Annotated in this window: 39 protein-coding genes, 1 tRNA gene and 1 riboswitch; of the genes, 24 read left to right on the top strand and 16 right to left on the bottom strand. The window is 58.1% G+C overall.

What is annotated here, in order from left to right:
* Positions 1-253: 253 nt before the first annotated feature.
* The 6 genes from KI810_RS16025 to KI810_RS16050 form a co-directional block, all read right to left on the bottom strand.
* The gene (locus tag KI810_RS16025; protein WP_214176575.1) at positions 254-1,528 is read right to left on the bottom strand and encodes a hypothetical protein; all 1,275 of its coding nucleotides are present in this window, start codon (positions 1,526-1,528) and stop codon (positions 254-256) included.
* 153 nt (positions 1,529-1,681) lie between these two features.
* Positions 1,682-2,818, bottom strand: coding sequence for a trans-sulfuration enzyme family protein (locus tag KI810_RS16030; protein ID WP_214176576.1), 1,137 nt, complete (start codon positions 2,816-2,818; stop codon positions 1,682-1,684).
* Between the two features lies 1 nt (position 2,819).
* A complete protein-coding gene (locus KI810_RS16035; protein ID WP_214176577.1) occupies positions 2,820-3,962 on the bottom strand; it encodes a trans-sulfuration enzyme family protein in 1,143 nt (380 codons plus the stop codon).
* Between the two features lie 76 nt (positions 3,963-4,038).
* Positions 4,039-4,143, bottom strand: a riboswitch (SAM riboswitch).
* Positions 4,144-4,372: 229 nt separating this feature from the next.
* Positions 4,373-8,428, bottom strand: a complete 4,056-nt coding sequence (locus KI810_RS16040) for a carboxypeptidase regulatory-like domain-containing protein (protein WP_214176578.1) — start codon at positions 8,426-8,428, stop codon at positions 4,373-4,375.
* A gap of 547 nt (positions 8,429-8,975) precedes the next feature.
* Positions 8,976-9,788: a sulfur carrier protein ThiS adenylyltransferase ThiF gene (gene thiF, locus KI810_RS16045; RefSeq protein WP_214176579.1), complete on the bottom strand. Its 813-nt coding sequence runs from the start codon at positions 9,786-9,788 to the stop codon at positions 8,976-8,978.
* An 18-nt stretch (positions 9,789-9,806) separates the two neighbouring features.
* A complete protein-coding gene (locus KI810_RS16050; RefSeq protein ID WP_214176580.1) occupies positions 9,807-11,105 on the bottom strand; it encodes a nitrite/sulfite reductase in 1,299 nt (432 codons plus the stop codon).
* Positions 11,106-11,454: 349 nt separating this feature from the next.
* On the opposite strand from KI810_RS16050, the gene KI810_RS16055 reads away from it, so the two are divergent.
* The 15 genes from KI810_RS16055 to KI810_RS16125 all read left to right on the top strand — a co-directional run bounded on the left by KI810_RS16055 (position 11,455) and on the right by KI810_RS16125 (position 30,765).
* The gene (locus KI810_RS16055) at positions 11,455-12,132 is read left to right on the top strand and encodes a heavy metal response regulator transcription factor (RefSeq protein WP_214176581.1); all 678 of its coding nucleotides are present in this window, start codon (positions 11,455-11,457) and stop codon (positions 12,130-12,132) included.
* On the top strand, positions 12,129-13,559 hold the full coding sequence (locus KI810_RS16060) for a heavy metal sensor histidine kinase (RefSeq protein ID WP_214176582.1): 1,431 nt from the start codon (positions 12,129-12,131) through the stop codon (positions 13,557-13,559). Before KI810_RS16055 ends, KI810_RS16060 begins: the two co-directional genes overlap by 4 nt.
* A gap of 289 nt (positions 13,560-13,848) precedes the next feature.
* The gene (locus tag KI810_RS16065; protein WP_214176583.1) at positions 13,849-14,799 is read left to right on the top strand and encodes an NHL repeat-containing protein; all 951 of its coding nucleotides are present in this window, start codon (positions 13,849-13,851) and stop codon (positions 14,797-14,799) included.
* 130 nt (positions 14,800-14,929) lie between these two features.
* Positions 14,930-16,219 (top strand): cytochrome C, encoded by a 1,290-nt coding sequence (locus KI810_RS16070; RefSeq protein WP_246525767.1) that lies wholly within the window; start codon positions 14,930-14,932, stop codon positions 16,217-16,219.
* 234 nt (positions 16,220-16,453) lie between these two features.
* Positions 16,454-17,851, top strand: coding sequence for a YncE family protein (locus KI810_RS16075; protein WP_214176585.1), 1,398 nt, complete (start codon positions 16,454-16,456; stop codon positions 17,849-17,851).
* Position 17,852: 1 nt separating this feature from the next.
* Positions 17,853-20,066: a discoidin domain-containing protein gene (locus KI810_RS16080; RefSeq protein WP_214176586.1), complete on the top strand. Its 2,214-nt coding sequence runs from the start codon at positions 17,853-17,855 to the stop codon at positions 20,064-20,066.
* Between the two features lie 51 nt (positions 20,067-20,117).
* Positions 20,118-20,687: a GNA1162 family protein gene (locus KI810_RS16085; protein ID WP_214176587.1), complete on the top strand. Its 570-nt coding sequence runs from the start codon at positions 20,118-20,120 to the stop codon at positions 20,685-20,687.
* Positions 20,662-21,846 (top strand): hypothetical protein, encoded by a 1,185-nt coding sequence (locus KI810_RS16090; protein ID WP_214176588.1) that lies wholly within the window; start codon positions 20,662-20,664, stop codon positions 21,844-21,846. The genes KI810_RS16085 and KI810_RS16090 overlap by 26 nt, the downstream gene beginning before the upstream one ends.
* 13 nt (positions 21,847-21,859) lie before the next feature.
* The gene (locus tag KI810_RS16095; protein ID WP_214176589.1) at positions 21,860-23,632 is read left to right on the top strand and encodes a peptidyl-prolyl cis-trans isomerase; all 1,773 of its coding nucleotides are present in this window, start codon (positions 21,860-21,862) and stop codon (positions 23,630-23,632) included.
* A gap of 191 nt (positions 23,633-23,823) precedes the next feature.
* Positions 23,824-25,797 (top strand): cytochrome c3 family protein, encoded by a 1,974-nt coding sequence (locus tag KI810_RS16100; RefSeq protein ID WP_214176590.1) that lies wholly within the window; start codon positions 23,824-23,826, stop codon positions 25,795-25,797.
* Positions 25,798-25,808: 11 nt separating this feature from the next.
* Entirely contained in the window at positions 25,809-27,086 is a 1,278-nt protein-coding gene (locus tag KI810_RS16105; protein ID WP_214176591.1) for a cytochrome c3 family protein, read from the top strand.
* Between the two features lie 5 nt (positions 27,087-27,091).
* Positions 27,092-28,000, top strand: coding sequence for an NHL repeat-containing protein (locus KI810_RS16110; RefSeq protein ID WP_214176592.1), 909 nt, complete (start codon positions 27,092-27,094; stop codon positions 27,998-28,000).
* A 44-nt stretch (positions 28,001-28,044) separates the two neighbouring features.
* Positions 28,045-28,560 (top strand): tetratricopeptide repeat protein, encoded by a 516-nt coding sequence (locus KI810_RS16115; RefSeq protein WP_246525769.1) that lies wholly within the window; start codon positions 28,045-28,047, stop codon positions 28,558-28,560.
* Between the two features lie 74 nt (positions 28,561-28,634).
* On the top strand, positions 28,635-28,964 hold the full coding sequence (locus tag KI810_RS16120) for a hypothetical protein (protein ID WP_214176593.1): 330 nt from the start codon (positions 28,635-28,637) through the stop codon (positions 28,962-28,964).
* A 232-nt stretch (positions 28,965-29,196) separates the two neighbouring features.
* The gene (locus tag KI810_RS16125) at positions 29,197-30,765 is read left to right on the top strand and encodes a nuclease-related domain-containing protein (protein ID WP_214176594.1); all 1,569 of its coding nucleotides are present in this window, start codon (positions 29,197-29,199) and stop codon (positions 30,763-30,765) included.
* 44 nt (positions 30,766-30,809) lie between these two features.
* Here the strand turns inward: KI810_RS16125 and KI810_RS16130 are convergent, their stop codons facing one another.
* The 6 genes from KI810_RS16130 to KI810_RS16155 all read right to left on the bottom strand — a co-directional run bounded on the left by KI810_RS16130 (position 30,810) and on the right by KI810_RS16155 (position 40,735).
* Positions 30,810-31,223, bottom strand: a complete 414-nt coding sequence (locus KI810_RS16130; protein ID WP_214176595.1) for a response regulator transcription factor — start codon at positions 31,221-31,223, stop codon at positions 30,810-30,812.
* Between the two features lies 1 nt (position 31,224).
* Positions 31,225-32,814 (bottom strand): HAMP domain-containing sensor histidine kinase, encoded by a 1,590-nt coding sequence (locus KI810_RS16135; protein WP_214176596.1) that lies wholly within the window; start codon positions 32,812-32,814, stop codon positions 31,225-31,227.
* A gap of 4 nt (positions 32,815-32,818) precedes the next feature.
* Positions 32,819-33,832, bottom strand: coding sequence for an ABC transporter substrate-binding protein (locus KI810_RS16140; RefSeq protein ID WP_214176597.1), 1,014 nt, complete (start codon positions 33,830-33,832; stop codon positions 32,819-32,821).
* 77 nt (positions 33,833-33,909) lie between these two features.
* Complete coding sequence (locus tag KI810_RS16145) at positions 33,910-34,506, bottom strand: hypothetical protein (protein WP_214176598.1); 597 nt, start codon at positions 34,504-34,506, stop codon at positions 33,910-33,912.
* A gap of 102 nt (positions 34,507-34,608) precedes the next feature.
* Positions 34,609-36,045 (bottom strand): sigma-54-dependent transcriptional regulator, encoded by a 1,437-nt coding sequence (locus KI810_RS16150; protein ID WP_214176599.1) that lies wholly within the window; start codon positions 36,043-36,045, stop codon positions 34,609-34,611.
* A gap of 304 nt (positions 36,046-36,349) precedes the next feature.
* The gene (locus KI810_RS16155; protein ID WP_214176600.1) at positions 36,350-40,735 is read right to left on the bottom strand and encodes a PocR ligand-binding domain-containing protein; all 4,386 of its coding nucleotides are present in this window, start codon (positions 40,733-40,735) and stop codon (positions 36,350-36,352) included.
* Between the two features lie 443 nt (positions 40,736-41,178).
* On the opposite strand from KI810_RS16155, the gene KI810_RS16160 reads away from it, so the two are divergent.
* The 4 genes from KI810_RS16160 (at position 41,179) to KI810_RS16175 (ending at position 45,783) form a co-directional block, all read left to right on the top strand.
* Positions 41,179-41,982 carry a hypothetical protein gene (locus tag KI810_RS16160; protein WP_214176601.1) on the top strand — a complete coding sequence of 268 codons (804 nt, stop codon included), beginning with the start codon at positions 41,179-41,181 and terminating at the stop codon, positions 41,980-41,982.
* 34 nt (positions 41,983-42,016) lie between these two features.
* On the top strand, positions 42,017-43,423 hold the full coding sequence (locus KI810_RS16165) for an HD family phosphohydrolase (RefSeq protein ID WP_214176602.1): 1,407 nt from the start codon (positions 42,017-42,019) through the stop codon (positions 43,421-43,423).
* 87 nt (positions 43,424-43,510) lie between these two features.
* A complete protein-coding gene (locus KI810_RS16170) occupies positions 43,511-44,656 on the top strand; it encodes a two-component system sensor histidine kinase NtrB (RefSeq protein WP_214176603.1) in 1,146 nt (381 codons plus the stop codon).
* Positions 44,657-44,730: 74 nt separating this feature from the next.
* Positions 44,731-45,783, top strand: coding sequence for an HD domain-containing phosphohydrolase (locus KI810_RS16175; protein WP_214176604.1), 1,053 nt, complete (start codon positions 44,731-44,733; stop codon positions 45,781-45,783).
* A gap of 231 nt (positions 45,784-46,014) precedes the next feature.
* Here the strand turns inward: KI810_RS16175 and KI810_RS16180 are convergent, their stop codons facing one another.
* Positions 46,015-48,585, bottom strand: a complete 2,571-nt coding sequence (locus KI810_RS16180) for a PAS domain-containing hybrid sensor histidine kinase/response regulator (RefSeq protein WP_214176605.1) — start codon at positions 48,583-48,585, stop codon at positions 46,015-46,017.
* A gap of 518 nt (positions 48,586-49,103) precedes the next feature.
* On the opposite strand from KI810_RS16180, the gene KI810_RS16185 reads away from it, so the two are divergent.
* Positions 49,104-49,556: a hypothetical protein gene (locus tag KI810_RS16185; RefSeq protein WP_214176606.1), complete on the top strand. Its 453-nt coding sequence runs from the start codon at positions 49,104-49,106 to the stop codon at positions 49,554-49,556.
* Positions 49,557-49,741: 185 nt separating this feature from the next.
* On the opposite strand, the gene KI810_RS16190 is transcribed toward KI810_RS16185, so the two are convergent.
* Positions 49,742-49,839 (bottom strand) — tRNA-Sec (locus KI810_RS16190).
* An 82-nt stretch (positions 49,840-49,921) separates the two neighbouring features.
* Positions 49,922-52,144, bottom strand: coding sequence for a Cache 3/Cache 2 fusion domain-containing protein (locus KI810_RS16195; RefSeq protein WP_214176607.1), 2,223 nt, complete (start codon positions 52,142-52,144; stop codon positions 49,922-49,924).
* A gap of 274 nt (positions 52,145-52,418) precedes the next feature.
* Here KI810_RS16195 and KI810_RS16200 point away from each other — a divergent pair, with 274 nt between their 5' ends.
* The gene (locus KI810_RS16200) at positions 52,419-53,138 is read left to right on the top strand and encodes a rhomboid family intramembrane serine protease (RefSeq protein WP_214176608.1); all 720 of its coding nucleotides are present in this window, start codon (positions 52,419-52,421) and stop codon (positions 53,136-53,138) included.
* Between the two features lie 69 nt (positions 53,139-53,207).
* Positions 53,208-53,495 carry a hypothetical protein gene (locus tag KI810_RS16205; RefSeq protein ID WP_214176609.1) on the top strand — a complete coding sequence of 96 codons (288 nt, stop codon included), beginning with the start codon at positions 53,208-53,210 and terminating at the stop codon, positions 53,493-53,495.
* A 49-nt stretch (positions 53,496-53,544) separates the two neighbouring features.
* Here the strand turns inward: KI810_RS16205 and KI810_RS16210 are convergent, their stop codons facing one another.
* Positions 53,545-53,703, bottom strand: a complete 159-nt coding sequence (locus KI810_RS16210) for a hypothetical protein (RefSeq protein ID WP_214176610.1) — start codon at positions 53,701-53,703, stop codon at positions 53,545-53,547.
* 113 nt (positions 53,704-53,816) lie between these two features.
* Between KI810_RS16210 and malQ the strand changes: the two genes are divergently transcribed.
* Positions 53,817-55,334, top strand: coding sequence for a 4-alpha-glucanotransferase (gene malQ / locus KI810_RS16215; RefSeq protein ID WP_281412624.1), 1,518 nt, complete (start codon positions 53,817-53,819; stop codon positions 55,332-55,334).
* Between the two features lie 122 nt (positions 55,335-55,456).
* Entirely contained in the window at positions 55,457-56,743 is a 1,287-nt protein-coding gene (locus KI810_RS16220; protein ID WP_214176612.1) for an O-acetylhomoserine aminocarboxypropyltransferase/cysteine synthase family protein, read from the top strand.
* Positions 56,744-56,892 lie beyond the last annotated feature (149 nt).

Here is a 56,892-nt window from a genome sequence, read left to right on the forward strand (position 1 = left end):
CAACTTTAAATCGTGATAACTTACTGTTTTCAAACATGCTTCTAGCCTATCAGATGATTTCTGATGGTCTAGAGCCAATCAAAAAACCCTCTCCCTTGGGGAGAGGGTGGACGAAGTCCGGGTGAGGGGAACAAGCAGGCGCGGAATGAGCCATACAGCGGCTGGCCCTCGGGTACATTCGCTCCACGGGGCACTCACCCCCCACTGATTCAGGACTGAAATGAAAAAGCCCGCTGGTGCGGGCTTTTCGTGGTTATCCGAAGCGGTAGACCTGGCTGCCGTCCTGGTACAGTTCGATCGGCCCATCCTGCGACACCTTGATCACCTTGCCGAAAAAGGATGCCGCACTGGCGGCCGTGGTCCGCCCCCCGCCGGTGACTACCTCCCGGGCATGGGAGGTGTCGATGATGAAGCCGGTTTCCAGGAGTCTGCCGTTCCGGCTGAAGACCGTCATTCCATCGGAGGAGAGGATGCGGAGCAGGGTTCCCGAATGCTTCAGATCGCCGATGGATCTCCCCTTCACCCGGCTGGTGAGGAGCCGGCCGATGGGGTCATCTCCGCCGACGGACCCTTTTTTCAGGGTGGCCAGCTGTCGGGAGCCGCGGTCGTAGATGAGGATGACCGTGCCATGCCGGATCTTGGAGAGGGCGTAGACCGTCCAGAGCAGATCGTCCGCCGCCTCGTCGTCGATACTGCCGGCGAGGAAGGAGCGGATGATGTCCGGGTCGAAGATGGCCCAGACTCCCTTGCGCCGCACAAGGAGCTTGTCGGGACTGGCCATTACCTCGATTTCTGAGGAATCGTTGACGATTACCGCAAAGGCTCCCGTGCCGGTGTTCCTGACGAGGGAGAAGATTTCCCGGTTTGTCAGGCGCTCCACATCGTTGTGGGTTTCGGCGTTGCTGGTCCTGATGATGCCGGTCACCTGCATCTGGATGTTGGCGACGAAAAACAGGTTGTCGCCGTCGATGAAGCGGTAGGCGAGGGGGTTGTCGAAGAAGGTGGGGGTGATGGGCTGATACGGCTTGAGAGGGAAGAGCGTATGCTTCCGGTAACGTATCAGCCTGCGGAGTTCGGGAAGGGTGGTGCGATGGACGAGGAAGCCGGTGGTGGCCGGTTTCCCCTCGTACTGCTGGTAGGAGAGATTTTTCAGAAGCTGGATGAGCTGCTGGATCGGCCAGAACCCTTTCCGGTGGTCCCCCCGGAGAAAGCGCGCCACCGTGATGTCCATGATGGAAGCGAGGAGCGCGGTCCGGAAATGGGCCGCGTATCCTTCCTGGCGGAAACCGGTATAGAGCGCTGCGAAGGCGGTGAGAAGCTCCCGGCAGAAGGCCTCTTCCGTGCGGGTGAAGGGGAGGGGTGTCCGCCTGGCGATGAAGGTGTAGGGGCGGTCCTCGATGGAGGAAATGACGCGAATGGCGGTCCCTGCCGCACCGCTGTCCTCTCCGCCGGCGACGAGGTCCACCTCGGCTCCGCCGAGAAAGGAGCTGATGTTACCCCGCAAGGTATCGAATACGGTAATCGGCATGGTCGCTCCCCGGTGTGCTATGTCATTCCGCACGGGGTGAGCGCACCGTTTCGCTCGGGCACATTCGCTTCACGGCGCAATCACCTCTTGCAGGATTTGTTTCCCAGGAATTGTAGCAGCAGCGGAACGGGGGGACAATGCCGAAATTCCGGTTTAAGGCGTCAGTACCCTTTTCAGGTCGGCGATCAGGTCGTCCGCATCCTCGAGACCCACGGACAGCCGAACCAGGGTGTCGCTGATGCCCCGCGCCGCCCGCTCCGCCGCGGGCATGGCCGCGTGGGACATCTTTGCCGGGTAGGATAGGATGCTCTCCACACCGCCGAGGCTCACGGCGAAGGCGGCCAGTTCCACCTGTTCCAGCAGCCTTTTCGTCAGCTCGTAGCTTGCCAGCTCAAAGGAGAGGACCGCGCCGGGACCGTCCGCCTGGCGGCTGTGGATGGCGTATCCCGGATGGGACGGCAGGCCGGGGTAGAGGACGCGGGAGACCTGGGACTGCTCCGCGAGCCACCGGGCGACCTTGCGGGCGGTGGTCTGGCTCTCCTCCATTCGGACCTTCAGGGTCTTGAGGCCGCGCAGCACCAGCCAGCAGTCCTGGGGGCCGAGAATGGCGCCGAAGGCGTTCTGGATGAAGCCGAGTTGTTTGGCCAGATCGGGATCGGCGACCACCGCAAAGCCGCAGATGACATCACTGTGGCCGTTGAGGAACTTGGTGCCGCTGTGGAGCACGATGTCGCACCCCAGTTCCAGCGGGCGCTGCAGGTAGGGGGTCATGAAGGTGTTGTCGACGATGGTGAGGATGTCGTGCTCCCTGGCCAGGGCGGCCGCCTCCTTCAGGTCGGTGATCTTCAGGAGGGGATTGGAGGGGGTCTCCAGGTAGAGCGCCCGCGTCTTCGGCCGGATGGCCGTGGCGATGGCGTTCGTGTCCGTGGCATCCACGAAGGTGACCTCCAGGCCCCACTGACTGAAGAGTCTGGTCAGGACCCGGAAGGTGCCGCCGTAGACATCCTCGCAGACCACCAGGTGGTCGCCGGGGGCGAACAGCATGAAGGTGGAGGAGATGGCCGCCATCCCCGAGGCGAAGGCGAAGCCGCGGGTTCCCCCCTCCAGCCGGGCGACCGCCTCTTCCAGTGCGTCCCGCGTCGGGTTGCCGGAGCGGGCGTAGTCGTACTTGCCGAAATGGTCCACCGACTCCTGGGCGAAGGTCGAGGTCTGGTAGATGGGGAGGCTCAGGGAGCCCGTTGCCGGGTCAATGGTCTGGCCGCCGTGGATCAGCTGGGTTGCGAACTTCATGTCATCCCTCCGATGAAAATGCCTGGTCGAGGTCGTCGATCAGGTCCTGCGCGTCTTCAATCCCCACCGACAGGCGGAGAAGGAGGTCGTTGATGCCTAATTTCAGCCGTTTTTCCGGCTCGATGTCGGCGTGGGTCTGGACGACGGGAAACGTCATGAGCGTCTCCACCCCCCCCAGGCTCTCGGCAAAGGATATCAGCTTCGTCCGGAGAAGCAACCGCTCCACCATGGCCGGCTCCTTCACCTCGAAGGAGATCATGGCGCCGAACCCCTTGCCGTCCCGCTTCAGAATATCGTGGCCGGGGTGTTCCGCAAAGCCCGGATAGTAAACCTTTTGGACCAGGGGGTGATTGCGCAGCCAGTCGGCGATCTTGCCGGCGTTCTCCTGCTGCCGGTCGAGGCGCACCGACAGGGTCTTCATCCCCCGGATGGTGAGCCAGGAGTCCTGGGGACCGAGGATGGCCCCTGCCGAGTTCTGGTGGAAGTAGACCTTTTCCGCCAAGACCGGATCCTTCACGGCAACCAGGCCGCAGACCGTGTCGTTGTGCCCTGCCAGATACTTGCTCCCGCTGTAGATGGTGATGTCAGCCCCCAAGTCGAAGGAGCGGAGCAGGTACGGGGTGAGGAAGGTATTGTCCACGATGCAGAGCAGTCCCCGTTCCCGGCAGATGGCAGACAGGGCGCCGATATCCGCCACTTTCAGGAGCGGATTGGTGAGGGACTCCACGAAGAGGGCGCGGGTTGTGGGGCGGATGGCCTCTTTCACTGCCTCCAGGTCGGTGGTGTCCACGTAAGTGAACTCCAGGCCGTACTGGGGGAATATCTTCTCGAAGAGGCGGTAGGTGCCGCCGTACAGGTCTTCCGTCACCACCAGATGGTCACCCCGCTGGAAGAGGAAGAGGAGGTTGGTGATGGCTGCCATTCCCGAGGCGTAGGCGAACCCCCGTGCGCCACCTTCCAGGCGGGCGATCCCTTCTTCAAGCGCCTGGCGGGTGGGGTTGCCGGAGCGACTGTAGTCGTAGCCGGTGCTCTGGCCAAGCCCCGGGTGGCGAAAGGTGGCGGTCTGGTAGATGGGGACAGTGACCGCGCCGGTCCGCGTGTCCCACTCAAGGCCTATGTGTGCTGTCTCAGTTGCGATCTTCATGGTGCCACCTCCATATAAAAAATCCCCTTCCGGGGGCCGGAAGGGGATTCTTGGCATCAAGCAAGTGATCCGCGCTCCCTTATCTCCCGAAACCTCTCGGTTCCGCAGGAATTGGCACCTTCCCTGACGGGAGGTTGCCGCGACGTCACCGGGCCTGTCCCTCGGTCGCTCTAGATAAGAAATACTGCTATTCAATTGTTGTGTGAACTTTACTAAACGTAGGTGACAATGTCAAATTAATTTTTGACTATTTATGTCGGCAACTGTTTTTCTGTACACCGAAAACGAGGGGATAATTCTGAGGTCGTTCAAGTCAAGATATCCTGCATGACCATCCCCGATTCTGGTCAGCACGGCGCAAAAAAAGGGCTTGGCAATCGCCAAGCCCTTTAAGGCAGTCATTGTTTCACTTACCAGTTCCCGACTACCGGTACGACATTCAGCAGGCCCATACCAAAAGCGCCATAGGTGTCAGTTGGCTCACCTTCCCAGGCCCAGCTGTTGCTCTTGTCCAGATACCAGTTCCCTTCACTGTAGACGCCGATCTTGGTGGTGCCATCGCCGTTCCAGTCGCCGGTTACCGGAACCACGTTCGGCAGTCCAGCGCCGAAGACGCCATAGGTGTCGATGGGAACGCCGTCCCAGGCCCAGTTTCTGTTCTTGTCCAGATACCAGTTGCCTTCACTGTAAATACCGATCTCGGTAAAGCCATCACCGTTCCAGTCGCCCGTAACGGGTTTGGCATTGGGAAGTCCGATACCGAACACGCCCATGACATCAATCCCTTCGCCGTCCCAGGCCCAGCTCTGGTTCACGTCCAGATACCAGATGCCGTCCGCATAAATACCGATCTTGGTCTTGCCGTCACCGTTCCAGTCTCCTATCACCGGTTTGGCATTGGGTACCCCGATACCGAACACGCCCCTCACATCGGTCTCTTCGCCGTCCCACTGGCCGTTGCCGTTCATGTCCAGGTACCAGATGCCGTCAATGAATACCCCGATCTCGGTCTTGCCGTCGTTGTTCCAGTCTCCCGCCACGGGGATCGCTCCGGCAATGCCAAGCCCGAAAATGCCGAGGCTATCCGTGGGGGCACCATCCCATGCCCAGCTCTGGTTTGCATCGAGGTACCAGTAGCCGTCACTGAAAACGCCGATCTTGGCTGGCGGGTACTGTACAACTGCGTTGAATGTGGCCGTACAGGTCTTCGGGCCATTCATGTAGACTGACGCGGCTGTTTCGGTGCCGGTACAATCCCCGCTCCAGCCGGCAAAGGTTGAATTCGCATCGGTTGGCGTAGCCGTGACATTGGCCAATTCTCCATGGGGATAGGTTCCCGCCCCCGTCACCGACCCGCTGCCGGTGCCGGCGGTATTGACCGTCAGCAGGTAGCTGGGGAGCTTGGTCACCAACTCCACCGAGCAGTCCTGCGTGATCGGATTGGTCGTGTACGTGGAGTCGACCAGCGTTCCTCCGCAGGTGCCGCCCACCGAATCAAGGACATGCGGGGAATACACCGTGACAGAGAATGCCTGGCTGTCGCCGCTCAATACCTGGACATTCCCGCCCGGGTTGAGCGAACCGTTTATCCCCGCTGTAGTCGTTATGGTGTAGTAGACTGCCGGAACGAGGACCGCGTCGGAAAGCGATGTCGTCCCCGGAGCGGTCACCGCAACGGACTGGGCTGAATTGAAATCGGCCTTGTTGTTGTACCACCTGCTCGCATAACCCGTCGGGCCCGCATTGAACTGGACTTTATACGTGCCGGTGGCAAGACCCTGAACCATGTAATTGCCGTTCGGATCCGTTTGTGCCCAGGCGACCTGAGAGAGGTAATTGTTACTGACATAAACAGTAACACCGATATTCGCCAGCCCGGTCGTTCCGTTGGTTACCCGACCGGAGATTCCACCTCCCTGGACCAGCACTGCATTGATATTGGTGACTGTCGCGCCCGCAGACACCGTCTGCGGTACTGCCGCGTTCATGTCGGTCGTATCGTTGTACCATTCATTGATATAGCCCATGTCCGAGCCGTAGAACTGGACCTTGTATTGTCCCGCCGGCAGACCGCCGAGGTTGTAGGTGCCATCCGCGCCGGTGTTGACCGAGTTGAAGCCCCATGTGCAATAGCCGGAAACGCTGTCATGCCGGCAGACCTGGACATGGACATTCTGGAGTCCCGTCGTACCGTTCGTAACCGTGCCGGAAATGCTCCCCCCGGCGGTCAGAACCGCGTCGATACCCCCGGTATCCATCCCCTCGTATACCGTTTGCGGAGTGGCCGCGTTCATGTCGGTCGTATTGTCGTACCATACATTCATATAGCCCAGGTATGAACCATTGAACTGGACCTTGTACTCTCCCGCCGGCAGGCCGCCAACGGTATAGGTGCCGTCCGCGTCGGTGTTTACTCCGTTAAAGCCCCAGTTGCAATTGCCGGAAATGCTGTCGAACTGGCAAACCTGGACATTGACACCCTGGATGCCCGTAGTACCGTTTGTCACTTGGCCGGATATGCTACCACCCTGGGTCAGCCACACATCGATGCCCCACGTCTCATTCCCCTTGCTCACCGCTACCGGCAGGGCCGAATTTACGTCGGACGCACCGTCATACCAGCCACTGATGAATCCCGCGTCTGCACCGTTGAACTGGACCTTGTATTCTCCGTCGGGCAGGCCGACGAGGAGATAGTTGCCGTTCTCGTCGGTGTTCGTGCCGTAAGAAAAACCCCAGTCGCAATTGCCGCTGATGCTGTCGTACTTGCAGGCATTGACATGGACATTCTGAATTCCATTGTCATAATCATCCAGCACCGCTCCGGAGATGGCGCCCGCATAGGTGAATGCAGACTCAGTGGAAGCGCTGTTGCCGTATTGATCGAACGCCGCAATGCGCCACTGGTAGGTCTGCCCGTCGGTCAGGGCGGGCTGGGAAGCGCGGCCGTCAAAGTTGTATTCAGCGGACGTCTGGGAGGCAGGCAGGTCATTGTCCGGATACCACCAGAAGTTGTTGCCATTGCTTCCCCACACTGCCAGCGAATAGCCATAGTCACCCGGTGGAGGTGACGCCGGTGCCTCCCAAGTGAATGTGGGAGTCCCCGTGCCGTAAGCTATAGCGCTCAGCGGCTCCAAGGGTGTCGGCAGGCTGTCAAGAACACCCGTCACGTAGCCGGTAACCGTTTCCGGAGTTTCGGTAGGATCGTCCGCATAAATAACCTCAAAGGTGCAGGAGTCCCCCACCTGTGGCGTCCAGGGGATGTTCGTCCAGCTCTGGAACCCGCCCCATTCGTTCAGCCCCAGATCGACAGCCATGTCGGGAATGTTGGTCCCACCGGTAAAGGTGACTTTGACGGGAGTTCTCATGCCGCTGAACAACTCGGAACTCAGGCTGTAGCCGGTCATCCCGTTGCTTTTCCAGTAATTCGTCGTTACCATCAGGTCAACATTCGCAGCACCAAAGGAGATGGTGCCGGCGTCGATATCGGCTCCGAGCACCTGCACAAACCCTCCGCCATTATCGTTGGGGAAGATATCCCCGTCATCCAGAAGGCCGTTGCCATTCATGTCGAATACCGGGAAAATCCAGTAGCCGCCGTCCGGCACGCCGGCGATGGCGAATGACTGGGTGGGGCCGCTGGTGGTCACCATGGCAAAATTCGACGGCCCACCATCGCCCGAGCCTAGGACTACAAATAACTTCTTGCCCTGAGGATTGCCGCTGTTGAGGGCTACGGTGCCGGTGACCGTGCTGCCGGCGCCGACCGGCATCTCTCCGGCAAATGAAAAGCCGGTGCTCTCCGTGCCGTTGACCACGCTTGTCATGACGTAATTATAGGGGGTTCCTGCCAGATTGACGTTAAAAAAGACGCTTTTGTCATCAGTGGCCGGAATGTTGCTCCTGCTGCCGCCGCTTGTCTTATAGGTCCCCATGACATTGGGATCCGTGCTCCAGTAAAGGTTGTAGGAATCTGCCGGAACCGGACCACCCCCCTGGTTGCCAGGAAAGACCTGCCAGAGAACCATATCCGCTCCGTTGCCGTGCAGAACGCCCACGCTTGCGGGTAAAGCGGCATCCGGCGAGGGGGAAGAAGTCGGGTTGGTGATGGTGATAGTTACGCCAGGCTTATCGCCGTTGACCTGGATGTTGCTGACACTCCCCGTCGGATCGGAGGCATGGAGCACCCCCTTGCCCGTGGGGTCCAGAAACGCCTTGACCGTGTAATAGCCGTTCGGAACGCCCCGTATGGTGTAGGGGACCGAGGTAGCCGATCCGTCAAAGACCACACTTGTGCCGAGTGTGCCGTTCTGCGTCTGGGGTATAGAGATGAACACCCGACCGGTTTTCGCTCCGGCATACTCGACGGTCCCTGAGATGTCGTAGGCGAGCGCTGTTCCAGCCAGAACCGACAGCTGCAATAGCGTCGCAACCAACAACTTGTAGAAGCTCCAACGTGTTTTCATAATCTCCCTCCTATGGAAATCCAGCCATTTCCGGGGCTCAAGTTACCCATGCAGCGTCAAGAAATTGCACCATCTCTTCATCCGGGAGATGAATCTTCCAGGCAAAGGTGAATTTCATTAACAGTGTTCTAAGATCAATGCAATTTGCCCGCCAGAATGTGCCGAAAAATATGGCGTTGTAATAATCGGTGGAGTGGGTGCTCCAACGGGGGATAAATTCTGTTGAGGTTAAGATAGAAGTATAAAATAGCAACAATAACAGATAGATGAATTACGTACTTTTTTGTATCTTACGTGCTATGACTACGTTATTTGGCTGAACGGTGAAACACCAGGACGCCATCATTTTGACAGTGAGTTTTCGGTGTCAAAGGTGTAGATGAAGAGTGCGTGGAAAAGAGATTAAGGTCGGGTGGACGATGTCGACCGGTTAATCCGACTCCTCACAAAAAAACGCCGTGAAATCTTTTGTGTCAGATTTCGCGGCGTTTTAGCCGACACTGATGAACTGTATGTCAACTCCCGGAATGACTTCCAGGGACGGAGGTTATCGATCGATGTCCGTCTCTCCCAGCAGTATCCTGATCACCTGGTTGGCCTGGTGGGAGGCGGCAATGCCGACGCGGGGGGCCATGAGGCCGTTTCCCGGCCGGGCTTCGGAGGTGAGATCCCCCACGAGGTAGAGGCGGCGGGAAATCTTCCTGGTGGTGATGGCGTTGTTCGGGCCGTATCCCGCCAGCCCCGAGGCTGCCACCACCATGGTGTCCGCCATGTTCGTGATGACGGAGTCCACCAGCATGCTCTTCATGTCCGCCCGGTCAAATGCTTCCACCACCACGCTGCAGCCGGCGAAGACGGTCGGGACGTTGTCCGGGGCGAGGAGGACGGGGTGGGGGGTGACGGTGACGTAGGGGTTGATGCGGCGCAGCGTTTCGCTGAGGGCTTCCACCTTGTAACGCCCCAGCTGGTCGACGAAGTACTGCTGCCGGTTGAGGTTGGACGGCTCCACCACGTCGAAGTCTGCGATGACCAGCTCACCCACCCCGACCCGGGCCAGCGCCACGGCGACGGTGGAGCCGAGCCCCCCCACGCCGGCGATCCCGACCCGGGAACCTTTCAGGCGCTCGTAGACCCGGGGGGTGTGGCGGGCGACCAGCAGGTGCTCAAGCTCCTCCCGGGGTGGGATTTCCCCCCGCCGGATCAGGTACATCTCGTCCCCGTCGCTGACCGGGGTATCGGGGGGAACGGGAAAGCCGTTCAGGATGATCAGGTCGGCCCCCGGCTTGAACCGGTCACGGACGGTTTCGGCCCGTGTACCTTTTGCCACGTCGGCCTGCTGTTCGTTCACCTTTATCTGCATGGTTCTCTCCGGAAGCTGTCAGCCGAGCTGCCTGACTTCGGCAAGCAGGGCATCCATGTCGAGCCCTTCGGCGGTCTTTTCCCCCAGCCCCTCTTTCCTGGATCGATAGATATCGAATCGGGGGGTGCGCTGGCCGTCATCTCCCGCCACCAGCCGGGAGGAAACGATGCCGATGTCGGCAAGCTGGGGCTGGCTGCAGGAGTTCTGGCAGCCGGAGAGGGCCCAGGAAAGCGACTCCGCTGCGGGCCCCATGGCGTCGACGACCTTGCGTGCCGCGTCCCTTGTGGGAGTGAGCCCCATGATGCATTCGTGGCTGCCGGGGCAGATGCGGAACGTTACCTTCTCTTCCCTTCTGTCGGCGGTAAAACCGGCCCGTGTCAGCTCGTTGCGGAATTCCTCGGGGTTGCTACCGGCCGGAAGGGTGACGGCCATGTTCTGGGCGCCGGTCACCATGAGCATGCCGCCGGCGCGGGTGTCGGCGATGTCGGCCAGGGTCCGGAGGTCATCGCTCTGTATCTCACCGGCGAAGAACGGCACCTCGATGGTTTCTCCATCCCTGCTGCCGGGGACGAGGGATTCGGGAAGCCCGGTGACGGGAGGGAGTTCTTCATGGGCGGAAGGGTCCGCCTCGATACGCCGGAGCAGTTCGTCTCGGCCTATTTCCCGCACCAGGTGCTTGAGCCGCTTCCCTGGGGGGGTGTGAGCCGCATAGACCCGCAGGATAGTCTCGATCAGGGGGATGAGGCGCGTCTCTGCCACCCCTTCCGCCAGCAGGAATCCTTCCCGGGGCTCCCGCCCCAGTCCGCCGGCGATCCAGACGTCGTACCATCCCTGTCCCTGGTCTGTCCGTACCAGCACGAGTCCCACATCCTGGATGAGGTGCCGTTTCCCCCCTCTGTCCGCCTCGATCCCGATCTTGAACTTCTTGGGGAGCCGCTCGAAGCGGGGGTTGCCGGTGAAATGCCGGTGAAGCCGGCGAGCGAGGTTTTCCAGGACCGGGAAACCTGCCGTCCCCTGGCTGTTGCAGGTGACGCCGCGGACCGCACCGCCGCAGGCGCCACGGGAGGTGAGTCCGGCCCGGCCAAGGGCTTTTTTCACGTCGGGAAGGTTCCCTTCTCCTATCCAGTGGATCTCCATGCTGCCACGGACCGTCAGGTGTACAAGGCCCCGGCCGAACTGCTCCGCAATCTCCGCAACGGCGCGCGCCTGCAGGGCGGAAATAGCCCCCGCCGGCAATTTCACCCGCTGCATGAAGTATCCTTCCTGGCGTTGCCGGTAAATGCCGTCAAGCCGGTATTCCGTGCCGTGTGTCGTCATCGTGCATCCCTTCCGTGGTTATGTGAGAATTAGAGTTAGACTGCAATGCCTGCCGTTTGTCAACAGGTTTGTTACGGCGGTTTATGGATGCTGCAGCAATTCCGGAGAAAAGCTGTACGCCATAATTATTCACGAATTCGAGTTTGTCAACAATTTAAGTGGTATTTGTGCAATAGTATTTCACACCAATTAAGTGTTATTTATACGGCGTCATCCACGGGGGGAGCTTTCATGTCTTCCCGTATGGGTTACGGCAAAATGGAAAACGGGGGGCACGGCGTTTGCATATATTAGTTAAATGGTAATCTGTTATACTGATATATAGATGAAGCCGGGTTAAGGGAGCACCATGCGCATTCTGGTTGTTGAAGATGATGTGAAAACCGCCGCCTACCTGCGGCAGGGGCTTTCCGAAAACGGGATGAACGTGAAGGTCGCCCATGAGGGGGACGAGGGGCTCAACCTCGCCCTCACCCGGGAGTTCGACGCCATCATTCTCGACGTCATGCTCCCCAACCTTGACGGGTGGCAGGTCCTGAAGAAGATCCGGGAGCGGGGAAAAGAGACCCCGGTCCTCTTTCTGACCGCCCGGGATGCAGTGCCGGACCGGGTCAAGGGGCTGGAACTGGGGGCCGACGACTACCTGGTGAAGCCCTTTGCCTTTTCCGAGCTCATCGCCCGCCTCAGGAATGTCGTTCGCCACGGCCCTGCCAAGCACGAGGATCTTTACCGGGTAGGGGACCTGGAGCTCGACCCCATCGGCCACACCGCCAAGCGCGGAGCAAAGCGGCTTGACCTCACCCCCAAGGAATTCGCCCTCCTTTCGCTCCTGATGCAGCGGTCGGGGGAGGTGCTGACCAGGGTCCGGATCGCCGAGCGGATCTGGAACATGGAATTCGAGAGCGACACCAATGTGGTTGACGTGCACATGCGGCGGCTTCGCGCAAAGGTTGACGACCCCTTCGAAAAGAAGCTGATCCATACGGTCCGGGGGGTCGGTTATGTCCTGGAAGAGCGTGAACCATGAACAGCAGACCGATCTTTCCCCGCTTTTCCCTCGTCAGCAAGCTGACGGTCCACTACTCCCTGTTCACGTTCCTGATCCTTCTGGCTTCCACGGTCCTGATGTACTGGGGACTGGTCAGCTCTTTCGACAGGCGCAATCACAGCTATCTTGATTCCCAGGTCCGGCTTATCGGGGCACTCCTGCAGAAGGGTGACCAGGAGGCCTTGAAGAAGGAAGTCCTGTACGATCACCCCTCTGTCGAATACATCCGTCATTACGAAAGGGTTCTGGACGAGGGTGAACATGTCCTGCTGGAAACCCCGGCCATACGAAAGGTGCTTCCGCCGGAACTTTTCACGGCGGAGTCTTTCAAGGGGACTATGAAGGCGCAGCGGTTTGCCGACGGCAATCTGTACGTCCTGAAATCGGCGTGGTTCCCTCTGGCGTCGGGGGAGAAGCGGCTTGTGCAGGTGGCGCTGGAAATTTCCCAGGTGGAAAAAATCCGGGCGGATTACCGGCACAAACTCCTGACGGTGCTGATTGTGGGGGTCATTCTCTGCGCAGGCGCCGGCATCTTTATCGCGCGCCGGGACCTGCGGCCTCTCCGGGAGATTACGGAGACCGCCCGGAACATTACCGTATCCAACCTGGATGAACGTATCTACAAAGAAACGTTTCCCAAGGAACTCCAGGTGCTGGCGACGGCTTTCGACGGCATGCTCGATCGGCTCAACAATGCATTCGAAAGCCTTTCCAATTACAGCGCCAACCTTGCCCATGAACTGAGGACCCCCATCAGCATCCTCATGGGGGAGGCGGAAGTGGCGCTATCCCGGCCGCGGAGCGCCGACGAGTACCGGCGGGTGATCGAGTCGGAACTCGAGGAATGCCAGCACCTCACGCGGCTGATCGAAAGTCTCCTCTTCCTCGCCCGGTTCGACAGAAACGAGATCGAACTGAAAGCTGAAGAGGTGGATGTCTGTGAACTCGTGGAAGGCATATGGGAATATTTTGGCCCCCTCGTCGAAGAGCATGGCATCACGTTCGAATGTACAGGGGAAGCTCTCCTGGCGGCAGACCGGGAACTGCTTCGCAGGGCTCTCGGCAATCTTATCCATAATGCCATCGTCTATAACAAGAAGAGGGGGAGGGTGACGGTCGCGATACGCCAGCAGGAAGACCGTTCCGCCGAAATCAGCATAAGCGACACCGGCTGCGGCATATCCCCCGAACAGCTTCCCCGGATATTCGACCGTCTCAACCGGAACGGCCGGTCCAAGCAGTTGTCACCCATGTGGCCGGGGCTGGTGCTTCCCATCGCCAAGACGATCATGGAACTCCATGGCGGCACGATAACCGTCGCGAGCGAGCTGGAGCGGGGAACCACTTTTACCCTGCGGTTCCCTCCCCCTGTTGCACAGCCTTCCCGCAAGATGACGAAATCGTAATCTTGCCGTAATCTTGCCGTGCGGCATGTTCCGCACTTTTCTCCGCCACCCCGGTTTTATCCCGAAAAAACATCATCTTTTCTTTTCCTGTACCACAAGGTCCCGATTCCGGGGCCTTTTTTTATTTCGTAAAAATGCGAATCATTCCAGCGGGTATTCGGTAAGAGGAGGGGGTCAGTGGCACATGCCGGTCGAATCGGGCACGGCAGTTGCCAATATAAGGATGAAAAGAACGTGCATAACGAACAAAAAGATTAACGGTAAATAACGATAAGGTAACCGCCAGACAATGACGTCTCCCGCACGAAAACATATCCTTCTCATCCTGCTTTCCCTTGCTCTTGTTGTTCCGGTTCAGCCTGCCGGAGCGGAAGAGGTCAAGGCGAGCTTTCTCTATGCTCTTTCGGATGCAACCGGCACGATTCCTTACAACTGGGTGAAGCTGAGTGTCGACCCTGTCAAGCATGAAGTCTATGTCGTCAATCCCTCCGATCTCACCATCAGGGTGTTCAATGACCAGGGGATGGAGGTCTACAGCTTCGGCGATGACCTTTCCCTCGGATACGTCAGCGACCTCGCCGTGGACGAGCATGGCGACATGCTGGTTCTCACGTTGAAGGGTGAAAAGTATTCCCTTGCCCGAGCCAATTTCCGAGGCGACCCAAAGGGGACCATCGAGCTCAAGGATTTCCCCCCCGCGTACACCGAGGGGTTTTCCCCGCGGACTCTTGTGTACCGGGCCGGTCACATCTACCTGGTCGACAAGGAACGGATGAAGGTTGCGGTGGCCGATGGGGAGGGGCGGTTCGAGACCGGCTACGACCTTGCCCCCCTGCTGAAGGTGGAGGAAAAGAAACGGCTGGAGACCGATATGGTGGGGTTCAGTGTCGATTCGCAGGGGAACCTGCTCTTCACCGTGCCGACCACGTTTACCGCCGGCGTCCTTTCTCCCGACGGGAAGCTGAGAACCTTCGGGACCAAGGGGAGCACGCCGGGCAGATTCAACATAGTCGGCGGCATTGCCGCCGATGACAAGGGGTACATCTACGTAGCGGATACTCTGCGCTGCGTGGTCATGGTCTTTGACCGGGAGTTCACGTTCAAGACCGAATTCGGCTACCGGGGGATCGAACCGGGCAATTTCATCGCACCCATGGATATCGTAGCGATGGATGGCAGGGTATACGTGACTCAGAGCCGCAGTCGGGGAGTCAGTGTCTACCGCGTATCCGTGACGTGACGCTGAACCGGCACACAAAAAGGGGGTGGTTAAAGGAAAACGGCCAACATCGGGAAGTACGTAACCAGCAGTATGGAAAGATCTGACGAAACGAAGAAACCAAACCATGAGATTACGAAAGGGAAAACAGATGAAAGCATCGAAGATTGTAGTAGCCGCAGCAATGCTTACCCTTGCGGCCTCCGGCAGCGCCCTCGCTTTCCATGACGGCGGCGTCGCCACCTGCGACGGCTGTCACACCATGCACAACTCCCAGGGCGGCGCCCAGATGACGAAAAACGCCCTGGCTGTCGGCACCACCAACGCCTACCTGCTCCAGGGCTCCGATGACAGCTCCACCTGCCTCGTCTGCCACGGAAAGGCACCTGCTGGGAGCGGCTACAAGGTATTGGACCCGGCCGCTGCGGCTGGCGCTGCTCCGGCTAACTTCACCCCCGGCGGCGACTTCGGCTGGCTGAAAAAAGATTACACCTGGACACTTCCCCGCCCCGGCTCCAGTAAAGGTGAGCGCCATGGTCACAACGTCGTGGCGAACGATTTCGGCCTCGTTGCCGATGCTACCCTGACCACCGCCCCAGGCGGCACCTACCCTGCGGCAAACCTCGGCTGCCAGTCCTGCCATGATCCCCACGGCAAGACCCGCATTATCGATGCCGCCGGCACCATGGCTACGTCGGCCCCCGGTACCTCGGTTCTCCCCATCGGCGACTCCGGTTCCTACGGCGCCATGCCCGATGCCAACCAGGCTGTCGGCGTCTACCGCCTGCTGGGCGGGGCCGGCTATGCCCCCAAATCCTACGCCACGTCCCCCTTCACCGCCGCTCCTCCGATCGCCGTCGCTCCCAGCACCTACAACCGTGCTGAAACCACGACCGACACCAGGGTCGCCTACGGCAAGGGGATGTCCGAGTGGTGCGCCAACTGCCACCAGGGTCTGCATAACGATGCCTACCCGACCAACCTCCGTCATCCGGCCGGCAATGCTGCTCTCATGACCAACGTGCTCGCCAACTACGCTGCCTACGTGAAATCCGGCGACCTCACCGGCACCAACGCCAATGCCTACAGCTCCCTCGTACCGTACGAGGAAGGGACTGCCGACCGCGCCGCCCTTGTCCTTCATGCCAAAACCGACGGAACTGCCAAAAGCGGTCCGGACGCCACGAGCAACGTCATGTGTCTCTCCTGCCACAGGGCCCACGCCACCGGTTGGGACAGCATGTCCCGCTGGAACAACAAGACTGAGTTCCTGACCGTAGCCGGCGACTTCCCCGGTATCGACGCCCCGACCCAGGAAGGGAAAGACTACGCTTCCGGCAGAACCCAGGCTGAGCAGAAGGGCTCCTACTACAACCGCGACAAGGCTGCCTTTGCCTATGCCCAGCGTTCGCTGTGCAACAAGTGCCATGCCAAGGATTAATGCGGTTGTGTAACATGTCACTTCATCGTCGTTCATGACGATACGGAGGTGGTCCGGCGCTGCCGGGCCACCTCCGACTTTGTTGTCCGGTTACCTCGGCGCCGCCCAGTGTGGCGAGGGAACCATGCAATGTGCTGGAGGGGAGAATCGGGCAGTGCGCTTCCATGGAGGGGAGTGTACTGTGCCATGACCGTAGGGTAGGTGACGGTCGGTAACCGTTGGAAAGGATTCCCCTTGAAAGTCCTGTTGCTCATCACATCCCTGCTGCTTCTCCCGGGATGCATGCTCCATATCCCCGCAGCAAAGCCGGTCCTCGGCGATCAGGGAGAGGTATATCTCTATACCCGTCCCTTCCCCCAGCAGGCAAGCAGGCTCGGTTTCACCCTGGAAAAACTGGAAGCCATCAGGGATGACGGCGCGCGGTTTTCCGTTCCCTTGAAGCTTGTGGAAATCAAGGGGGCCGAGATGACGCGGCAGCGCTTTCTCGCTTCGGGAACCCTCCCTCCGGGGAATTACACGGGTCTGGCCTTCGGCGTGAAGCGGGCGACCCTGCGGGGCGAGGATGGCGACGCAACCCTTCTTGTTCCCGAGGAGGCGGCGCGGGTGGAATCTTTCTTCACGGTCGCCAGCGGGAAGGCGCAGTTCCTCTCTATCGGTTTCAAGTATGACGAAGCGGTTATCAGAGGTTTTGCGTTCACTCCCGCCTTCACCGTCACGGTGCCGGGGAAGCCGGTTGCCGGGCTGGTGGGATATGTGGCCAACTCCAGCGCCAATACGGTCGCCGTTTTCGATCGGCAGGCCCTGGAGGTGACGGGGGTCATCGCCACCGGCCGTGGGCCGCGCTGCATCGTCATCGACCAGCTGCGCCGCCGGGCGTATGTCGCCCTCTCCGGCGACAACGCCGTAGACGTCATCGATATACCCACGAACGCATCCGTCGGGACGATACGCCTCAACAGCGGTGACGAGCCGGTGGAGCTGGCGCTTTCTTCCGACGGCGGAACGCTTCTGTCCGTGAACGGAGGTTCCAATTCGGTCAGTTTCCTCGATCCCGCCTCCCTGGTGGAACTGGACAGGATCACCGTCGGCAACGGTCCGTCATCCATCGCCCTGGACCCGGCGGGAGCCCGGGCATTCGTGTTCAATGACGCAACCTCCACCATATCGCTCATCGACGTTCGCAAGCGCTCCCTCATTGCCACCATCGGCACCGAGCCGGGGCCATCGCGGGGCCAGTTCAACCGCCGCGGCGACCTGCTCTACGTCATTCACGGGCAGAGCCCCAATCTGGACACCCTCAACCCTTTCACCCTGACGCTCCAGAACCGGCGCCATGTGGGGATGGGGATGCAGGCTCTCAAAGTGGACCGTTCGACGGAGCTGCTCTACGCAGCGCGGCGCCAGTCTCCCGAGATAGAGCTGTTCGAGCCCTCGGCGGTTCTTCCCCTCACGTTCATCCGGACCGGCGGGGAGACCGTCCATATGGCCATCGACGGCGAGCTGAACAACCTGTATGCGGTGAACCCTTCCCGGAAGAGCGTTCAGGTCATCAACCTGGTGAGCAAGAACGTCATCGCCGAGCTCGATCTGGACGAGGACCCCGCGTGGGTTGCCCTTGTGGGGGAGAGGTGATTTGGAGGTGCGCCGTGCAGGAAAAACAGGGAATTCGTTGCCGCTGTTCATCTGTGCCGCGACGCTCGTCACCATCCTTGTCTTCGGCAGCGGGAGGATAGCCGTGGCGGGTACGATCAACGGTTTCATGGAGTGGAATTACAGCGGGCTGAATTCATCGTCCCAGGAAAAGGGGGGGGTGGGCTCGACTACCCGGGTTGACAGCTATACCCAGAGGTATAACCTGTCGCTGCTCACAAATCCTCTCCCTGCGGTGAGACTGACTGCCGGCAGCCTGTTCGAGCAGCAGTTTTCCCGGAGCAGCATCGAGGGGCCGGGGAAAAACTCGACGCTCACCACCTGGCAACCCTCCATCGATCTCGCGCTGCTGAATCCGGTGTACAACGCCGGTATCGGCTACAGCCGCCGGGAAGAGAGTACGCATGCCACGAGTGTCCCCACCACGAAGCAGATAAACGACGATTATCGCATACTGATCGGCTGGCGGCCGGTGGACCTCCCCACCACGGACCTGCAGTTCACGAGGACCGACCGGTACGACCCCCTGCGGATCCAGCAGGACACCAGCACCGACCGGGCGGCACTGTCGCTTCGGTACCTGCCGGTAAAGGACCTGGACCTCAGGTACCAGTTCGTCTACAACGACGTCACCGACAGGCTGCAGCAGCTGGAGGTCAAGGAGACGACCAACACGGGGCGGGCGAGCTATTCGGGGCAGTTTCTCGACAAGCGGGTGTCGCTCTTCACGAATTACAACGTGAGCGCCCAGAGCGTCTCGACGTCAACCAGCGGCAACGGTTTTGTGGATTTCCAGCTCTTCCCCGCCTTCGGCCTCTTTTCCCTCAATGATACCCCCCAGGCCGGGACGCTTCCCCAGAATTCCCCGCTCATCGACGGCAACACCGCCGTGAGCGGCGGGGTCAATATCGGTGTGACTCCTTCTCCGGGAGATACCCGGCGCAACCTGGGGGTCGACTTTTTCTCCGAAACGGAGATCAACCGCATCATGGTCTGGACCGACCGGGAAATCCCCGCGGCCATTGCGTCCACCTATTCATGGGAGATTTACACCAGCAGCGACAACGTCACCTGGACCCTGTGGCGGACCCTGGCGTCCGCCCCCTTCGGTCCCTTCGAAAACCGCTTCGAACTCCTGTTCGATACGGTGAAGACGCGTTACATCAAGGTGGTCACCCGTCCTCTCTCCCAGGTCGCGGCGACGCTGGTCCCCACCTTCAGAAATCCGGACCGGATTTTCGTCACCGAACTACAGACGTTCCTGCGCCGGCCGGCGGCCGAAACCCGCGGGGAGACCTCGACCATGTCCCACATGTACAGCCTGGACGTCAAGGCGCGAATCCTGGACTCGCCCTCCCTCTATTACAACGGCTCGTTTTTCATGACGGTGGGGGGGATCCCCTCCACACTGCGCTATACCCTTTCCAACGGATTGAACGTCAACCACCCGTTGACCGACAAGCTGACCGTTACCGGCAGGGTTGCCCGGGAAGATATCGAGGAGGTCAACGGACACACGGTCGGCTATGCGTATGATGCCTCACTCCGGGCGACCCCGCTGAAAACGGTCAGCAATACCCTGCTCTACAGTGGCCGGACGGACTTCAAACCGGCCGGGACCTCTACGAACAATTCGCTCTATGCGTTCAACACGGCGGAAATCTACCGGGGGGTCAATCTCAATCTCGGGGGAGGGGTGAGTCTCGCAACGAACGAACAGGGAGTGGGGACGAACAGCACCAACATCCTGTTCGGGATGAGCATCGTCCCCACCAGGACCCTGACGGCGAACCTGACCTATACTCTGAACCGTTCCAGCCAGTCGGGGGGTACCGCTCCCCAGAGCTTTTCGACCCAGCGCGGCGAGGTGTCGGTTGCCTGGCGGCCGTTCACCACCCTCTATCTCTACTCGGCACTGGGCTTTCTATCCCAGACCAACCGGCCGACGGACGTGACCCAGAATTACGGCGTGAACTGGTCCCCCTTCCCCGACGGGACGCTCCAGTTCAACTTTGCCTTCAACCAGAATATACAGACGCAGAATTCGGAACGGACCAGGCTCATCACCCCGAGTCTCACCTGGCAGATAACGAGCCGGGTGACGCTGGACGGTTCGTATTCCCTGCTCAAAACCGATTCTACGCTCGGTCAAACGGACGTGCGTATCGTGAGTTCAAATCTGAGGATAAATTTCTAGGAGCGGGACGGGCTGTTGCCCTGTGCCCCGAAAACACGACAGGACCATTCAATGAAACGTTTTCTCTCAACAATCGGTATCGGTCTTTCCCTTCTGTTCTTGGGGGGATGCGCCTCCGGCAACCTGGACATCTACCGCGATCAGAACATGGACTTCGGTGCGGTGCGTACGGTCGCGGTGCTCCCCTTTGCCAATCTGACCAGGGACAACACCTCCTCCGAAAGGGTCAGGGATGTATTCACCACCATGCTCCTGGCCACCGGCGGAGTGTATGCCCTCCCTCCCGGTGAAGTCGCCCGGGGGGTCATCAGGACCGGTGTTGCGAATGCCGCTGCGCCGTCGGTGGAAGAGGCGGTCAAGCTCGGGGGGGTTCTGAAGGTGGATGCGCTCATCACCGGCGTCGTCAGGGAATATGGCGAGGTCCGGTCGTCCACGTCGACCGCCAACGTCATATCCCTCAGCATGCAGATGGTCGAAACCCAGACCGGCCGGGTTGTCTGGACCGCCACTGCCACCGAAGGGGGGATAGGGGTTACCGACCGCCTGTTCGGCGGCGGCGGCCGCCCCATGAACGAGATTACCGAGAAAGCGGTCAATGAGATCATCAACAAGCTTTTCTGATTTCCTTGTCGTGGTCTGCCTGTCCGGGCTTCTCTGCCTGACGGCGGGGACGCCGGCCACCGCTGCGGATGACGGTGGCAAAGTGCCTTCCCGGATTGCGATTCTGCCGATCATCAACCTGAGCGGGTCCGCGGTGCCCCTCAGGGAGGTACGCACGGCATTGCTGGCCGAGGCGGCCAAACGGGGAATAACGGTACTGGGGGAAGAAGAGTTGGAGAAGTTCATGGCGCGACACCGGCTCCGCTACACCGGCGGAGTGGACGAAACGACTGCCCAGGCGTTCCATGAAGAGGCGGGGGTAGGGGGGGTGCTGGTCACCTCGCTCCAGCAGTATGACGCGACCTATCCCCCCAAGATTTCCCTCGAAGCCAGGCTGGTGTCAGCCGGCGAAGTGCCGGACATCATCTGGGCCGATGCCGTATCCATGGCAGGGGATGATGCCCCCGGGCTGTTGGGGAGAGGGTTGGTCGAAAACCTCCCGCAGCTGACAGCAACCGCCATCGGTCGACTGGTCGATTCACTTGCCGCCGGGGTAACGGGAAAAGGAAATGCGGCTGCCACGGAGAAGGTCGCCGGAAGATTTCGCCCCAGGATATCCTTTCGTTCGCCTGACCTGGCACTGGGTGAAAAGAGCCGGATCGCGGTTGTCCCGTTTTTCAACCGGAGCCAGCGCAGTTACGCCGGCGAGATACTCGCCCTCCACTTCGTCAGGGAGCTCGCCCGGCGGGGTGACGTGACGGTCCTCGAACCGGGGGTGGTCCGGCAGAAGTTTCTGGCGTTCCGGCTGATCATGGACGAGGGGTTGTCCCTTGCCAATGCGGAGGTCCTCTTCGAGGTGCTGAACGTGGATTTCATCGTTACCGGCACGGTCATGGAGTACGACGACTATGAGGGGGGTGCGGGTACACCGCGGGTCGCATTCTCCTCCTGGCTGCTCGACCGCAAGAGCCGGCGGGTCGTCCTGGCATCCGAAAGTCACAACAGCGGTGATGACGGCATCCATTTTTTCGAGCTGGGAAAACAGCGAACGGCCCATCTTCTCGGGTCAAACATGGTCAGGGGGGTCGTCGAACGGATGACCTCTCCGGGAGCGTCCGCCTCCACACCCGACCCCTCCGACGAGGGGAAAGACGGGTTTATCTACAACGAGTTCAACTAAAGGAAGGGGAACAATGAAACGGATAATCGGAATTGCGGCAATGGTAGTGGGAACGAGCAGTGTCGGTGCACTTCCGGCGTTCGCGGCGGTGGAGGCGAATCCACCGGCGGCGGTGGCGGGGGAGGCAAAGCCCGGGGTCGCGGCGGTACAGCCGGCCGGGGAAACGGAGGCGGCGGACGAAGTGTCTCTTGACCTCCGGGTGCCTCTCTTTTCGAAACAGTTTTCCCGTACTCCCGTGGCGGTTGTCAACGACGACCCGATCCTGCTCGAAGAACTGACAACCGCTCTGGCCTCGGTCCACGAACGACCGATGCCGGGGAAGTCGACGGGAAAGAAGAATTTCACCGCGGTGCTGAACCGCCTCATCAACGTGCGGCTGATCGTCCAGGAGGCGACCAATATGGGTCTGGATGAAACCCCCGAGGTCAAGAAGCCGGTGGATGATTATGCCGAGACGACACTCAAGGAGCACCTCAAGCTGGCCCACGCCCGGGACGCCAAGCCCGACGAGAAGGTAATCGAACAGCTCTACCGGCAGGAAGTGAAGGAGTGGAAGATAAAATCGGTCAAGTTCGAAAAGGAGGAGGACGCCAAGGCGCTGGCTGAGGAACTTGCCAAGGGGGGGAACTTCGACGAACTGGCTGCCAAGCTCGTGGAGAGCGGCAAGGCGGAGGGGAGCAAGGAAGGGGCTTTCATGAAGCCAGCCGGTCTTCTTCCCCAGATAGTTGCAGCGGTGTCGGCCATGGAAGTGGGGAAGACCAGTCCGGTCATTCAGGTGGGACCATCCTTCACCATCCTCAAGCTTGAGGAGATCGGGTATCCGGACAACGCCGAAGCCAGGGAGAAGGCGCGGCAGCAGGCGACCGAAATCAGGCGGGCTGCCATGGTCAGGGAGTACTTCCAGGCGATGAAGAAACGGTACGCCACTATCGACAAGAAACTCCTGGACAAGCTCAACTTCGAAGCCCCCAAACCCGGTTTCAAGAAGCTGTTGACGGACAAGCGGGTTGTCGCCAGGGTCAAGGGGGAGAAACCGATTACCGTGGGGGACCTTGCCGATGCCGTTGCCGTCAAGTTCTACCACGGCATCGACCAGGCGATTCGTGAAAAGAAGGTCAATGACCGGATACACTCGACCCTGGACGAGATGCTGTACAACCGGGTGTTCAGGACTGAGGCGCTGAAGGAAGGTATCGACAAGACCGACGCCTACAGGAACAGCGTCAAGGAGTACAAGAGTACGATCCTGTTCGGAAGGTTCGTCGAGAAGGTTATCGTTCCGGAGGTGAAGATCACCGAAGGGGAAGTCGCCGACTACTACACGGAGCACAAGGACGAGTTCTCGTCACCGGCGATGATCAAGTTGAAGAGCCTTGCCTTTTCGAAAAAGGAGTATGCCGAAGCGGCACTGGAGAAACTGCGCAAGGGGACCGATTTCGCCTGGCTGAAGGCCAATGCCGAGGGGCAGGCGACCAGGAGCACCAGCACGTTCCTGGAGTTCGACGGGAGCACGCTGGTGACGAAGAATCTGCCGGCTGCCGTGCTGGAGACGGTTACCGGCGCCAAGGCGGGAGATTTCCGGCTCCATGGTGATCCCGAGGGCTTTTTCTACGTGCTGGCGGTTGTGGATCTCCTTCCCGCCAAGCCGTCTCCCCTGGAAGAGGAACGGAAGACGATCGTCAAGAAGGTGTTCGGCGAAAAAATGAACAAGGCGGTCGAAGAGTGGGGAAACAAACTGAAGAAGGCTTACAGCGTGCAGGTTTACGTTGCCGACCATACACATTAGAACTGCCGGGGAGGATGCCTCCCCGCGGCACAGTTACTAAGGAGCATGCTGACAATCGATATTGTTTCTTCCCCCACCCACCGCTCCCCCGCTGGGGGAGGGCAAAGAGTTCTCCCCCCAGCGGGGGGAGGCAGGGGGGGGAATGTTGACTAGTCAGGTTCCATCACCGTAAAAATCAGTGGAGATAGACCATGCCAGTAGTGCACAAACAAAAAGCCATTTTTGCCGTACTGTTCCTGCTGTTCTGCGGGACACTCTTCTTTGCCATGTCAACACCATCCTTCGCTGCGAAGAAATTTACGCAGAAGGGTTGTCTCGACTGCCACAAGAAGTTCAACGACAAATACCTGTCCATGAAGGACGTCCATGGTGTGGTGAAGGAGGGGAAATGCGAGGAGTGTCATCTCCGGCACGGCATCGTTCCCAAGCTGCTGCTGAAGGAGACCGGCAACGCCCTCTGCTTCAAGTGTCACGCCAGGGAAAAGGTCGGCATGAACAGGGCCAATGTGCATACCGCCCTGAAAACGGGGAAATGCACCCTCTGCCACAACCCCCATGCTTCCCAGGGGAGCCACCTCCTGCAGGCGGAAGGGAAGGCCATCTGTTACACCTGCCACAAGAAGGATGCGTACGAGAAGAAGGTGGTCCACAAGGTGCTGGCCGACAAGGGGTGCACGGCGTGCCATCTTTCCCACAGCGCCGATGAAAAGAACCTCCTGTCCCAGGCCGAGCCGAAGCTGTGCCTCGGCTGCCACGACAGCGGCGGTTCTTCGTTCAAGAAGGCCCACGGTGGATATCCGGTGGAGAAAAGCCGCTGCTCCCTCTGCCACAACCCCCATTCCTCCAGCCAGCCCAAGCTGCTTAAATCCAGCGTCCACAATCCTGTCGCCACCGCAGGGTGCGACGGCTGCCACGACGCCTCCACCTCTCCAAAACCTTTCGCGGTGAGCCAGAAGGGGAGCGAGCTCTGCTACCAGTGCCATGATGCCGCCAAACTCAAGGATGGCGGAACGATGGAGCACAAGCCGTTCAAGGGGGGTGACTGCCTTTCCTGTCATAACCCCCATGCCTCCGAGTTCACCAGGCTCCTGAGCGGCGACGGCAACAAGCTCTGCATCGGCTGCCACAAAAAGCAGGGTGGCCCCCTCTCGGTCACCCACGCGGCGGTCAAGAACGGCAAGGGGTGTCTTTCCTGCCACAAGCCCCATGCCGCCAAGGAAAAGAGTCTGCTCATCGCACCGGGAGCCGAACTCTGCTACTCGTGCCATGCCAAGACCAAGGCGGAGCAGGCGAACAAGGGCACCCACGCCCCCTTCATGGGGGGGGAATGCAGCAGTTGTCACAACCCCCACGGCTCCAATTTCCCCGGCATGCTGACGGACCGGATGGATAACCTCTGCTACGGCTGCCATACGGATGCGGAAACCCGGTTCAAGAAGAGCTACACCCACAAACCGGTGAACGATGCCAAGTGTACCATGTGTCACAAGGCCCATGGCTCGGAACAGAAGAAACTTCTCAAGAGTGCGCCGGAGAAACTGTGTGCCCAGTGTCACGGCGACCTGATGAAACCCGAAGCCGCCGGCTCCAACCACCCCCCCTTCGCCGAGGGTGACTGTCTCACCTGTCACGATTCCCACGGCAGCAATTTCAGGGGGATGCTGGTGAAGAAGCAGGAAACGCTCTGTTACGAATGCCACGACGGAGTGGAAAAAGGGATGAAGGCTGCCAGGAGCAGCCATGCCCCTGTCGTCAACGGCGATTGCAGCAAATGCCACAGTCCCCACAAGGCGAAGCTGAACAAGCTGATGCTGGCCCAGGGGCAGGATTTGTGTTTCTCCTGCCACAAACCCATGAAGGAGAAGCTGGCGAAGAACACCGTCCACCCCGCTGCCCAGAAGGACTGCCAGTCCTGTCACAAACCGCACTCCTCCGGCCAGGGCAAACTGGTCGCCGAGCCGCTGGTGACCCTGTGCGGCCAGTGCCACGACCTTCAGGATGCACGGTTCAGCAAGTCTCACCTGGGAATCAAGCCCGCCGACATGAATTGCATGAGCTGCCACGACCCCCATGCTTCCAAGGACCCGAAGTTTTTCAAGGAAGCGGTGCATCCCCCCTTTGCCGGGAACTCATGCGATGAGTGCCACATAGTCGACAAGCACTAAGGAGTTTTGCCATGAAAGTATATCTATCGCTGGTCATGTCCCTTCTGGTCGCTGTTTTTCTTACGGTGACCACTGTCCATGCCCAGGACAACGCATTGAAGTTCAAGCTGAAGCCGGGGGCGAGCGGCAAGCTCTGCCTGAAATGTCATGTCGCTACCCAGGAGACGGTCAAGAAGCCGTTTGTCCACACCCCGCTGAAAACGGGGGACTGTGCGGGGTGCCATAATCCCCACACCTCCTCCCACGGCAAGCTGCTGGCCGAGGAGACGGCGAACATCTGTTCCCTCTGCCACTCGTCCGTTATCCCCAAGGATGCGCGGAGTGCGCACAAGGTCGTGGCGGAGGGGGGGTGCATGAAGTGTCATGACCCCCACGCGGCGACCACCAAGTTCAACCTCGTCAAGGGGGGGAATGACCTCTGTTTCGCCTGCCATAAAGCCATGGGGGAAACGGTGGCCAAGGTGAAGTTCAAGCACAGCCCGGTGGGGAAAGGATGCCTCACCTGTCATGACCCCCACGCATCGGCCAAAAATGGCTTCCTGCTGAAGAATGACGTGCCGGCCCTCTGCGTCGGGTGCCACAAGACCGACAAGCCGATCTTCGTCAAGGCGCACATGAACTACCCGGTGGCCAACTCCCGCTGTACCTCCTGTCATGACCCCCACGGCTCCGACGTGGCGGGGATTCTCTACAACACGGTGCACAAGCCGATCGCCAGCAAGATGTGCAACCAGTGCCATGAGGAGTCCACCAGCCCGTCACCGTTGAAGGTGAAGCGGAGCGGGACCGACCTTTGCAAGGGATGCCACAGCACCATGGTGAACCAGGCATTCGGCAAGAACAGGGTCCACTGGCCGCTCCTCTCCAAGGAAGGGTGTCTCTCCTGCCACGGTCCCCACGCATCGAAGCAGAAGGGGCTTCTCAAGCAGGATGCCCTGACGCTGTGCGGCAGTTGTCACAAGGACACCATCACGCGCCAGGAGAAGTCCATGACCAAGCACGAACCGATCTCTTCGGGGAACTGTGCCGCATGTCACGACCCCCACGGTTCTGACGGCGTGTATCTCTTCAAAAAGGCATCTGTCGTCGATATGTGCGGAACCTGCCACGACTGGCAGAAGCATTCGACCCATCCCCTGGGTGAAAAGGTCAGGGACCCGCGGAGCCGGAGCCTGTCCGTGCAGTGCCTGAGCTGCCACAGGTCGCATGGTACGGAGTATAAGCACTTCATCCCCTTTGCGACCACGACCGAACTGTGCACCCAGTGCCACGAGACTTTCAAGAGGTGAAAGATATGAGACGGTTCATAGCGAGATGTATCGGTACGGCGGCGGTGCTTACCATTCCCCTGGGGGCGCTGGCCGCTGAAGGGTTCAAGGTGAAACCGCTGCAGGCGGTGATTGCGGACGAGAAGGGTGGGGAACTCAAATTTCCCGAGGGGGTGGCCTGCGACGGCAAGTCCCTGCTGGTCGTTGCGGATACGGGGAACGGACGCCTGGTGCGTTACACCTACCAGGATGAGAGCCTCAAGGGGGGGAGCGAGATCAAGCTTCCCCAGCTTACCTACCCCTTGCGGGTGCAGGTTGCCCCGACGGGGGCGATATTCGCCCTGGACGGAAAGCAGCGGCGTATCGTCCGGCTCAATGCGGACGGCACGTTCGCCGGTTACGTTGATCCCAAGGGTGTTACCGGTGAGCAGGGAGTGGTGCCGCGGAGCTTCAGGGTCGACGGGGCGGGCAGCATCTGGATTCTCGATATCCTCGGCGCGCGGGTGCTCCAGCTGAACGGGGAGGGGAATGTCCAGCGCCAGCTGGAATTTCCCAAAAACTACGGGTTCATCTCCGACCTGGAGGTTACCTCTGCAGGGGATGTTCTCCTGCTCGACAGCAACAGCGCGCTCGTCTTCGTCGCCCGCAAGGGTGAAGGGACGTTCATCCCCCTCTCCCAGAGCCTGCGGGACTACCTGGTGTATCCGACCTACCTCATGACGGACAGCCGCGGCATGATCTACATCGTCGACCAGAACGGCGGTGCGCTCATTGCCCTCGGCGCCGACGGCTCCTTCGTCGGACGCCAGCTGGCGATGGGGACGAAGAGCGGCCTGCTGAACTACCCGGGCCAGGTATGTCTGACGCCTGCCGGCACGCTGTTCGTCGCGGACCGGAACAACAGCCGGTTGCAGCTGTTCACCCTCGGGCGCTGACGAGGATGTCGCATCACATGACCATGGCAAAGAAAGGAAATCCAATGATACGCAGAGCGAAAATTGTCCCCTACGTGCTGGTCGGGCTGATGCTTGCCGTTCCGTCTGTCTGGGCCGGATACGATGCGGGGGCCAAGGCCTATCTGGCCAAGGATTACAAGCGGGCACTGCGGGAGTTCAAGGCCGACGGCAGTCCTCCCTCCCAGTATGTACTCGGCATCATGCATTTCAAGGGGGAAGGGGTCGAAGTCGATAAGGCGGGTGCGGTCAAGCTGCTGCGCGCATCCGCCGAGCGCGGCTATCTGAAGGCCCAGTATAGCCTGGCCGTAATCTACGACAAGGGGGACGGGGTTGACCAGGACCAGCCGGAGGCGGCGAAATGGTACCGCAAGGCTGCCGAGCAGGGGCATGCCCAGTCCCAGTTCAACCTGGGACTCATGTACACCAACGGCGAAGGGGTGGAGAAAGACCGGGCAGAGGCGGTGAAGTGGCTGCGCAAATCAGCCGGGCAGGGACATGTCAGGGCGCAGAAGCTGTTGCGGGTCATGGGTGAAAAATAGCGGTACCTTCAGGGAACGAGCGTAAAAGATCTTTTCCGGTTCACGAGCGGCCGGACATGTACGAGGTGAAAGATATGAAGTTATTGAGAATGGCACTGTTGCTGGTATGCGTGGTCGCACTCTCCTGCTTGGTCGGATGCAGCAAGGCCGATACCCGCCTGGTCGGCAAATGGAAGAACCAGTCGTTGCCGGAAATCGTGGAATTCAAGAGCGACAAGACCGGTATTTTTCTCGTGAAGGACAACCCTCCCCTATCCTTTACCTGGAGGATCGATTCGGGGGATAGCGTTAAAATCGATGTCCCCTACCAGGGGCACGTCCGGTCATTGTCGGGAAATGTGGAGAAGAATGTATTCATCCTGAACGGACAAGGGGAGCAGGCGCTGTACGTGCGGATGGAGTAGCGCCCACCGCATATGTCTTTGAGCCGCACCCCCATTCTTTCAGGGGTGCGGCTTTTTTCTTGGGCATGCAGCGGGTATCTGCCCGGATTTGTTGAATTTCGCGCTTTAGATTATCCCTGGCATGTGCAATAATGCTGCGCAGACGGGTACTCTTTCGCCCGGATGGCATGCAGCAGACCCCGCTATGTCATTCCCGCTGTGGTTCTGTGCGGTGACCCAAGGAGCACGTCCCATGTTTTCGCCAAAGCCCTTCAGGCAGGGGTTGTATATCCTGGCAAGATTCTGCGTCTGCCTGTATCTGTCGGTCGTGGTCGCCCAGTATCTGAATAACCGGAATTATTCGGATTACATGGGCAGGGCGCTGGTGAAGATACATGCGGAGGCGCGGTTCGGTCTCGATGCCAACCAGCTGGCAAAACTGCTTCTGGAGGGAAACCATGCAAAGCTCCAGGAGATGCTCGACCGGAACGCCGGCATCTACGCCCTGGCCATAACCGACTGCACGGAAATGAAGGAGGCGTGCGACGGGCAGAAAATTCTGTTTGCGACCAACCCCGCCCTGATCCGGAGCGGAGAGATCCGCGTGGAAGACCTGATACGCTATCCTTACGTGGTCCTGCGCCGGCAGTCTTCCTCAATCCTCGATATCCTGGAGCATCAGGCAAAGGGGGGGAGCGGCAAGGGGATGATTGTCGGCCGCGTCTATTCCATCAGCACCATCCCGACCTTCGCGGAAGACTACCGCCTCTGGATGAAGGATCCCTTCAGGAACGACGATCTCTGGCGAAGGTATCTGATAACCATGACGACCTGCCTCTCGGGTGGATGGGGATTCTGGATACTCATGGAGCTGTTCCTGAAAATCCGCAGGATCGAGCGGAAAAACGCCCGGCAGCGAGAGCACGACCTGCTCCGGGATGCGGACCTCTTCCTGCGGCAGTTCGAGGCAAAGGAACGGCAGCTCGAAGATGAGGAGCAACGCTCCCGCAGCCAGTACGAAATCTACATCGGCAGGATACGGGAACTGGAGCGGAAGCTGCAGAATGTGGACGACTACCGCCGGAGCGCGGAAACCCTCATCCGGGAGCTGGAGGAGGAAAAGGCCCAGCAGTCGGTGACGTTCAGGGAGGAACTGGAGCGGACCAACCTGCAGAAACAGGCACTCCAGGCGGAGTTCGAGAAATACCGGAAGGACCCGCGGAAGGACCGGCCAGGGGCCTCAACGGCGCTGGAAATGGCCATAAATCCCCAGTTTGCCAACAGTTTCGAGAAGAAGGTGTTCACCGCAATCGCGAAGAGTCCCCGGTGTCAGAACGGTGACTGGAATGTGGTCACCAGTTTCGACGTTGCCACCGGCAGGGGGGGGAGCCAGTTCGTGGACTGCATGGTCATCACCAGGGACTGCCTGATCGTGGTGGAGGCGAAAAACTATTCGGGGCGGATCGAGGCGGAGGGGGACCTGGAGAATACCACCTGGCTCTGCCGCAGCGATGACACGACGGTCGAGGTGAAGAGCGCCTGGGGAACGAACCCCTACCACCAGGTGCGTGAATACACCATGAGCCTGATGAACCTGGTGAAACGGGGACGGTGGAAACTGTCCGCCTACGGGGTGATCGTCTTTCCGGAGGGGACGGACATCTCGGGGCTGGAAGAAAAAATCGGGAAATTCTACCGTGTTACCAGCTTCGACCGGCTGGTAAGCCTGCTGGGGAATCTGGACGCCGAGGCCCGGCGCATGAATGCCTTTACCAAACGGCCGACCCCCGAGCAGATCGAGAATCTGATCCGGGGGAAGTGAATCCCGACGGAGGGCGGAAGTCCTTCCGGGAAGAAGGCGTTACGTCATCCCTTGTCTCCGCCGGTTATGGGGGCAAGGCAGTCGTCTATGGCCTCGAAGAGTTCCTTGTGGATGATCGGTTTCGTCACGTGCCGGTTGATTCCCGTCTTCACCATCTCCTGCACGTAGTCCGGATCGCTGCAGGCGGTGATCATGATTATGCGTGCTGACGGGTTTTCCTCCAGCATTGCACGCGCCATCTGAAAACCATCCATGACCGGCATGCGTGCATCGGTCAGGATGAGATCCGGTTTGTGCTCCCGGAACAGTTCCAGGCCGGTCCTCCCGTCGCCGGCAACATGGATTTCCATTTCCGGGTATTTCCTGGTCAGGACAAACTTCACCATCTCCCTGACGACGGGTTCATCCTCCACGTACAGTATCGACAGCCGGGATCCCCCGCTCTTCAACGTTTCCATATCAGACCTCTATCCTGAATTCCGCCCCGTCACCGGTATTGCGCGCCGTAAGCGTGCCGTTCATGTTTTTTTCGATGATGTTTTTCGACATGAACAGCCCGATACCCGTCCCTTTGTCGGGGCCCCTGGTGGTGAAATACGGGTCGAATATCTTGTCCATGATCGACTCGTGAATACCGCCGGCGTTATCGGCGATGGTTACGACGACCTTGCCGTTTTCCGTAGCAGTGGTGATCTCCACCCGCGGATTGACGGTTTTGCGCTCTTCCACCACATCCTTGGCATTCAGCAGAATGTTGATCAGCACCTGGGAGAATTCGTTGGGGTAGCCGTCGATGTACGGATCGCTTTCGGCCCGTGTGTCGATGACGATACCGAATCTGGCGAAACTATCTTGGACGAGGGAGACGACCCCGGCGACGGAATCGCAGGCCTTGAACGGGACCTTCTCCTTGTCCGGTCTGAAAAAATTCATGAAGTCGTCGATGGTCTGGGACATGTGGTTGATCACCTGCATGGCCTTTCCCACCTGGGATTCGAGGTGCTCTCCATTCAGCTTGCCCGTTTCATGGTGCATGGGCAACTCCTGGATGAGAAGTCCCAGCAGGTTGAGGGGCTGGCGCCACTGGTGGGCGATGTTGCCGATCATCTCTCCCATTGCGGCCTGGCGCCCCTGGAGAATGAGGAGGCGCTCTTTCTCCCGGAGTTCTTCCCCTGTCTTCAACCGCTCGGACATCTCATGCTGCAACTCCTCGATGGCTCTTGCCAGTTCGTCGTTCAGACGACGAGCCCCCTCCTCGGCGCGTTTGCGCACCACGACCTCCCCACGCAGGGCATTGAGGGTGGTCTGAAGTTCGGCACTGCTTGCCTTGAGCCGCACGGTCATCCCGTTGAAGGCGTCAGCCAGCCTTCCCAGTTCATCATCGGCAAGCTGTTCAACCCGGTGGTCCAGGTTGCCGGCGGCGACCACTTCCGTGCCGCGACGGAGCCGGTCGATGGCGGTGATAATGCGTCGGGAACTCAGGGCGGAGATGGTGCTGATCACCACCGCCAGGAAGAAGAACAGGAAGATAATTGTGCGATTGAAGCTGTCCCTGATGACCCCAAGGGATTCCGAGTGGTCGTCGGCAAGTCGTCTGGCGGTAGCGAACATGTCGCGCCCCTTGATGAGCAGGACGCCGACAAGGCGTTCCCTTCTCTCCTCAAGCTGCTCGACATTGCCGGTAGCATCGGGATGTTCAATGTCCCTTGTCAGCCGGACAAAGATATTCCCTGTTTCCCGATGGGTTGTACGGAGCTTTTCCAGCAGTATGCGTTCGCTTTTGTCCGCCGGAGTCAAGCCTGCAAGGCGTTTCCCGATCGCGCCGTATTTCGCTTCCCACTGTGTCTTGATCTGACGCTCACGGTAGATGATGTACCGGTCGGTGAGAAAGTTCAGGTCGAACACATCTTGGGCGAGAGAGTTGGCAAATTCCCTCGCATGCCGGTGTGCCTCTATCTGTTTCCCCTTGTTGCTGACGTAGATGCCAGCTACCATGGCGATGGCGAGGGGAAAGAGAGAGATGAGAGCGAGTCGTTTCCTGATCGTCATGGGACTACCTGATTACCGTCACTGCGGCGGGGGCGACATCCTGGAGCGCATCCCGGTAAATGAAGTTGACGATGTTCGGTACTTCCCGTGCCGTGGCCCTGTTGCGCCGAATAGCCCATCGTGCCTGGTTTTCCAGGGTCATGAGGAACGATTGTTCAAGTGATGTTTCGAAAATATACTCGGGCCAGACTTCCCGGAGCAGCACCGGATCGAACGGGAGGCTTTTCGCCACGATTTCCTGTGCCGCGACAGTATTATCCCGCAGGTAGACGTTTGCGTGGTCGAGCGCCTCGACAACCTTGCGGATCGCGTCCTTGTGCCCGGCAACAAAATCCTTGCGGGTGACGATATTCCAGTGCATCTGGTAAGTTTCGTCGCAATAAAATCTGACGCCGTCGTTTCCCAGCTTCTTCAGCAGGGTGTCGGTCTGTGGATGCCAGGAGGAAACGGCATCGACCCGGCCGGAGAGGAGAGCGTCCATGCTTTCATCCGGCTTCAGACCGACAACGGTAATCGCGCTGCGAGGGATGCCGTGCATCACGAGTATTTCGTCGAGAAGAAATTCACTGGTGGTCCCGGAAATGACACCGACGGCTTTCCCGCGAAGGTGGGACGGCGATGTAATCCCCCGGTCCTTTCGTGCCACGATGCTGTTTTCCCTGCCGCTTCTGCTGATGGTGGCAATAAGCCGAATATCCGTTCCCTCCATGATGGCCATAATGAGGGGGAGGTCCGCTACCGTCGCCAGGTCTGCCTCACCGCGCAGCATGGCGGATGCGGCATCTTTCCCGCTCTGATATCGTTTGATGTCGACTTTCACACCTTCGTGTTCGAAGAAACCTTGCTGCTGAGCGATCAAGACCGGTGCGGAATCGACCACCGTGGCAACGGCAAATGTCAGGTGTTCGGGAGGTCGGGAAACCTCGGCCCCCTTCATTACGTTCATGGCGACTGCAAGGAAAAGCCCGACACCGATGATGGCGACTATGCCGAGTATGGCAGTTTTTTTACTGGTCATGACGTTTGTGGTCTCCTGTCGGACATGGGGAGCAGGCGCCAGCTTTGCTCCCCGACAGAGCGGGACGTTACCTGTCCTCAGGTGTCGATCCCGGAGCGGAGGCGGGCTCTCACGATCTTGACCGGAGCGGTGTAGCCGACCAGCTTTTTGTGGACCCGGGACAGGAACCGCACGGTAACGACCTTGTGCAGGTAAGCCTGGGTGAACCGATAGAGCCACTTCCGCCATAACGACGGTTTTTGGCCGCCAAGGAGGAGCGGGCAGAAGTCGCTGAGTTGCAGGGTAAGCTTCACCCCCTCGGCCACCCGTTCGACGATGAAGTCGAGCTCCCCCCGGTCGCACTGGCCCGGCTGGACCAGGAAGCCGCCGGATATGTGGAGCGTGGCCTTAGTCCCATGGGGGATAGCGACATACTGCGGGAGATCGAACTTGAGCAGGCTGAGTGAACTGCGCAGCAGGTGGAATTCCACGCCGGTGTCGGTGACTTCGGGGGTGACGAGGGTGCAGGTAAAGGACCGGATGTACGCAAGGTAGAGGTGAAGCAGTTCTTCCGGGGTCACATCCCGGGTATGGTCTTCGGGGAGAACCACCCACTGGATCGAAAAGACCGAGTGGTCCTTTTCGAGAACCTGCTGGCAGGCAATCTCGTAGTACTCGATTCTGGACGTGGCCATCCGTGCTCCCTGGAGATTCGGATTTTCACGACAAAGATCGGCCGGCTTCATGCCTGTTCACCCCTCTTTGACGGCTGTTCGGCATTCACCATCCGCAGTTCTTCATTCAGGGGTTACCTTGTAAAGTGCCAGCCTCTGCCGGAGGGTGTTCCTGCTTATCCCCAGGAACTTTGCCGCCTGCACCTGGTTGTCCTTGAATTTTTCCATGGTCATGCGAACAAGCGCTTCCTCCGATGCAGAGATGAAATGTTCGTACACTGCGCCGTTATGGGCGAGGGAAACCTTGTCGAACAGCGTCCTGAGCTGGAAAGAGTAATCCGCTGACGAGCTGGCGGAGCTCCCTGTTTCGAAAGATTTGCCGCCACTCAGCGGAGCCTCGAAATCCTCGGGGACCAGCGTGTCTCCCCTGCTGAACAGGACGGCAGAATTGAGGACATTCTTGAGTTCCCGGATATTGCCGCGCCAGGGGTTGGTGGTAAGCATCTTCATGGCAGCGGGAGAGATCTGCATGAGCGGCTTGTGGTATTCACGTGCAAACTTCTTCATGAAATAGTTAACGAGGAGCGGGATATCCCCCTGGCGTTCTCGCAGGGAAGGGAGGATCAAGTTTACTACCTTGAGCCGGTAGTACAGGTCGAGACGGAAACGTTTTTCCTTCACCGCCGTAATCAGGCTGCGGTTCGTCGCCGCAATGATTCTGACGTCCACCTTTATGGTTTCATTCCCGCCGACCCGCTCGAATTCCTGGCTTTCCAGCACACGGAGGAGTTTGGCCTGGTTTTTCAGGCTCATTTCGGCGACTTCATCGAGGAACAGCGTGCCGCTGTTGCACTGTTCGAACCGGCCGATGTGCCGTCTCACCGCATCGGTAAAAGCCCCCTTCTCATGGCCGAAAAGCTCGCTTTCGAGAAGTGCTTCCGGGAGTGCCGCGCAGTTGACCGCAAGGAAAGGCCTGTTCTTGCGGCGCGAGTTGGTGTAGATCAAGCGGGCCATGAGCTCCTTGCCCGTCCCGCTTTCACCCTGGATAAGGACGCTGGCATTGGAATCTGCGATCTTGCCGACCATTTTCCAGATTTCGGTCATCTCAGGAGATGAGCCGATCATGACATCCGCATCGCTTTCATCCTGGGGGGCCACCCCGCCTTCGCCCACAAAGCGAATCCCGCGATTGAGCAGATTGTTTTCAACAGCCTTGTCGACGACGGTTTCAAGTTTATTGAAGTCAAGGGGCTTGGTCAGGTAATCGAACGCCCCATGCTTCATGGCCTCGATGGCGTTCTGGGTCGTAGCATGTCCGGTCATGATGATCACGCTTACGCGGGGATCGATTTTTTTTATCTCCTGCAGCACCTCCAGTCCTGACATTTTCGGCAGCGAAATGTCGATCAAAGCCACATGGGGATGGTTTTCGGCAATGCGCTTCAGGGCCGAGTCGCTGTCCGTCTCCAGCAGCAGCTCGATGTCGTGATCTTCAAAGAAATGCTGCAACAGGCCGAGAATGGCAGGATCGTCGTCGAGAATAAGCAGCTTCTTTCCCATATACCTCCCGTCTCCATGTAATTGTCATTCAAGTTCGCCATATCCATTCTATCATGGAGGCAATCAAGCACATCCATGGCAGGGGCTAAGCGTACCCCACCCAATCGGGCGCGGCACGCCGTGGTCCAACATCAGGGTTGCCATGGTTGATTGCCGGAGTAATCACGGCTCGTTCCGCACTGTAACAGAAACCGCCTTTCCTGCAAAGAGCAACTATCCGTACAAAGATCGTTCGCAGTAAGCATAACAAAAAAATCGGGTGCGTCCTGAGTTTTGTATAATGGATTGCCCGGTTGTTGTAATTTCATGTATCCAGTATTTCCCGTAATTTTCTCAGCAGAATGGTCGGCTGTACCGGTTTCATGAGCAGTTCGATGCCTTCTTCTGATACTCCCCGGCGCTGTATGAAGTCGGCGGTATAACCGCTGGTGAAGAGCACCTTGACACCCGGTTTGATACGCTGGATTTCCTCGACCGTTTCCCTGCCGTTTTTCTTCGGCATGATCATGTCAATGAGAAGCAGGTTGATCTTGTCGTGATGCTGTTTGAATTTCTCTATGGCCTCATCACCATCTTCCGCGAGGATTACCTCGTATCCGCTGCTTGACAGTATCGTTGACACTAGTGTCCGTACAGCAGGGTCATCTTCAGCGAGAAGAATGGTTTCTTTGCCTCCCATGGGGAGGATATTCTCTTTAACGTTGACAGTTGCCGGTTTGTCGTTCGATTCCATGATAGGCAGGTAAATACGGAATGTTGTCCCTTGCCCGACTTCGCTGTAGACATTGATAAATCCGTTGTGCTGCTTGACGATGCCGTAGATAATCGCCATGCCCAGGCCGGTGCCTTTCCCCACTTCTTTCGTGGTGAAGAATGGCTCGAAGATATGGGCAAGATCCTCTTTCTTAATGCCGATCCCGGTGTCGGACACGGTCAGTAATGCATATTTTCCCGGCGGTACGTTGTACTTATGCACACCCACAAAAGATGAGTCCAGTTCAGCAAGTCCGCTCGTTACAGTAAAGCTGCCCCCGTTCGGCATGGCATCACGGGCGTTGGTGGCAAGGTTGATCAGCACTTGCTCTATCTGCCCCCGGTCGGCAACAATTGACAATTCAGGATTACTGCAGGCTGTACTGAAGGTAATGTCTTCACCGATTATCCGGGCAAGGAACTTGTGGATATGATGCACTATATCATTGAGGTTCTCTTGTCTCATGATAAGAGGCTGCTTGCGGCTGAAAGCGAGCAGGCCATGGGTTAGTTGGGCGGCTTTCTCGGCCGCACCGGCGATCGCCTCAACACGCTGTTTCTGCTGATCGTTTAAACCGTAATCCATTTTCAGAAGACTGCAATATCCTGATATAACCGTGAGGATATTGTTGAAGTCGTGGGCAACACCGCCGGCCAGTTGCCCAACAACTTCCATCTTCTGGGCCTGCTGCAGCTGGTGTTCCAGATTGATTCGTTCGGAAAGCATCCTGGAAACCTTAATGGAACTGAAACTTAACGATGATATTATTTGCGTAAGTTTCGCATAAAATTGCATGCCCCAATGTGCCATTTCCCTGCTTATTCGTGGTACCCGGCTGAGGGCTGCCAGGTATTCAGTCTCGTCAAAACCAAAACGTTGCGCCTGCTTGCGGAACAGCTCTACATCCACCTCTTCATCGTCAAAGAAGAATTGGCCAATAAATACATTGCCGATATGTTTGCCTCCAACCTCAAGAGGGGTAACCATATCCCACATGTTATTTTTGCAGCGATATTGCCGGAATTCCCCTACCGGAACGTTGTCGGTGAGAACAGTGTCGCTTTCAATACAATTCTTCAGTGTTTCCGGGTGGCATCGATGGAACTTTGTACAAATGTCCTGCCAGCCTACGGCAACCAGGACATTGCCGGATGTATCGATTACGGCGCCCAGAATTCCCGTAAGCTTGTAAAAATCTTCCAGCATCGAACGCAGCATGTCACAATCAATGATATCGGACAGTTCCAAACTGCTGATATCGCCTTCCGGCTCAAGGATGGCTCTGAGTTTATTCCGGATTGTACTCTCACTCCGCTGAAGGGCTTCCTCGGCCCGCTTGCGTTCCGTGATATCTGCATTGACTCCGGTCATGCGCACCGCAGTGCCATCGGGCTGTCGAATCACCAGGCCATTGGCCTTGATGTACTTGACCGTACCATCGGGGTGTTGGACCCGGAAGGTGGTATCGAATTCCTTTTCTCCCCGCAGCGCCGCCTGGCATTCCGCAACAGCCAGTTCCTTGTCGTCGGGGTGCAGGCCGTTCAGCCAGGCATCGATGTTGCTGGGAAAGGTGTCACTGGTGATACCGTACAGTTCGAACATACGATCGTCCCATTCCATGGTGTTCGTTCGCACATCCCAATCCCACACGCCGAGTCGTGCTGACGATGTGGCCAGTTGGAGGCGATCGTTCAGGCTTCTGACACGCTCCTCATACTCTACGCGCGCGGTTATGTCACGGCCGACGCCCAGAATGCCGACAAGCTTCCCTTCTGTATCGTGCATCGGCACTTTGGTGGTGTACAACAAGGCGCGATGGCTATCGTCGGCAAACGTGATCCATTCCTCGTTGTGACAAGGTTTTCCCGCTGCCATGACTTTGCGGTCATTTGTGCGGAAGAAATCAGCCAGTTCTTTATCAACAAAATCGTAGTCGGTTTTGCCTAGTATGGCCGCCTCGCTGGCGCCGAAGAAGCGTTCAAAGGTCGCGTTGCACGAGAGATAAACACCATCGGGGTTTTTCAGCCAGATCAGGTCCGGGATGGTGTCCAGCAGGTCGTGGTACAATTTTTCCCGCTCGAGCAGCTCCTTCTCAGCCTGTCGTTGCGCCATGGCCAGAGCCACTTTGTCGGCCAGTCCTTCAAGAATATCGATGAGGGCCGGAGTGAAGCGGTCCTTGCGATGGTCGTTGAACTGCATCAGCCCGATAATCCGCTCACCGGCGTGCATCGGCACGAGCGCGACCGACTCGTAGCCTTCGCCGTTGCAGCGGTTGCGGGTGCGGGCCTGCCGATCGGCTTCCGAACTGCTTGCCAGCAGGGCGGTGGTGCTGTTGGACCAGAAACTGCCGCTGCGGGTAAAAAATGGCGCGGCGGGATCGAAACGCCCTTGGATGACATTGCCGCACATGCACTCTAAAACCGGGTGTCCGGTGCCGTCGCGCAGTATCTTGCCGTCCGGGCCGCAGGTGCAAAGCTGATGTTCCGCTGCCACGAATTCCGCCGGAAACCCCCGGGTTTCAAAATAGGGGAAATCATCGCCAACCTGCAAACGTATCCCCACCGCCTCGCAGCCGGTCAAGTCCTGCAGGGAGGCGGTCAGGGCGGCCATGCATTCGTGGAGATCGTTGTAGGTGCTGGCGAGCAGCAGCAGATGGCCGGCCTGTCGATGGGCGCTCTCCTTGAATTTGCGTTCGGTGATGTCAGTGAATGTGATCACGGCGCCGATGGTCCGCCCTTCCTTGAACTGGGGATAGGAGTGGTATTCCACCGGGAAACTGCTGCCATCAGCCCGCCACAGTACCTCGTCATCGATATGCAACCCCTGCCCTGATGTGAAGGTCTGATAGGTGCAGCATTCTTCGACCTGGTAAGGGGTTCCATCGGGGTGGGTATGGTGGATGAGGCGGTGCATGTTTTTGCCGATAAGCTCATCCGGGTGGTTGTACCCAAGCAGTGACACACAGGCGCTGTTGCAGAACGTGCAGTTCCCATCGAGGTCTATCCCGTAAATACCTTCACCGGCGGAGTTGAGTATCAGCCTGAGATTCTGCTCGCTAGCCAGCAAGGCTGCCCTGGCCTGTTTCCGCTCGATGCGCCGCTTCCTGAAATTGTAGCCGGCAATGCCCAGGGAGATAGCGATGAACGGCACAAGGTAGGGGAGGATATCCCGCAGCGTGGGCTGGCGTGTCTCATAAACGCCGAACCATTTCTGATAGATCTTGTCATAGGCGCCGCTTGCCTTTGTCAGGGCCAGCCCCTCGTTAAGCTGTGCCAGGAGTTCGTGATCGTGTTTATGCACCCCGAAAGAAAACTTCTGCGCATACCCGACGTTTACTTCCAAGGGCTTGACATTGTCAATTTTCAACTCCCTGATCGTCTGCAACCCGGAGAGCTTGCTGAGCAGCATGGCGTCATGCTGGCCGGAAGCCAGCAGCTTGAGCCCCTCCTGGGCGGTATTGACCACCACAAGCTGTTGTTGCCACCCCTTGGCAAGGGCGTACTCGTGGGCCAGGTCTGATTTGAAAACAATGAGGGACTTGCCGGCGAGATCCTTTTCAGACCGAATGCCGGAGGTATCTTTGCGGACAAAGATGGCGCCGTGGACCGTCACATGGGGCACGCTGAAATCGATATAGCGGTGCCGCTCCTCCGACTGGGCGACGTTAATGAGCACATCAATCTTGCCGTCTTGGAACTCCTGGAGAATTTGGGCCCAGGGGCGCACCCTGATGGTGTACCTGAGACCGACTTCCCCGGCAACCTGCTCCCATAATTCGACCGTGTAGCCGCTGGCGGTCTCGTCAGTCCTGCCAATGGCGAATGGCGGGAAATCCTCCTCGCTTCCGACTACCAGAACTTTGTTAAAGGACTCCTGGGCATATGCCAGCGAGCTGTTAATGATCAAAACAAAGGCTATTAGCAAGCGAATAATCAAAGTGTGTTTCCTTCCGTGATTCAGGATTACAGCTTCCTCATCCGATGCGGTCAGGGCCGACGGACGTTCGATCTTCGAACATGATGCTGAATGGGTTCAGCGCCGATATTCAATCCCTGATCGGAAGGTCCCTTATACACAATTTATTTCACACCCTCAACAATCTCTTGAACAATCAGCTGTTCAATACCTGCACAGGACCGCGCTGCATATCCCCGGCAGTTCATGGGTAATGATTGTTTTCTGTAACGAATTCGGCGTGTTGCAATGGAGTCAGCAGGGAGTCCCCTTTGGCATTGGAATTGTAAAGATATCTGTAAGGTGCGGCGACGAATGCCTGATAGTTCGTTGCGGACCCGGACCCCCTGCCGGAAGGAACCGCCATGATTTTCTCCATGACAAGCCGAACAGCATCAGGACACCTTCTTTCATCCAGAGTACTCTTGTCGAAGGGGTTAGTTCTCGTCTTCGTGCTGGCTATCGCAGGCTGTGGCGGTGGCGGTAGCGACCAGCCCGCCGTTGGCATCAACTCCTCGCCGGCCGTTCAGGAAACGACCTCCGGCCAGAGCAATTATTTTACGGTTACCCGCGATGACTACGGGCTCATCACTCCCAATTTTCTCTATTCAACCGACAACCCCGTATTCTGGTCGTTGCAGGCCAACGTGGCGGCACATGTCGTTGACCCGGATACCCGCTGCGTCATCAGGATCGACGTACTGAAAGACCAGGATGGTACAATGCCGTCACTCTCCGGCAGAACGTTCTCCTTTGAAAACACCCCACTCTTCCCGCAATTCCCCGGAACGTTTTACGTATTCAATGGCCAGAAGTCCGTGTACAAGAAAGTGGAGGAGGGGACCATCACCTTTTCGTCCGGCCTGGCGGGGCATAACGTCATAACGGGTGAATTCGACGTCGTGCTCACCGATTACGACGTGAAGGAGGGGCCGGCACCCCGTTACCGCCTCCAGGGGACATTCGGCTTTGCCATGGGGACCTATGGCCCCGCATCTCCCCTCCCTTCCCACGTATACCCCCCCAACGGGGAAAACACCTATCTGCACTGCTGTTCCTCCTGTCATTCCCTGAGCGATTACGATGAAGTGCCGGGAAAGGGGTCGGATCTCTCCCAGCGAGGGGGAGAGCTCCCCGTTGTCTATCCCGGCACCATCGCGGACCATGCCGGCATATACCTGGACCAGAAGACCATGCAGGAGTTGAGAATCTTTCTGAACGCCTGGTGAAACCATTGAAATGCGAACGAAAGGGGCGTCCACTATGAAAACACCACGAGAGAAGGCATTTGCCAGGGAATTCGACAGTGAGGTCAGGAAACTCAATGCCATCATTACCTTTGCCATTTACTGCCTGTCTTTGCTCCTGATCAAGCTGCTGTATGACTCCCTGGTTCAACTGCCCACCGTTTCACTCGAGGTGATAATATCCGTTGCCGTTCTGATGCTTGCCGGTGCAGCCGTGATGTTCAAGCGTTTTGCACACAAATCGGTGCAGAGAATATCGGTCCTGGCCACGAAGCTCGACTCACTCCTTGCCACGACGAGCGAAATACGCGCGGAGATACACACGGATATCCTCCTGGAAAAAATCCTCCATAATGCGCTGGCGATGTCGGGCGCGGAGGGGGCGATTCTCTACACTGTGGAAAACGACCGACTGGTCTGCCGGAATGCGGAGGGGAACGGACTCGAAAAGCTCAAGGGAAGTTCTCTTCCGCTTATGGAAGGGGTTCCCGGCTGGGTCGTCAAATCGTCCCTGGTTGTCCGGCTCGGTTCCGGGGCGACCACCATAGAAGGGCTCCCCGAGAAAACCGGGTTTGAAGAGTTCATGTGTAATTCCCTTCTTTTCGCTCCCATGATCACCCATTCCAAGGTTGTCGGTGTCATCGGATTATGCAACCTGCGGAAGGGGGAGAGCAGCGGCGAAGACGAAGCCATCATCTCCTATTTTGCGGACCAGGCAGCCATTTCTCTCGAAAATGCACGGCTTTACGAAGACCAGCTCAATTTCGAAACCCACATCTCCGAAATCCTTCTTCAAGCCATGGATGCCCATCGGCCGATCAAGCGCGCCCATTCCGAAAATGTCGCTCGCTACAGCCATCTTATCGGCAAAGCCATCAACCTCCCCTTTGCCCGGGAAAAGAACCTTCATATTGCCAGCATGCTCCATGACATCGGATTCATCAAATACCGTCCGGAAACGGAAATGACAGACAAGGTTTTCCGGCATCACTGTCTCGCAGGGTACACGATGCTCAAATCAATCTCGGTCTACAAGGATGTGGCACCCATAGTTCTGCATCACCATGAACGATTCGATGGTACCGGCTACCCTAACAAGCTCAAGGGTGAGGATATCCCCCTTGAGGCGAGAATCATCGCCATTGCCGAGGCCTTCGATGCCATGACCTCTGCTTCCACCTACAAGCAGTCGATGGGGATGGGGGAGGCGGTGCACGAACTGCTCACCCATGCGGGAACCCAGTTTGACCCCGCTCTGGTCAAGATCTTCATCGATGCGATCTATCAGTCGAAAGTGCGGATACCTCCGTTGGACAAGACCGCGCAAAGCGGTCGAGCCCAGGTGATACGGCTGCATGAAGGTGAAGGGGAAAAGGGGCCGTTCGCTGGGGTTCTGCCGTCGCCGGCCTCAAGCGGCAGGTGACCTCCGGATAGCAGGGGTCTGGTTTTGTCATCATCGGTGCATGTGCTCCGTAGGGAATGACCGGAGGCACTCAATAAGGGAAACATCATGAATCGGGAACCGCATGGTCTAAGGGATAAATGGGACGACAACGGGGAGCAGTTCCGGGCCGTTTTTGAACATGCAGCCTGCGGTATCTGTCTGATCGGAACCGATGGCCGCTTTCTCCAGGCCAACCTCTCCCTCTGCAGCATGCTCGGCTACACGGTTGACGAGTTGAGCTCTCTGCATATCGGGGAGATTACACATCCGGAAGACGCAGAACTAAGCCGGGACTGGGCCCAGGCCATGCTGGCAGGAGAGTCGTGTCCCCACCAGCTGGAGAAGCGTTGTCTCCACCGGAGCGGCCGAATCGTCTGGGTAACGGCAAGCAGATCGCTTCACCGGGACCAGACCGGCGTCCCTCTCTTCTTCATCGAAATCATGCAGGACATTACGGAGCAGAAGAGCCTGGAGAACATGCTCCGTTATGGGCAGAAAATGGAAGCGATCGGTACCTTGACCGGTGGCATTGCCCATGATTACAACAATATTCTTTCCGCCATCGTGGGGTACGGCACCCTGCTGGAAATGAAGCTTCCCCGGGATAATCCTCTTTTCCGCTATGTGGAGCAGATACTTTCCGCCGCCAACAGGGCAGCACGCCTCAATCAGACTCTGCTCGCGTTCGGCAGGACATCGGATATGCATTTGAGCGTGGTTGATCTGGATGAAGTAGTTCTCGGAACGGTAAGCCAACTGATAAAGGTTCTTGGGAAGGATATCGGGATACGCACCAGCCTGTCGGCCGGCGATGCGACGGTCCTGGCCGACCCGGACCAGATTGAGCAGGTTTTGCTGAATCTCGCCGTCAATGCCCGGGATTCAATGCCCGAGGGGGGGATGCTGACGCTGGGCACCATGATGACGGCCCTCGACGCCGCGTTCGTTCGGGCCAACGGCTATGGTGAGCCGGGCGCCTATCTCCTGCTCACGGTCAGCGATACCGGGACCGGCATGGACGAAAAGACGAGGCAGCGGATTTTCGAACCATTCTTTTCCACCAAGGGGGCCGGCAAGGGGACGGGGCTCGGGCTCTCCATGGTCTATGGCATTATCAAGTCACACAAAGGATTCATTACCTGCCATTCCGATCCGGGCAACGGGACCACCTTTTCCATCCACCTGCCGGCACAGTCGCAGAGGTGCAAATAACCGCCGCATTGGGCCATGGTGGATGTCAGTTCTTCCACGAAGGGCTGCCCGGTGCGAACTGTTGAGGAGATAGAATGATGAACCATGCTAACCGCATAATGGTAGTAGACGACAATCCCGTCAGCCTTGAATTTGCCGCGACACTTTTGAAAGAGTACGGCTATCCTCCCCTTTCCTGCGATAATGCGGCCGATGCCCTCGCCATCATGGCAAAAAACAGGATCGACGCCGTTATTACGGATATCAGGATGCCTGAAATATCGGGAATCGAACTTCTGGAAAAAATCAGGCAGCAGTATCCGGAGATACCAGTAATTCTCATGACAGCCCACGCGGAGCTGGATACGGCGGTCCAGGCTATACAAAAAGGGACTTTCGATTTTATCCTCAAGCCGTACAAGCCCCTGCAACTCATACATGCCATTGAAAAAGCGGTAAGTCACCGTCACATGCGGGAATATGAGCGCAATTACCGGCGTGCCCTGAAAGATGTCGCCAGGAAACGGAGAAATGAATTGAGGGAGGCGGGGAAGGAGATGATACAACGGCTGGTAACCGCTTCCGAATACCGGGACGACAATACGGGCGATCATATCAAGCGGATCGGCAATTTTGTGAGGCTGCTGGGACAGGAGATGGGTCTGCCCACCGGCTTTGTCGAGACGATGTCCTTTTCGTCGATGATGCATGATGTGGGAAAAATCGGGATACCAGACCAGATTCTGCAGAAGGCTGGTCCCCTCACGGCCGACGAGTTCGAGGTAATGAAAACCCATACCACGATCGGCGAAATAATTCTCGGCAATGCTTCACAGCCGAGCATCCGCATGGCGGCATCGATCGCACGTAACCACCACGAACGCTGGGACGGCAGCGGCTATCCTTCCGGCCTGAAGGGAGAGGAGATTCCCCTTGAAGGACGGATCGTGATGCTCGTTGACCAGTACGATGCGCTACGGAGCAAGCGCCCCTATAAGCCGGACCTGGATCACAGGACGGTGGTAGAAATCCTAACCTGCGGTGACGGGAGGACTAAGCCGGAACATTTCGACCCCGGGATACTAAACGCATTTGTCAGGAAGGAGGCAGAGTTCGAGGAGATATATAACCACGTCACCGCCTCCTGACCGGCACCGCAGGGATATTCTCTCCGTCTGGGACTGCTGGTTGATGTATTGCGAAAACGTTCCATCCAGCATGTATCGTAGGCCTCCTTGCCATTCATTTTCGGCATGACCCGCAGCTCCTTCTCTTTCCGTCGACCACCACGATGACGTTGTAGCGCTCTTTCGTCAGCACGCTCGTCACCATGCTTGCAACGTCAGTCAAGTTGCTACACAGAAGCGGGACAGTGCTGCCTACCGTTGAGCCCCTCCCGGCAGGAGAAGCTCGGTGACCTTTTCCATGAACGTTGCGGGGAGAAACGGTTTCGTGAGAAATACCGTCTGCTCCGAGAGATGCAGCTCCCGTGCGAGATCGACATCGGTGTACCCCGACATGAAGAGAACGCGGAGGTCCGGCTGCCGCTCCCGCAGTATATGGGCAAGCTGGGAGCCGTTCATTCCCGGCATGACCATATCCGTTATGAGAAGATCGAGGGGGGGGTGCAGGGTGGTTTCCATAACCCGGAGGGCCTCTTCCGGTGATGCTGCCAGGAGAACATTACAGCCGCTTTCATCGAGAATTTCGCGGATGAAACTGCGAATGCTCTCCTCGTCTTCCACAACGAGGACCGTTGCATTGGTCTGTGACGGCGGCTGGGGCTGCTCTTCTTGCCGCTCTTCGTCGGGGTGGAGGTCCTCTTCGACAAGGGGAAGGTAGAGGGAGAAGGTCGTTCCTGCGCCAACCGTGCTCTCGACGGTGATATAGCCGCCACTCTGCTTGATGATGCCGTATACCATGGAAAGCCCGAGTCCTGTGCCCTTGCCTGCCGCTTTGGTCGTGAAGAATGGCTCGAAAACCCGCTCCATGACTTCGGGAGGCATGCCTTCTCCCGTGTCATCGATAGTTATCATTGCATAGTTCCCCGGCTGAGCTCCCGGATGGCTGTGAGCAAACCGGGAATCGATCCGGACGGTTTGCGTGGCGAGGGTGATCTCTCCCCCGGTGGGCATTGCGTCCCGAGCATTGATGACGAGGTTGATGAGAACCTGTTCCAGTTGTCCCGGATCGACTTTCACCTTCCCCCCCCTGTCCCTGCACGCAAGGGTGATCCGGATGCTCTCCGGAAGCAGCCGGCGGAGAAGTTTCTCCGCACGCAGGATTGCCTCTTCCGGCTTGATGACCTTCGGTTCCAGTACCTGCCGGCGGCTGAAGGCGAGCAGTTGTTGCGTCATGTCGGCAGCACGGTTCCCCGCCTCGGCAATGTGGTCGAGTATCTCCCTGGTCTTCATGTCGGGAACCTTCCTGAGAAGGAGTGCCGCGTATCCGTTGATGACGGTGAGGATGTTGTTGAAGTCATGGGCAAGCCCGCCGGTCAGGGTGCCAATGGCTTCGATTTTCTGCGCCTGGCGCAACTGCGCCGTAAGCTCGTCCCGCTCCCGTTCCGCTTCCCTGCGTTCGGAAATGTCCCTCCCTGTACCGCTTATCCCTATGGTCACCCCGTTGAGGTCCTTGAACAGCCCAGCGGTGAACTCGTAGGGGATTTCTCTGCCGTCCTTGGTCAACAGCGTCGTTTCAAGAAAGACGCTTCCTTCCCTGACCGCAGTCTCGATGGCGTTTTGTACTATATGACGCAGTTCTTGCGGAAAAAAGTCCGTCGGTTTCATTGCGCGGATTTCGTCGTCGCCGTATCCCGACACGGTGGAGAGGGCTTTGTTCCAGCGGAGAAATTTACCCTCCAGGTCGAAGACAAAGAAAAAATCGTTGAGATTGTTCAGGGCGCTTTCCGTAAACGACTTTTCTTTTTGCAGAGCCGCTTCCGACTCTTTGCGCGCGGTGATGTTGTCGAAGACAGCGACAAAACAGCCCTGTTCCGGACTGTAGACGGAGACGGAGAACCAGCGTGCCAGCGCCATGATGTAGATTTCGAATTTCTCCGGTTGACCGGTCAATGCAATCCGGCCGTAAATTCCCAACAGCTCGGGGTCCAGCTCTTTTATCCCCGGAAGTACCTCCGTCACCTTTCTGCCGACGACATGCTCCAGCCCGGTCAATCGCGTGAAGGCCTCGTTTACTTCGAGATAGACAAAGTCTGACGGAGTGTTGTCTCCATCGAACAGCATCCGGCAGTACGCGACTCCTTCCTGCATGTTTGCGAAGAGCGAGCGGTAGCGTTGTTCGCTTGCGGTCAAAGCCAGATCCGCCTGCTTCCGGTCGTCAATATCGAGATGGGTGCCGAGCATTCGCACCGGCCGCCCCCCAGAGTCCCATCCCACGACACTGCCAACGGAGAGGATCCACTTCCAGCCGTTACCGGCCGTACGGAGCCGGTACTCCATTTTGTAACGGGCGGTTTCACCCTCCGTGCAAGCGCGGAAGACTTCCAGTGCCTTCTCCCGATCATCGGGATGGAGTCGTGCGGTCCAATCCGCGACATCCGCTTTCCGGTTCATTGCCGAGTCGTAACCGAGCATCTGGTAGTACGCGTCGTTTACCGTCGCCCTGCCGCTCTGCAGGTCCAGGTCGTACATTCCCTGGTTGGAGGCGGTAAGTGCCAGCCGCAGCCGCTCCTCGTTTTCGGCTAAGAGTCGGTTGCTTTCCTCCTGTTGAGTCAGTGCCCGGCGGATAAGCCAGTACAAAAGAGATGACGTTACCGTAACAAAGAAGCACCCCTTCAGTATCCCCGCGAGGAGAAGGGATTGATTCATGAACGGGACGGTGAGTACCAGAAAGTCGGTGAAGAATATCCATCCGCAGCTCAGCAAAAAGTACATGGCGGCAATTCTGAGCGCGTATGGGTCCAGGTGGAAACGGCTGGGGATGGGCATGGGTACTCCGTTGTTGTCGATGCAGGTGTGATGTAAAACCGATGTACTTGCAAGAGTTGGGGCCGGGTACAAACGGCAGATTCTGATTGTTCCTCGAAGGTGCATCAAGATTTATGCCATCTGGCCGTGTCGAAGTGCAAAAAAGTCTGCACCCAGGAGATGGTCACTCATTGGTGGCCGTACCGTCATTTCGGTCTGGCGGTTCGCACAGGAGCGAATGAACGGGAATTGTCAGGATATATCTGACCCTGCAGTATAGTGTGCCGTCATCTGCGGAGCGAGTCGGGACGTGGTGACGGAGTCTGTTTTCGGGAGCCGCTGTGCAGTTTTTGAACAGGGCTTTGCCCGCGCATGTGGTTGTAATTACTGGCAGTTGTCGGAAATGTTGTTCTGCCTGATCAACCCCTACACACTGGAAGCAGGAGGGGTAAATATTTATTGTCAATGAAAACGGCATGTTATGTGTGGGCATGGGTGGCATGTTCTTGGCAGCTTCCTTATTGACACGGGGGAAGCCCATGAAAGCTGTTCGATACATTGCGCATGTGTTCGCCATTATGGTCATACTGCTGACATCCCCTGTCAGCTACGCTGCCACGGCAACGGCGTCGCTCAGGGTAAGCGTGGTGATCCGTCCATGGGTGAGGCTGACATCGGAGCAGCATATCCATTCCTACAGAGTAACCCGGGCCGATATTGAAAAGGGATATATTGACCTTTCCAAGATTGCAACCGTGAACATCAGGACGAATGAGCGCAAGGAGCAGATGATTCTGGTTTCCCATGAAGGGGAAGGTGTCTTGGCAATTGGCGAAGGAGGCATCGCTTCAGCCGCCGGAAACGGTGTCGTCAACATGGGAATGACGCAACCGGGAGTACTTATCAGTAAAACCATCGACGGCCGTATCCTCCTCCCCAAAGACGTTGCCGAAGGGGTGTATCCCCTCAGGCTCTCACTGTACACCCAGTAAATTCATCCCATTCGTACAAGGACCGCGTGCCGGCCCCGTTGTTTTTCAAGAACGTCTCCGCTCGGTATGCTGGCAACACCAATGCCTTGATCATATTGATGCTGAAACGAAGAAGAGTCCCCCTTGACCCAATAGATGGTCAGTGCGAGGACTCTTGTTAACGGGCTAGAATTACGCTGTTTTTCTGGCGGAGGCACATGGGAATCGAACCCACCAAAGAGGTTTCTCACCCCTTTCACCGGTTTTGAAGACCGGGCCGCCCACCAGCGACGGACGTACCTCCGTGGACCCATTTAGTATCGTATTTGCCCGCACCCGTCAATTCATAAATTGTCATACTGAGATAGAGCCTGTCGGGATGACCATCAGGACCCCAAGGGGACCGTGAAGAACACTTTTGTCCCGACGCCGGGGGTGCTTTCCACCCAGATATTTCCCCCATGGGCTTCCAGGATGTTCTTGACGATGCACATGCCGAGGCCGGTTCCTTCTATGGCCGTGTTCGAGGCGTCAGCACGGTAGAATCTGTCGAATATCCTTTCCACCTGTTCGGGTGCCATGCCGATCCCTTGGTCATCCACGCAGACCTGCCAGGCGTCTTCGAGTCTGGTACTGCTGATGCGGACCGGTCCTCCGTCGGGATAATATTTCACCGCATTGCTGAGGAGGTTCTCCATAACCTGTTCCAGCTTGCCACTGTCGGCGAGAAGCGTGGCGGGCTGGTCGGACAGGTCCAGCTCGAAGGTGTGCCTGACGGATATCTTCTGTCCGTACAGCACAGCCTGACGGATGATCTCGTTGATGTCGCACGGTTTCTTGTCCACGGGAATGGAGCGTCCTGCTTCAATCCTGCTCAGATCCAGCAGGTCGTCGACGATTCTGGACAATGCCCATGCTTTCCTGTTGATGTAGGAGAGTGCATCCCTCTGCACCTCGGGGGAGCCGGTTTCTTCCGACAGCAGCAGCTCCGAATAGCCGATGATGGAGGCGAGGGGGGTGCTGAGCTCATGGGCGGCGGTGGAGATGAACTCGCTCTTCATCCGGTCTATTTCCCGTTCGCTGGTAATGTCATGGATGATAGTAATCATGCCGAGGGTGCGGCCACTTTTAGCCTGGATGACCGAAGTCCTCCCCTGCATGATGTGCCGTTGGTCCGAACCGACCGGCGCGAGTTCGAATTCGAACCGCATGCCGCTTTTCTGTTGTGCCAGGACCGACGTAATCTCCTCCGGAAGTCTGTTGTCGCCAATGAGTGTATCGATGGGGCGATGGGCGACTTTTTTCAAGGGGCAACCGAATATTTTCTCGGCCGACTGGCTGAGAAGAATGATCCGTTGATGGGAATCGGTGACGATGAGGATATCGGTAACGGATTTGAGGATGCTGTCCACCCGGGTTCTGATCCCCCGGGCGACCAGATAGCCGGCCGGTACGGAGAGGAGCACCATGACCAGGGCGGTTGCCATGACCCAGGTACCCATCCTGTCCAAGGCAGTTGCCATCCGTTTCAGTGGTGCCGCCAGATCGCTTTCGTAGTAGCCGGCGCCGATGACCCAGTCCCATGGCTCGAAATAGGTGATGGCGACCGATTTGTAACGGGGGGCCGGTTCATCGGGATTTTTCCAGGAATAGCGCATGAAATCCACCGGAATCGGGTCCGCTGCTCCCCTCTTGAGAGCCAGGGCTTTCCCGATGATGGTCTGGACAAAGGGATTGCCGTTGGCATCGAGGGAGTTCCAGAGGTTCTCGCCGTCACGTTTGCCGTCCTTGGAGATGAGATACTGACCCTGCTGCGCCCCCGATCCGCCAAGGACATAGACGTAGCCGGTCTTTCCCACCACGATATCCATGATCCCCTTGCGGAGGCTTTCCAGGTTTTCTTCCTTGACGCCTACATAGAGAGCTCCCACGACTTTTTGATGACCGAAATCCCATATCGGTTCGTAGGCGGTGACGTACCAGGCATTGACCACATAGGCACGTCCCTGGAATCTCTTCCCCTCCAGCAGAGCCGCAATGACCGGGCTTGGTTTACCATCGGGGGTGGCAGCGGGGATATACGTGCCGATGGCGCGGCTGCCGTCTGCATTTTCCACGTTGGTGCAGACCCGCAGCATGTCTCCCTTGTCGTTCATCCGCTGGAAGATGGTGGCGCTTCCCCCCACCAACCGTTTCACCTCATCGACCACGGGTGAAACCGTCTGCCGGTCCCGGTTTTGGCCCAGCCACTTCCCTCCCACTATCATTTTCGGCAGCGAAACGGTTGCTTCTGCGTGGCTCAGTTGATTGACCGCGGTCCAGGCGACCTTGTCCCTGCCGAAGGAAATCGGACCCGAGCGCTTGAGCACGTCCTCGGCGACCAAAAGGTTGTGATTCACCGTCTTCTGGACCGCTTCCTGGGCCGAACGACACATGAGATACACGTCGCGGGCGATTTTCTGGGCTTCGCTTTTTGCCTGCTCCTCGATTTCCCGGCCGAAGAACTCCTTGAGCACCTCTTTCTGGTAGAGGGCAACGCCAAGTGCCACAACCGTTGTCAGCGCAATCGGCAGTATGGCCATCCCCGTTATCTTCGCCCCGATCTTCAATGAATCCCCCGGTGATACCACATATGGAGATTTTGATTAGCGATTGCTAACTCTATCATTAAGAACCACATTGTGCAATCCATTAGAAGCGCACCTTGTCGGGTGGGCACGTGCATTAGCTGTTTACACCTGCGCTTGAAAGTGGTAGAGAGTGCAGCAGCGGCTGAGGCAAGCATACAGCTGATGAGGCGGTGAACGCATCTGGCGGGCACCGTGAGGATAGATTGCAGCACAACTGCTATGCCGTGTCCCATGCGGCAGCCAGGAGGGGACGGTGATCCCTCTCAAGGACTACAATCCGACCAGCCGCTTTCCCCTGCTGACGGTCGTCCTGATCATTGCCAATATCGCGGCATTCGTACAGGACCGTCTTACCGGTCACCTTGAGGAGGTGCTGATACCAACCCGCCACGGCGCAGTCACCGCCACCCATTTTGTCGGCGGGCTCTCCCACCGCTTCGCCCTGGTTCCGGCAGATCTCCTGCTGAACCCACTCCATGAGTGGATAACGGTATTCACTTCCATGTTTCTTCACGGAAACTGGCTCCACATCGGCTCCAACATGCTCTACCTCTGGATCTTCGGCAACAATATCGAGGACCGTCTCGGCCCGGCGCGCTTTCTCCTTTTCTATTTCATCAGCGGTGGTGTCGCCGCAGCGGCCCAGATAGCCAGCGCACCCCTGTCGACGATTCCCATGGTCGGGGCAAGCGGGGCGGTGGCGGGGGTGATGGGCGCCTACCTGGTGCTTTACCCCCGGGCGCGGATTCTGACTCTGATCCCGATCTTCATCGTTTTCACCACCGTGGAACTCCCCGCTTTTGTCATCATCGGTTACTGGGCGTTGTTGCAGTTTCTCAATGCGAACTGGCTCGGGAGCGGGGAGATGCAGGGGGGAGGAGTGGCCTATTTCGCCCATCTGGGGGGATTTGTTGCCGGTGTCATCATGATTTTCATTGCGGGTGGGACAGGGAGGCGCCGGCGGATTTACTGATACTGCAGCTGCTGCGAAAGGAAGGGTTGCCAGGATGTGGTACAATTGACGGGAAAAGGAGGGTTGCACATGAAAAGATGGCAGTTTACTGCAGGTGCAACGTTGGTGCTCGTGACCTCCTGTGCCGCACCGCGTCTGCGGCAGGTCATGGTGGACACCCCTAATTCCTGTTACCGGCTCGAGCGGGTGGAGGGGGACCGGGTCTATCTCACCTCGGGGGGACAGCGGATCTGTCTGCAGGTGATCGGCCATGTGCCGGTGGAGCTGGATCCTTCCGTCCGCAGGGTGCAGCTGTTCACCGACGGCAGGTTCTGGATGGAACAGGATATCCCTGGGGTGCCACCCGTGGCAAAATGAGGTATATGTCATGGCTTGCCCCGGTGGCGCCGGAGCAAACCGGTGAACGCTAGTAGATTATGATATACCCGTGATCCTGGGCTATCTTGGAAATTTCCAGCGTGTCCTGGATATGGTAGGTCTTCCCTTCCAGGGTGAAGGTATAGCCTCCCTCCGGCAACGGCACGGCACTTTCCAGCAGAGTTTCAAACAGGGCTGTCTTGATCATTTTTACCTCTCACCGCGGTGTTTTCCCCTGCTTATACCATTCCGTTTTCCCTGAGTAAAGCCTGCCGTTCAGCGTAGCTTGAGTTCCCCTGCAAGTGTGTCATAGTTTTCAGGCTGTACTATCTCATCCCGAGGTTTGCTATGCACCGGACAAGAAAGAGCGGCATCCTGCTCCATCCCACATCCCTTCCCGGTAAGGAGGGAATCGGCACCCTCGGTAGGTCAGCCCGCCAGTTCGTGGATTTTCTCCATCTCGCCGGGCAGTCGGTCTGGCAGGTGCTTCCTTTGGGGCCTACCGCCTACGGCAACTCTCCCTATTCCTGTTACTCCGCATTCGCCGGCAACCCGCTCGTTATCGATCTGGCTGCACTGGTTGGCGATGGGGACCTGGCGTCCTGCGATGTGAAGGGGAGCTTCCACGTGGATTGGGTGGATTTTCCCCAGGTGGAGGCGCATAAGCTGCCGCTTTTGGAACGGGCTGCCGGGACGTTTTTTTCGGCGGCCGATCCGCAGCGGATGGAGGAATTCTGGCATTTCTGCGACGCCAATAACTGGTGGCTCCAGGACTTTGCCCTCTTTATGGCATTGAAGAGTCGCTTCAAGGGGAAGAGCTGGAGCGCCTGGCCCCGGGACATTTCCCGCCGCGAGCCTGCCGCCTTGCAGCAGTATGGTGAAGATCTCGGCCCCCAGATCGGCGCACACAAGTATGTCCAGTGGCAGTTTTACCGCCAGTGGAACGATCTGAAGAGCTATGCCGGCGCGAAGGGGGTGGAGCTTTTCGGCGATATCCCGATATTTGTCGCCCATGACTCGGCCGACGTCTGGGCCAATCCCGGTCTGTTCCATCTGGACGGGGCAGGGCAGCCGACGGTGGTAGCCGGGGTTCCCCCCGATTACTTCAGTAAGACCGGTCAGCTTTGGGGAAACCCCCTTTACCGCTGGGAGGAGATGGCGGCCGGCGGCTACAGCTGGTGGACGGCCCGGTTGCGCAGTTCCTTCGCTCTGTACGACCTGGTGCGCATCGACCATTTCCGCGGTTTCGAGGCCTACTGGGAAGTGCCCGCCAAGGAGAAGACCGCCGTCAACGGGCGCTGGGTCAAGGGACCGGGCGAGGCGTTGTTCACTGCACTGGAGACAGCGCTGGGGAAGCTCCCCATCGTGGCGGAAGATCTTGGGGTCATTACCCCGGAAGTCGAGGCGCTCCGGGACCGGTTCGGGTTTGCGGGGATGAAGATCCTCCAGTTCGCCTTCGGTTCGGGACCTGACAACGACTATCTGCCCCATAACCACGTCCGGAATTGTGTTGTCTATACCGGGACCCACGACAACGACACGACCCTCGGCTGGTTCGATTCCCTCAAGGACAGGGAGCGACAGAAGGTGCTCCGCTATCTGGACTGTGCCGCGAACAACATGCCATGGGGGCTTGTCCGTGCTGCGATGGCTTCGGTGGCAGCCCTGGCGGTGGTTCCCCTGCAGGATTTCCTTGAATTGCCTGCTTCGGCACGCATGAACGTTCCCGGTACCCCCCGCGGCAACTGGAGCTGGCGGTTTACCGGCGAAGTGCTGACGGAGCCCCTTGCGGAGAGGGTTCTCGGGCTAACGGAAACGTTCGGACGTCTTGCCAGATAAGACCTTTTGAAAATTGTTGACAGATAATATGGGACATGTCTAGAATTTGCCAAAACTATTCTTTATCAATATAGTAAAAAATCAGAGCATAAAACTTGATTGCAGCGAGAGGAGAGCGAACCATGTCCGATGAAAACTTCAACTTCGATACCCTTGCCCTTCACGGTGGGCAGCGTCCCGATGCCGCCACGTTGTCCCGGGCCGTCCCCATTTACCAGACCTCCTCCTATGTATTCAAAAGTTCGGAGCATGCGGCAAACCTGTTCGGACTCAAGGAGTTCGGAAACATCTATACGCGACTGATGAACCCAACAACCGATGTGCTTGAGCAGCGCCTTGCCCGGCTGGATGGTGGCGTAGGGGCGCTGGCGTTCGCTTCGGGGCAGGCAGCCATTACCTCCGCAGTCCTCAATATTACCCAGGCAGGACAGAATATAATATCCACCAGCAGTCTCTACGGCGGCACCTATAACCTGTTCCACTACACCCTTCCCAAGCTCGGAATAACGGTGAAGTTTGTCGATTCATCCGATCCCGAAAATATACGGCGTGCCATTGATGGAGAGACCCGACTGGTGTACACCGAGTCGGTGGGGAACCCGAAGAACAACGTGGACGATTTCGAGGCCATCGCCGCCATCGCCCATAGCGCGGGGATTCCGTTCGTCGTCGACAACACGGTGACGACCCCGTACCTCTTCAAGCCACTCGACCATGGTGCGGACATCGTAGTCTATTCCCTTACCAAGTTCATCGGCGGTCACGGGACGAGTATCGGCGGCGCCGTCGTGGACGGGGGAACCTTCCCCTGGAACAACGGCAGGTTCCCCGAGTTCACCGACCCGGACCCCTCCTATCACGGGCTTAAGTACTGGGAGGCGCTCGGCAATCTTTCCTATATTCTGAAGATGCGGCTAACCCTGTTGCGGGACATGGGAGCCTGTCTCTCTCCCTTCAACGCATTCCAGTTTATCCAGGGGCTGGAAACCCTCCATGTCCGGATGCCGCGGCATGTGGAAAATGCCCGCAGGGTGGCCGAGTGGCTTGAACGGCACCCTCTTGTCAGTTGGGTCAATTATCCGGGTCTTGCCAGCCACCCTGACCATAGCCGGGCGCTGAAGTACTTGCCGAAAGGGGCTGGAGCCATCATTGGCTTCGGGATCAAGGGTGGCCTTGAGGCGGGGGCGAAATTCATCGACAGTGTGAAACTCCTGTCTCACCTTGCCAACATAGGCGATGCCAAGTCGCTGGTCATTCATCCCGCATCCACAACCCACCAGCAACTGACCGCCGAAGAACAGGTTTCTGCTGGCGTGACGTCCGACTTTATCAGGCTCTCCATCGGCATCGAGAGTGCTGACGATATCATTGCCGATATCGAACAGGCATTGCAGGCATCCCAAGGTTAAGGGGAACCCGTACGTGACCAATTTCAGGCGTCTGGCGACGGCCGCCTGAAATATTTTGCGTTTTAGTTGATTTTAACCAAAAACATCTTGACGTGGCGAGGGTGGTTTGATATAAACACGTCTTTCGCCGGGCGGGGAAGCGAGACGCC

Origin of the sequence: Geomobilimonas luticola, assembly GCF_018476905.1 — a bacterium.
Taxonomy (GTDB): Bacteria; Desulfobacterota; Desulfuromonadia; order Geobacterales; family Geobacteraceae; genus Geomobilimonas; species Geomobilimonas luticola.

Coding starts and splice junctions, on each gene's coding strand:
- KI810_RS16025 (WP_214176575.1), bottom strand. CDS start 1,528: ATGCCGATTACCGTATTCGATACCTTGCGGGGTAACATCAGCTCCTTT.
- KI810_RS16030 (WP_214176576.1), bottom strand. CDS start 2,818: ATGAAGTTCGCAACCCAGCTGATCCACGGCGGCCAGACCATTGACCCG.
- KI810_RS16035 (WP_214176577.1), bottom strand. CDS start 3,962: ATGAAGATCGCAACTGAGACAGCACACATAGGCCTTGAGTGGGACACG.
- KI810_RS16040 (WP_214176578.1), bottom strand. CDS start 8,428: ATGAAAACACGTTGGAGCTTCTACAAGTTGTTGGTTGCGACGCTATTG.
- thiF (WP_214176579.1), bottom strand. CDS start 9,788: ATGCAGATAAAGGTGAACGAACAGCAGGCCGACGTGGCAAAAGGTACA.
- KI810_RS16050 (WP_214176580.1), bottom strand. CDS start 11,105: ATGACGACACACGGCACGGAATACCGGCTTGACGGCATTTACCGGCAA.
- KI810_RS16055 (WP_214176581.1), top strand. CDS start 11,455: ATGCGCATTCTGGTTGTTGAAGATGATGTGAAAACCGCCGCCTACCTG.
- KI810_RS16060 (WP_214176582.1), top strand. CDS start 12,129: ATGAACAGCAGACCGATCTTTCCCCGCTTTTCCCTCGTCAGCAAGCTG.
- KI810_RS16065 (WP_214176583.1), top strand. CDS start 13,849: ATGACGTCTCCCGCACGAAAACATATCCTTCTCATCCTGCTTTCCCTT.
- KI810_RS16070 (WP_246525767.1), top strand. CDS start 14,930: ATGAAAGCATCGAAGATTGTAGTAGCCGCAGCAATGCTTACCCTTGCG.
- KI810_RS16085 (WP_214176587.1), top strand. CDS start 20,118: ATGAAACGTTTTCTCTCAACAATCGGTATCGGTCTTTCCCTTCTGTTC.
- KI810_RS16090 (WP_214176588.1), top strand. CDS start 20,662: ATGAGATCATCAACAAGCTTTTCTGATTTCCTTGTCGTGGTCTGCCTG.
- KI810_RS16095 (WP_214176589.1), top strand. CDS start 21,860: ATGAAACGGATAATCGGAATTGCGGCAATGGTAGTGGGAACGAGCAGT.
- KI810_RS16100 (WP_214176590.1), top strand. CDS start 23,824: ATGCCAGTAGTGCACAAACAAAAAGCCATTTTTGCCGTACTGTTCCTG.
- KI810_RS16105 (WP_214176591.1), top strand. CDS start 25,809: ATGAAAGTATATCTATCGCTGGTCATGTCCCTTCTGGTCGCTGTTTTT.
- KI810_RS16110 (WP_214176592.1), top strand. CDS start 27,092: ATGAGACGGTTCATAGCGAGATGTATCGGTACGGCGGCGGTGCTTACC.
- KI810_RS16115 (WP_246525769.1), top strand. CDS start 28,045: ATGATACGCAGAGCGAAAATTGTCCCCTACGTGCTGGTCGGGCTGATG.
- KI810_RS16120 (WP_214176593.1), top strand. CDS start 28,635: ATGAAGTTATTGAGAATGGCACTGTTGCTGGTATGCGTGGTCGCACTC.
- KI810_RS16125 (WP_214176594.1), top strand. CDS start 29,197: ATGTTTTCGCCAAAGCCCTTCAGGCAGGGGTTGTATATCCTGGCAAGA.
- KI810_RS16130 (WP_214176595.1), bottom strand. CDS start 31,223: ATGGAAACGTTGAAGAGCGGGGGATCCCGGCTGTCGATACTGTACGTG.
- KI810_RS16135 (WP_214176596.1), bottom strand. CDS start 32,814: ATGACGATCAGGAAACGACTCGCTCTCATCTCTCTCTTTCCCCTCGCC.
- KI810_RS16140 (WP_214176597.1), bottom strand. CDS start 33,832: ATGACCAGTAAAAAAACTGCCATACTCGGCATAGTCGCCATCATCGGT.
- KI810_RS16145 (WP_214176598.1), bottom strand. CDS start 34,506: ATGGCCACGTCCAGAATCGAGTACTACGAGATTGCCTGCCAGCAGGTT.
- KI810_RS16150 (WP_214176599.1), bottom strand. CDS start 36,045: ATGGGAAAGAAGCTGCTTATTCTCGACGACGATCCTGCCATTCTCGGC.
- KI810_RS16165 (WP_214176602.1), top strand. CDS start 42,017: ATGAAAACACCACGAGAGAAGGCATTTGCCAGGGAATTCGACAGTGAG.
- KI810_RS16170 (WP_214176603.1), top strand. CDS start 43,511: ATGAATCGGGAACCGCATGGTCTAAGGGATAAATGGGACGACAACGGG.
- KI810_RS16175 (WP_214176604.1), top strand. CDS start 44,731: ATGATGAACCATGCTAACCGCATAATGGTAGTAGACGACAATCCCGTC.
- KI810_RS16180 (WP_214176605.1), bottom strand. CDS start 48,585: ATGCCCATCCCCAGCCGTTTCCACCTGGACCCATACGCGCTCAGAATT.
- KI810_RS16185 (WP_214176606.1), top strand. CDS start 49,104: ATGAAAGCTGTTCGATACATTGCGCATGTGTTCGCCATTATGGTCATA.
- KI810_RS16205 (WP_214176609.1), top strand. CDS start 53,208: ATGAAAAGATGGCAGTTTACTGCAGGTGCAACGTTGGTGCTCGTGACC.
- KI810_RS16210 (WP_214176610.1), bottom strand. CDS start 53,703: ATGATCAAGACAGCCCTGTTTGAAACTCTGCTGGAAAGTGCCGTGCCG.
- KI810_RS16220 (WP_214176612.1), top strand. CDS start 55,457: ATGTCCGATGAAAACTTCAACTTCGATACCCTTGCCCTTCACGGTGGG.